The organism is Aquimarina sp. RZ0, from assembly GCF_008370685.1.
Lineage (GTDB): Bacteria > Bacteroidota > Bacteroidia > Flavobacteriales > Flavobacteriaceae > Aquimarina.
The window spans coordinates 1-57,671 of the sequence record NZ_VTZU01000033.1 but is presented as its reverse complement, the minus strand read 5'-3'; the positions used below and the strand labels follow the sequence as shown (position 1 = coordinate 57,671).

Sequence of the window (57,671 nt, the reverse complement as noted above, 5' to 3'; positions counted from 1 at the left end):
ATATCGTTGCTGATATTGCCGTAGCTGATGATTCTGTCTACCATAGACATATTGTAAAAAGCGGAGAATCTTTGAGTAAAATAGCAAAACACTATTTTAAAGATCCTATGAAGTATAAGCAAATTTTTGAAGCAAATACCCATATCCTCAAAAATCCTGATGTCATTCACCCTGATCAGGAATTGATTATTCCTAATATATAAGATATTTTATAATGATAATTAGTGTCTGGTCGGAAATAGACAATTTTCATAATTTGAAAGATTTTTGATGAGATTTTGATTTTGCTGTATTTCAGACCAGACATTAAATAAAAACTACTACTACCTCTAAACCAGTAGTAGTTTAATAAATAGTTTTTTAGTTACAACTTTTTTGATTTAATTCTCCTGTAGGCGTGTACACTCGTAGCCAATCAATTCGCATTTTGGTATTTTCACCTGTCTTTATATCCGAACTATTCCAAAAATTATCAACACTTCCATAGCGCCAGTCTTGAGCAGCATGGCTAATAAGCATATGCATTTCTCTCGTGAGACCTTCTCCACATTTAGTATACCTTTGAGGATCAATACCATCATCAACGGCAAGTCCTTCAACAACTCTTACCAATTCGCCATCAATAAAATATTCTAATCGGTTTGGACTCACCCATTTCACTCCAAAATAATGAAAATCTTCACTCCATACCACATCATTATCTCTACTACAATTACCTTCGCTTTTTTTTCGAGACATCCAGGTTTGTCTTTTAGGCTGATAATCCAATCTTACTCCATTTTGATTATCAAACGTATGATGGCTTAAATGAATACGATCTGTAAAATAATCTTGTTCAGCACGCTGCCCATCAGCTCTGATTGTAGGTCCATATGCCTCTACATTATCTATTTCTTCTGTTGTTCCGGGATCGCTACTCAACATCCAAACTGCATTTGCCAATTGAGAATTACTTATTTTCACTTTAGCTTCCTGAAACAAAGGATAACTACTTTTTGCCCAGGTGGAAATCATACCGCAAAGCAGCCTCCTGTCGGCATTAACGCCTGTTTCTCTGGCTTCCAAAACTAATACGCCATTATCTTCTATCGAAACCTGTTCTCCCGTCCATACTGTAGGTATTGGCCCTGTAAAATCATTTACAAAGCCTAGTTTCCATTTATCTTTGAATGCCTGTGAAGGCACTCCGGTATCATAATTAAATTCATCTGATAATGCCTCTACAAGACTCCAGGATTTCATACCAAACTTAGAACGATCCACAGGAGCTAAATTATTATTCACGGGAGTATCAAACAAATTACTGTCACCCTGAGGACAATCAGATATAATTCCTCCCAAACCAAATTGAGCAGCAGCATTGTCGTTATCATTGCCATCACCACCATCCGAAGTATTCTCCTCTTCTTCCTGTCCGTTGTTGTCCATAACATTAGCCTCTGTATTATCACTACTACAACTTAAAAATACTAAATACAAAATCACTAACATTCCTAACTTAATTTTCTTCATAATTAATTTTTAGATTAAACTCATATTGAGTCGTGATTTTCAACCGAAAAGTTTGGATTTTGTACTATAATGAAGTAGGTTTTTTTCAGCATAGCCATAGCTACAGTTAAAAAAACAACAAAATTAGAGTGCAAAATGTAAATTTTGCAGGTCAAAGCAGTACTCAAGATGAGTTCAGTATTTAAAATAGATCTCCCCCCTATTTAAACAACTCTAATTTATTTCTAAATATATGTATTTTTTATGTAAAAAACATACTCTTTCTAACTGAACTACAATGAATAATAAATACGCTCCATCAAATACTTCTATTCTTTCTGACGATCAATTCATACTAGCACAACGTTCACAAACTTGTCTTGTCATGAATTTTCCCCATTTCAAAGCAATCATATTAGAAAAATAAACTATAAACTAACCATAAGAATTTTTCATGATTTTAACATTATTAATATGACAAACTAAACCATAAAAAACCAACTCATTTATTACAAAATCATTAATAAATAGCACTCTATTCTATTAATTATATTATTAATAACAACTAGTCCTTTTTGTGTTCAATATTTCACATTGATTTTATAAATATTTCTACATTTGGCATCGCTAACTCAATATAATATTAATATGAAAATACGATTATCATTACTCATTGGCTTATTCGTAATAAGCTACAGTTTTTCTCAAAACAACCTTTGGAAAAAAACCAACAACAATCTAAAAAAATCGACTATTATTTCCGCAAAGAAGGATTTACCAACGAAAACTCTTTTTAGATTAGATTTTCAACGTTTTAAAAAAATAATTCAGAAATCTCCCTTGCGAGGTAAATCATTGAGCTCTTCTGTAATTATTAATTTCCCAAATGTAAACGGACAATTAGAGTCCTTTAGAATTTTTGAAGCTCCTGTATTGTCTTCTGATCTTTCTGCCAGGTATCCAGGAATTAAATCATATGCGGGTCAGGGAATTGATAACCCTTCAGACAGAATACGCTTTAGTATATCGCCGAATGGTCTGCAAACGATGCTTCTAAGCGATAGAGGTGCCGTTTTTATAGAACCTATCGCAAAAGATGGTATGACATATACAGTGTATTCCAGGGGTGATAAATCAACTACAGTAGAAAAATTCAGATGTCTGGTTGATGAAAACACTAAAAATCTAACAGGGCAAACATCTAATAACCAAAAAAACGCAGATGACGGAACATTAAGAACCTATAGATTAGCCGTCTCTACCAACGGAGAATACACACAATTTCATGGAGGCACTAAAGCCGGTGCACTCGCAGCAATCAATACTACTATGACACGTGTGAATGCTATTTTTGAAAGTGATTTTGCTGTAACTATGGTTCTAATAGGAAATACAGATGATGTAATCTATACGAATGCAAGTACCGACCCTTATTCTAACGGAGGATTCAACAGTCAATTACAATCAACACTTACCAATGTGATTGGAGAAGCTAATTATGATATTGGTCACTTATTTGCGAAAGCTGGTAATAATGGTAATGCAGGATGTATTGGATGTGTATGTATAAATGGAAACAAAGGGAGTGCATTTACATCGAGAGCAGATCCTATCGGGGACGCTTTTGATGTTGATTATGTCGCACATGAAATGGGACATCAATTTGGAGGAAATCATACCTGGACTCACGGCGGTAATGAAGGAAGAAATGTACAAATGGAACCAGGAAGTGGTTCTACAATTATGGGATATGCAGGTATTACAGGAGCAACAGATGTACAACAAAATAGTGACCCTTATTTTCACGCGATAAGTATTCAGCAGATTACTAATTATGTGAAATCTACAAGTTGTCAGACCAATACAAATACTGGCAATGCTATCCCAACTGCAAATGCTGGATCGGACTATACCGTACCAAAAAGTACTCCATTTATATTAACAGGTCAAGGATCTGATACTAATAGTGGAGATGTACTTACATATTGCTGGGAACAATTCGACGAAAATAATGCAACTTCTACCTACCCGAATGTAACAGCTACTTCTGGTGTTGCTTTTAGATCTTTTAATCCTTCTACCTCTAATCAAAGATATTTTCCAAGGTTATCAACTATTAAAACTGGAGCTACTTCCTGGCAATGGGAGGCTATACCTGATGTGACAAGAACTTTAAACTTCAGACTCACGGTTAGAGACAACAAAGCCGGCGGTGCTGGTAACCAAAGTGATAATATGAAAGTAAATGTAACTGCTAATGCAGGACCATTCCTGGTAATCACACCAAATACAAATGTAAGCTGGTTAGCCGGTTCTGCTCAAACGGTAACCTGGGATGTTGCCGGTACTACTGCCAATGGTGTAGATACCGCAAATGTAGATATTTTATTATCTACTGATGGAGGTGATACATATACTATAGCGTTGGCCACAGGGGTTCCTAATGATGGATCTCATACCATTACTGTACCTAATGCTCAAGGTATTCAGAACAGAATTATGGTAAAAGGGTCAGGGAATGTATTTTTTGATATTTCCAATGCAGATTTTGAAATTAGTGGTCAGGTTACTCCAGATACACAAGCTCCTACTGCTCCTACCAATCTAATTGTTTCTAATACAACGCAAAACACGATTGACCTCTCCTGGAATGCTGCTACTGATAATACGGGTGTAACAGGATATGATGTTTATCAAGAAAATACTGTTATTGCTACCGTTGTATCTACTGCTTATCAGGTAACCGGATTATCACCCGAGACAACATATTCTTTTAGCATAAAAGCAAAAGATGCTGCAAACAATCAATCTGATTTTAGTAACATAGTAACCGCTACTACACTTCCCGGAGGTACTGGTGGTAATGGATGTACAGGAGGAATAACTTCTTTTCCATACGCAGAAAGTTTTGAAAATTCTTTGGGAGACTGGAGTCAGTCCTCTTCTGATGACATCGATTGGATAAATGATTCTGCTGGGACACCATCAAATAGCACAGGTCCATCAGATGCTGCTCAAGGAACGTATTATATGTATATAGAAGCCTCTGGCAACGGATCTGGTTATCCTACTAAAAAAGCAGTATTAAACTCACCTTGCTTTGATCTAAGCGGAACTACACAAGCTACTTTTGCTTTCCAATATCATATGTTTGGTTCTAGCATGGGTACTTTGGCATTAGAAGCGAGTAGTGATAATGGGGCTACCTGGACTTCCATTTGGTCAAAATCAGGGAATCAAGGAAATTCCTGGAAATCAGAAAGTCTTGATCTTGCTACGTATACCGGAAATGGTCTTAGATTAAGATTTAGTGGTATCACTAGTACCTCCTGGCGTGGTGATATGGCTATAGATGATATTCAATTGATAACTAATACGGTAACGCCTCCGTCTTGTTCTGATATTACAGTATCAATTACATTTGATGATTATCCAGAAGAAACTAGTTGGGAAATAGTGAATAGCAGTAATCAAATTGTAGCTTCTGGAGGCACATATGCTTCTCAAGCAGACGGATCTACCTTAACTGTTTCGGAGTGTCTGGATGCTGGAACATATACATTTACTATTAATGACACTTATGGTGATGGTATTTGTTGTTCATTCGGAAACGGTTCTTATTCGGTAACGGCAGGAAACACCTCATTAGCATCTGGAGCATCATTTGGCAGTTCTGAAGCTACCACATTCACGCTAGGTGGAGCTGCAAGAGGAGGATCAGAAGTTGTTAATTTTATTACTACAAAACCTATAGCAATCAGTGTATTTCCAAACCCGGTGGGAACTGCTCGTATTCTAAATATTTCTATTCCTGATAATAAAAGTTCGTACATACTATTTGATCTAAGAGGAAGAGTAATTTCTCAAGGTCAAATAGCAAATAAATCGATCTCTCTGGATGGAATTCAGTCCGGTTCTTATATCCTTTCTATAGGTGATTCTATTAAAAAATCAATTCACTCAATTATTATAAAATAAGTAATTAGTCAAATACGTTATATAAAGCCTTCAAAATTTAGTTTTGAAGGCTTTTTTTTCAATTATAAATGTTCTTCATTCTATTCTTAAAATCTGATTACAAAAATGTATTATACGATTTATAACTAAAAATTTCGCATATTCATCGTTTCTTTTTCCTTTCTACTTCGTTTAAAAAATAAACCGTAGCTATAGCTATGCTTGATTTTTTTGCCTTGCATAAAGAAAAAATAATTCAATGAATTTATACGAATTTTTTAATCACAAATCGTATTATTCTTATCCGTTATTCGATTCTGATTTGGATTTATTCAATGAACTCGAATAAAGTGCTATAACTTTTTTGTTTAAGCAAAAAGAAAAATGGAGCATAGTCAGAATTACGGCTTCTATTTATTTTGAAATATAAACGAAAAAGAGTGAAATTTGAATGGGTAATTCTAAATCAGAAATGGTATTATAAATACAGTACAGTCACCTATTTTACTTTGTTTTTAAATTTTATCATAAGAGCTTGTTTAAAAACCTTACTTCCTGAAAAAAAATATTTTAAGAACCGTGAGCTTACTTCAAATAATTAAAATATCTCGATATTCTCATCATTTGAAGTGTACTCAGAACCTCAAACTATTGATTTTCAATTTGTATTCTTTTTAAACATACTCTAAATACAATCTACTAGTAATTTATAACAAATTTAATACATGATGAAAGCTTGGTCACTAAAAACAAATAATATAAAAAAGCAGATCATAAGCCGGATTCTGTAACCATAAAAGTGGATCCTTATCATTTATCTAGTTTTGACATTACTATCAAAATCAAACCGTCTACCCTCTAACGTTGGGCGCTCAACCCTCAAAAGTTAGTATACATGACGTTGCACCGTATAGAGTTTACCTGGTTTCACTACAGCCTTACCTGTACATACTTTCTGTTGCACTTGTCCTCATTTTGCAATGGACGGGCATTACCCGCTATACTGAGCTATGGTGTCCGGACTTTCCTCTCTCCTGATATAGATCAAGACAGCGATAAGGTGATCTGCTTGCCGCAAAAATATGACAATTAGAAAATCTAGGTTAAAAAAACAGAACTATTTTTACCTGTTAATAACTCGCAATAAAATTTAAACCCTATAATTCTATATTTCCATTCTATTTTTAACTTTGTACCGATGGAGCATTTTATAGTATCTGCGCGTAAATACAGACCTCAAACCTTTAAGGACGTTGTGGGGCAACAGGCCATTACCAATACATTATTGAATGCCATAGAAAACGACCATCTTGCTCAGGCGCTATTATTTACAGGTCCCAGAGGAGTTGGTAAAACATCGTGTGCAAGAATTCTTGCAAAAACTATTAATCAGGAAGGTAACGACAATCCTGACGAAGATTTTGCTTTTAATATATTCGAATTAGATGCTGCATCAAATAACTCAGTAGATGATATCCGTAATTTAATTGATCAGGTTCGTATTCCTCCTCAGGTAGGTAAATACAAAGTATATATTATAGATGAGGTACATATGCTCTCTCAGGCAGCTTTTAATGCTTTTTTAAAAACGTTAGAAGAACCACCAAAACACGCAATTTTTATTCTAGCGACAACCGAGAAACATAAAATTATTCCTACGATATTATCTCGTTGTCAAATATTCGATTTTAAAAGAATTACTGTTACCGATGCTAAAAAGCATCTCATGGAAGTAGCAAAAAGTGAAGATATTATAGCAGATGAAGATGCATTACAAATCATAGCTCAAAAAGCAGATGGTGCTATGCGGGATGCATTGTCAATATTTGATAGAGTTGTTAGTTTTAGCGGTAAAAATCTAACAAGGCAGGCGGTTACCGAAAATCTTAATGTTTTAGATTATGAAACCTATTTTAAAAGTACGGATCTTATAATTGAGAATAATATCGCTCAATTATTACTGGAATTTAATGATATTCTGGCTCAGGGATTTGATGGACATCATTTTATTTCTGGATTAGCATCACATTTTAGAGATTTATTAGTTTGTAAAAATTCTGCGACTATTAATTTGCTGGAAGTTGGAGAGCAAACAAAATCCAAATATTTAGAGCAATCACAAAAATCAGCATATCAATTTTTAGTGAAAGGAATAGAATTAGCGAATGATTGTGACCTAAAATACAAAGCCAGCAGAAATCAGCGATTGCTAGTAGAATTATGTCTAATGCAACTTGCCTCCATACTTACTGAAGATGGAGAAAAAAAAAAGGGCAGCATTATATAATCCCACCTGATTATTTCGAAAAAAAAGGAATAAAACCAATTGATATAGCTTCTGAGCTAAAAAAAGAGAAAAAAACAGTAGTTGCTAAAAATAATGAAACTAGTGTACCTCAAGAAAAGCATGAGATACATAGTGTCAATACTGAGACCAAAGAACTCACCGCACAAAATAATAGTTCAGAACATCTTACAAAAAGTAATCCACCCGCAGATACGGATAGTAAAAAAAAATCTATTTTACCTAATAGAGAACGTAGAACCTCTGGTTTATCTCTAAATAGTATAAAAAGGAAAAAAGAACACGAAGAAAGTAAAGTAGAAAAAGTAATTGATCCCTCTAATTTACCAACATCATCATTTACTGAAGAAGAAATGCAAAATGCATGGGCTGATTATGGAAAAATGCAAGATAAAAAAGGGGAACGTATTATAGGCTCTATGTTTGCTATGAATACTCCAACGCTAAAAGGATTCGAAATATGCCTTGAACTTCCTAATGAATCTATGAAGATAGACTTGCAAAGTGCCCAATCAGGATTACTACAATTTTTATATAAAAAACTTGATAATTATTCTATCACCTTACACATTACCGTTAATGAAGAAGCTTCTAAAAAATATGCTTTTACTCCACAAGACAAATACAATAAATTAAGAGAAAAAAATCCGCTTATTGATAAACTTAGATCTTCTTTTGATTTAGATATTTGATTAAAAAAGCCTCAATACATCTACACTCGCTTTATTTGAATATAAAATCACCCCTCCCAGATAAAGTCATATTGCAAACTCTCCTCTTTTATTTTTTTCCTTTTCCTGATGATGACCTCTTGAAATAGTATCTATCTCTGATTTTATTATACAAAACTACAATGACAACAAATAATCCTAAAATCAATATTCCTCCTCTACCCGTCAAATAATCAAACAATGCTCCAATCATAAATTTAGTTTATAACCTAAGTCTTTTAATACATAAAAACTTACATCGATAACAGTTATTTTTTTATATAAAATTCCATACAAAGCAATCAATACCATGGTGATTTAGAATTACTCATTCAAATTTTACTCTTTTTCGTTGATATTGATACTTCAAGATAAGAACTAATTCTTATATATAATGCTATCCCAAACATACTATTTTGATTAAAAAAAAATAAAAATAAAAAACTAACAACTCTATTTAATCAAAAAAAGTACATTATAATGAATAGCTGTTTATTTATTCTATTAAAAAACTAAATATTATATTTTTAAGCAAAGATTTTATCAACTAAATTTTCCCATTTCAACACTATAAATACAGGTACTCAATACCTATATTTACTGAATCATCAATTTACAGGTAATTCTATTAATAAATCAATAAATAAACCCGTTACAACCACACTTATTAATAATAATATCAAAAAATTAATTTTCTAAGCAATGGTTTAAACTCCTCTAAAAAAAGGTTTTTCCTTAAATACGAAAGCGCAATTCACGACATTTTTAAGTAGTGTAATTTCCCTCTTTTTAACATTTATTTTTGATACAATTTCCCTAATTTTAACACCAACAAATTTCTTAAAAACTAACCAAATGAAATTAAAACATTTATTATTATCGTCATTATTTATGGCTCCTTTTATGAGTCAGGCACAAAAAACTGAGACCAAAGCTTCCTTCCAGGGTAAGGTTTCTTCTGTAGAGTATGTCTCTTCGTTAAAATCAAGACCGGATGATCTTGTTCCTTCAGATAATTCTTTTAGAGAAGCAAAAGATAAAAGATCTTTGGGAAATCAAATTATATCTGGAAAAGACCCACAAACAGAAGATGACTTTTTTATTAGAAACAGACATAAAAAAGAGCAAAGTATGCCTCTAAAAGCGGCTGATCTCGTTTTTGACGCTTACACATCTGGTTCTCAGCCTACAGACCCTTCTATGGCTGTTGGTCCTAATCACGTAATGGTGGTTTTTAATACTGGATTTGCAATTTATGATAAATCTGGTAATCAACTCTTAGGTCAAACTTCTCCTAATCCAGCAATTTTTCCTTCTGGTGGATGTTGTGACCTTACAGCTTCTTATGACAATGCAGCCGACAGATGGGTACTTTCATTTCTTGGTTCAGGAGCTCAGGTAGCGATTTCTGATGGTCCAGATCCATTAACTTCTGGATGGTTTGTATATAACATTTCAGGAATTCGTGATTATCAAAAATTATCCGTTTGGAGTGATGGATATTACATTACAGAGAATACAGGAGGAACAAATAAGTTATGGGTACTAGAAAGAGATGCTATGTTGGCAGGAGATCCTAATGCCCAGATTATCGGTTTTAATCTACCTGGAATTGTAACTAGTGGCTTTTTCAGTCCGCAGGCTCTAAATGTTACGGATGATAATTTGCCTGCTCCAGGAGGTGCTACTATTGTTTATCTACAAGATGATGCCTGGAATGGAGTATCTGTAGATCATATTAAAGTTTGGACAGCTAATGTAGATTGGAATACCCCAGGAAATTCAGTGGTATCTAGTCCGGTAGAAATTAATACAACTCCTTTTATCAGTGTTTTTGATGGTGGAAGTTTCTCTAACCTAACGCAACCTAATGGTGGTATTGCAATTGATGCACTACAAGCTACTATAATGAATCAAGCGCAGTTTAGAAAATTTGCAACTCATAATTCAGCTATTTTCAATTTTGTAGTAGATACTGACGCAGGATCTGGAGAATTAGCAGGAATTCGTTGGGTAGAATTTCGTCAAACTGATGATAATCAACCTTGGTCTTTGTATCAGGAAGGAACTTATACTGCACCCGATGGAAGACACGCTTGGCATGCTAGTATGGCTATGGATGCTCAAGGAAATATTGGTATGGGATATACATCTATGTCAGGGCCAACTACTCCATCTACAGTGAGAGTGAGTTCATATTACACGGGAAGACTTAGTACAGACCCATTAGGAACAATGACTGGTATAGAAGAGCTTATTGCTAATGGAACGGGTAACATCCCAGGTTTGAGATATGGAGATTATAGCAAAATTGATGTAGATCCATCTGATGATTCTACATTTTGGTTTATTAATGAATATGTCAATAATGGTAGAAAAGGTGTTGTAGGAAGATTCCAGATTCAGGCTGGACCTATAGACACACAGGCTCCTACAGATCCTTCAAATGTTGCTGCAAGTGATATTACTTCTAATAGCGCAACTCTTAATTGGACTGCCTCTACAGATAATATCGGCGTTGCTCGTTATAATATTTCTATAGATGGAGCTGTCGTAGGTACATCAACATCAACAACATTTGATGTAACAGGACTTGCTGCCTTAACTTCATACACTGCTAGCATAAATGCAGAAGATGCTGCTGGGAATGTTTCTGGAAGTGTTACTACAACATTCACTACATTAGATAGCACAGGTACTCCTGGTGTTATTGCAGCCTATTTCTTTGAAACTGGATTAGACGGCTGGATAGATGGTGGTAGTGATTGTAGACGAATAGAAAATCCTAACCGTTCTTTTGAAGGTCGTTTTTCTGTTAGACTTAGAGATAATTCTTCTTCTTCTAATGCGATATCTCCAACCCTTAACCTAACCAATAATACAGAGGTTTCAATCGAGTTTCATACATTTGCTAATAGTATGGAGCCTGGAGAAGATTTCTTTGTAGAATTTTTTAATGGTTCTTCTTACGAAGTTATAGGACAGTATATAAGTGGCACAGATTTCAGTAATGGAGTTTTCTTTACAGATACTATTGTATTGAATGCTGCTACATATGACTTTAATGCTAGCAATAACATCCGTTTTCGTTGTGACGCAAGTAGTAATGCAGATAGAATCTATTTTGATGCGGTTACTATATCTGGTGATAACGTAGCGCGTTCTGTGACTCCTGAGCCTGCTATTGAGACACCTGCAGAAACCTTGAAAATATTTACGCAGGCTTCAAATGATAAAATAAAAATATATCCTAATCCTACATACTCTCAGTTAAATATTGATATTGCTGATAGTAATTTTGATGAAATTACTATGTTTTCATCAAAAGGAGAAATTGTAAAAAGAATTGATTCTAAAATGCATTCTCTTTCAATTGATGTATCAGAATTTGCTTCAGGTATTTATTTTGTACGTTTTGTATCAGAAGGATTGGCTGTTACTAAAAGGTTTATCAAAAAGTAAATAAAAAATACTTGTTATAATTATTGTAAAAGGTTGCTCCGTTTTGGGCAACCTTTTTTGATTTGATCAACTACTAATAGTGGTAAAATCATTACCTTATTCTACTTTGAAAATACTTAGAGATACGTGGTATAGCTATTATAACCTCCCTATTCTTCTGGATATTCATATGCAGAAAACATCTAAATTTCTAATTAGACGAACCATTATCAATTCTTGATTCTAACACTGATTCTATAGAATCTGGTATGTTTTCTAATAAATCATACCCGGTGAGACTTTCTATAGAATTTACAGAAGTTCTGAATTGAGTCCAATCACTACCAATCCCCTGGTCATTAGGCACATTAATAGCAATAACTCGTGTAGATGTTGTGACTCTATTAATATCATTGGTTCCATTGGATAATATAAGTGCTACTTTCCAAAAAGAATCTGGTACTGTAATATTACCTCCATCGATGGTTGATGCAAAACCGTTTCTACCGGTACCTCCACTGCCAGTTACTCCAGCTATGATATGAATCTCATTTCCTTCTAGTAATAATGAACGCAGGTAATTCTCAAAATTCGCCCAGCTTCTTTGATTATTATCAGGAGCCTGAGGAGCAATATTACTCATATAGAATGTATTTTCATTTGAAGAAGAAGAAAATGTACGATCAGCAGACGGGCATAAATGTCCTCTATCAAAACCAGAACCTGTATAATCGCTCGATATAGCTCTAAAAAAGTTACTTGGTAACTCTGTATCTCTCTTAAAACAATTACATCTTGATGCATTCCCTGTCCAGGCAGTACTTAAGTGCCAACTTACCCAATTTGCCGTACCTCTATTATTGTTATACGACAATATAAAATCTGGTTTAGATAGAAAGAAATTTGTTGCACCAGATGCGGCATTTGATGGATTGCCAAATGTAAGATTACTGTCTCTGGATGGCGTACTACTCCCACTTCCTGTAGTGACCTCTACATTGTCTATATTAATTCTGTTAGATCCTCCTGATATTTTTTGTATTCCGAAACGTACACTCCTTGTTTCATGTACCGTAAAAGATACTGTATTTAATGTTGTAGAACTTGTAGTAACAGCGGATCCTATATATGACCAAGTTGCTCCATTATCAAAAGATGCCATTAAACGCCAGTTAGAATTACCATCATTTCCATACTTCGCATGCCTGATACTAATACTTTGGACTCCATTATCCATATTAAAAGACATCGTCATGTGCCCTGTTTTTCTCATACGAACGGATTTATCACCAAATTTTCTGTCGTTAGACAAAGTACCGATCAAAGCATCACTGAGATACCAATCTCCAGAATTTGATAAGGTAACACTCCCGCCCGCATAACTATTTTTAGATCCGGACTCATAGGTCTCAGTAAAGCCATCTTCTCTTCTGTTAGAAAAATTATGCTCATGAGGGCCATCATTATCATAAAAATAAGTTGGAGCTTCTATTTGACCTGCTACTGTTAGTGAAAATGGCACTATTTCTTCATAAGTAATGACCTCATCAGTATTACAACTAATCATAAAAAGTAAAACAAAAACGAATGCTGTTAAGCTATTTAATTTAAAAAGTTTCATAAATAAACGAATTAAAGGTTATAGAAAAAATGATTTTCAGAGTATGTATAAAGCTAGCTTTCACTTGTTAATTCAACACTAACAAATCATCAGTAAACCATTATAAATCAGTGTTTTTAAAACAAAAAGGTTAACATAAAAACAACCTTTTTTTAGGATAGTACGCTCCTTATAGAATTTGAACAGGATGGAAATATTTTAATACACTCTCTTTTTTGTATTTTCGTGAAAACAATACACACAAATGGATATAAACTTCAATAAGAACGAAGATCATAATAAGCTTCTGGTATCCGCCTTACGCCAGAAACTTGCTAAAGTAAAATTAGGAGGAGGAGAAAAACGGATTGAAAAACTTCATGCTAAGGGAAAGATGACTGCTCGGGAACGTATAGCATATTTACTAGACGATAATGCCGAATCTATAGAAATTGGAGCTTTTGCTGGAGAAAATATGTATGAAGAACATGGAGGATGTCCAAGTGGAGGTGTTATTGTCAAAATTGGATATATTAGTGGTAAGCAGTGTATTGTTGTTGCAAATGATGCAACAGTAAAAGCCGGTGCCTGGTTCCCTATTACCGGAAAGAAAAACTTAAGAGCTCAGGAAATTTCTATAGAAAACAGATTGCCTATTATATACCTGGTAGATAGCGCTGGCGTATATTTACCTATGCAGGATGAAATTTTTCCGGATAAAGAGCATTTTGGTAGAATATTCAGAAATAATGCTGTAATGAGTAGTATGGGTATTACCCAGATCTCTGCTGTTATGGGTAGCTGTGTTGCCGGCGGTGCTTATTTGCCAATTATGAGTGATGAAGCATTGATTGTTGACAAAACAGGAAGTATTTTTCTTGCAGGGAGTTATTTAGTAAAAGCAGCTATTGGAGAAAGTATTGATAATGAAACGCTGGGTGGCGCTACTACACATTGCGAAATTTCCGGAGTCACAGATTATAAATCCAAAGATGATAAAGATGCATTGGATACGATCAAAAATATAGTCGCTAAGATTGGAGCGTATAACAAAACAGGATATAATAGAATTAAAGCGACTAAACCTAAAGCAAAACAAGAGGACATTTATGGAATTTTACCAAAAGCCAGAAATGAGCAATATGATACTATGGAAATCATTCATCGATTAGTTGATGATTCTGATTTTGAAGAATACAAAGCGGGATATGGTAAAACCATTATTACTGGCTATGCTCGTATTGATGGCTGGGCCGTTGGTATTGTTGCCAATCAACGCAAATTAGTAAAGTCTAAAAAAGGAGAAATGCAATTCGGAGGTGTTATTTACTCTGATTCTGCTGATAAAGCCACCAGGTTTATAGCTAATTGTAATCAGAAAAAAATTCCATTGGTTTTTTTACAAGATGTTACCGGGTTTATGGTAGGTAGTAAAAGTGAACACGGAGGTATTATAAAAGATGGAGCTAAGATGGTAAATGCAGTAAGTAATAGTGTAGTTCCTAAATTTACTATTATCATGGGTAATTCTTATGGTGCAGGAAATTATGCTATGTGCGGTAAAGCATACGATCCCAGATTAATATGTGCCTGGCCAAGTGCAGAACTAGCTGTGATGGGCGGCGCACAAGCTGCAAAAGTACTATTACAGATCGAAACCGCTTCATTAAAAAAGAAGGACGAAGCATTATCAGAAGAAGATGAAAAGGCGTTGTTTGATAAAATTAAAGCACGGTATGACCATCAGATTTCTCCATATTATGCTGCTGCAAGGATCTGGACTGATGCTATCATTGATCCATTAGACACCAGAAAATGGATCTCAATGGGAATCGAAGCAGCGGATCACGCCCCTATTGAGAAACCATTTAATCTTGGAGTGATTCAAGTGTAATGATTTTTCTTAGGATGTACCCACCATATTTATTATCTGATAATCAATGAAACAAAGAATGTGTCAAGCTGAGTTGTTCTAATAGTCAAAATTTTAAAGTGTATTATAACCTCTGTCACCTTTGCTATAGAGTTTATTAAGCACTTTATAATGCCAACACCCTGTAAGTAATTTTTAAATTTCTTATTGTTTGTTATATATGATTTTACTAGTACCTCAAAAAAACCCGATAATTAATATCATCGGTATGCCATCACTTTTTACGTTTTTAATACGGGTATATTATTTTTCTAAAAGTTTTCTGTCTCTAAACCAATATATAACTCCTTAAAATATCATGAGAATTACAACTGTATTTTTATTCTTCCTTCAGTTTTGTTATTCTATGTTTTACGTACAGGAACAGCCTGAAATTGATAGCACTCATCTCCACTCTTCTGTTAATAATTTTATTCTTAACGAGAAGAAAACAGATACTATAGAAAGTTTTTTAAGAAATATCTATGCCAAGGATACCAGAGTAGCAGAAATGTATTATGAATTATACTTACAACGAGGAATTCGTGATAAAAATGATAATATTCAATATACTTCATATTATTATTTAGGGGATATTGCTACTGTAAAAGGAGATTTTATTGTAGCCATACGGTATGGAAAAATGATGTATAAAATTGCCCAAAAACAAGAAAATGATATCAAAAAAGTAGTGGCCCATAATTTTATGGGGAATTCATATTTCCAAATTAGGTATTATAACAATGCATTAGAAGAGTACCTAAAAGCATATGATATTGTAGAAGATAGCAATGATAAAAATCAAAAAATTCAATTACTAGCCAATATAAGTAACCTAAAAACCAGAGTTGGTCTCTATCAAGAATCTCTGGAAACTTATCAGAAAATTATTTCCTTATTAAACAAAAAAGAAAATAAGTTTATTGGTAACTATAATGCTACTTATCTATCATCAATTCTTGGAGCTGGAGTATGCAAGTATAAGCTGCAAAAATATGATAGTGCTATTACCTTTTATAAAGAAGGGCTCGAATTAGCCGTTAAGCTAGGCGAAAATGTATATATCACTGTTTTTAATATGACGATAGCTGAAGCATACATTCAAAAAAAAGAGTATGATCAAGCACTATCGTTTCTTACTAATGCCGCACTGCTGATCCATAAAAAAGAAAAAGTATTTGATCCTAATTTTTATACACTCAATTATCATCTGGCAACCATCTATTACAAAAAAGAAGCATATGAAAAAGCTTTGAACTATTTAGAAGAAAATTTTAAGGATATTGATTCTTATGAAAAAGAAAAGCAAATAGAGAAAATCACAGAAATGTATGATTTAGCACAACAATGTGCAGAAAAAAAGGGTGATGTACATAAACAATTATATTTTGGTAATGCCTATAAGAGAATTATCGATTCCAGACATCACGATGATATACTTACAAGTCAGCGGTTATATAAGTATAACATTTTAAATCTTAAGGAAAAAAATGAAGAGCTCCTATCAAAAAATACTCTTTATACTATCGGGTTTGCTTTTGTAATAACTTTTACATTTTTTTTATTACTATATCATTATAGAAAACAACGTAAAAATAAAGAACTGTTTAAAAACCTCCAAAACCGAATAGAAGCGTCATCTCCTATTCCAATTCCTACTACTACAAAAGAAGTGATAACGGATAAAAAAGCAAAAGAAATTTTTATACTATTAAAGGATTTAGAAAAAACGAATTTCTTTGTAGAGAAAAGTTGCAGCTTATATACAACAGCAAAAAATATACATACAAATACTTCATATTTATCAAAAATTATGAATGAGTACAGAAAGCAATCTTTTAGCGATTATATCAATGAGCTAAGAATTAAGCATTGCTGTTCTAGATTAAAAACGGATCAAAAATTTCGTTCTTATACCATAAAAGCGATCTCTGGAGAATTAGGATATAAGAGCGTAAATACTTTTGCTTCTGCATTCAAAAAACATACTGGTCTTACACATTCATACTATATAAAACAAATACAAAAGACTGATAAGCAAATGACTTAAACATTCTTAAAATATAGTCTATCGTATCTCAAAATACGATCAATTTTATAAAATTGACGAAATTTATAACTTAAAATATTCTTTTATTTTGCGAAACTCGTACTTTTAAAGTAACGTAAATAATTGCGTAAAGTAGTACTACTAAAAAAGTATATTGAGATACTTTAAATCACAAAATTTCAGTTGTCTTCAATATAAATTTTCTATAAAAAATACAACGTCAGATAAAATCAGATTTTGAGCTTTTATTGATATTAAGTAAGCTATTCATCATACCATAAAACCTATTTCTCAAATGTATCCAAAAACAATTTCTTTTCTTACCCTACTCTTTTTTATATTCTTGCCTCCTGCTATTCATTCATTCACTGCTACTAACTGCTCTGAGGAAGTAACGATTGTAAACGAGGCAAACTCTATATATATTACGATCGAGGTGTATGAAAATACGGCAAAAATTATTGTCCCTCCAGATATAGATATAAAAATACCCAGAAGAAATTGCATCCCTGTTAGAATTACAATAGACTATAAAGTAACACATACCAACCTTGGTGATTTTCGTTTAGCAATACGATCGCCAGCTACTACATTAGTTCCCGTAAAAATCCCTCCACCGACAGGCTTTATTCTTACTAGTCAAGAAAGTAGTAGAACATCCTCTATTGTAATCAACAGATGTATTGATGGCGAACGATTAATTGCAGGAAATCATAATTTACATTTTGCTCTGGAAAAATGTTCTGATGACAGCGCATGTAATTCTACTGATGATTTACCTCCAGAAAATACAATTGATAGAAATTCTGCAAGTTTTTTGATTTATGACTTAGTAGATCTGGGTATAAATTCGATCTACTGGATTCCCAATCAGGATTCTGATAGTTTTATGCTAAAATATATAATCTCTAATATGGCCAGAGACCCAATTAATACAACATTTAAAATAAAATTTTATATATCAAAAGATAATCAGCTTGACGATAAGGATACATTATTTACTACCAAAACAATACACAGCATTTCCAATTTTAACGAAGTAGAACTAAATCTACAGATACCTAAAGAAGCGCATGAAAGATTGACCAATACATATATTATTTGCAAGCTTGATGCAGATAATGAGATAGAAGAATTAAACGAAGAGAACAACATCTCTGATTATTTTATCACTTCTTATAAGGATCTAAAAATTAATTCGATTGAAATTTCACGACCATCAGGCACATTTGGTATTTATATAACGTGTGCCGTTGCTAATAAAGGGCAACTCCCAATTGCTGAAACCACGATCGTAAACCTATATGATCAAAACCGTAGGAGCGAAAGTGTATTAGATAGTCAAAAATTATTGCCTGTCGAAACTAATGGAGTGCTAAAAGTAACATTTTATCTGGATGTTAATTACTACCTTACTCATATAAGAGATTATATATTAAGTATAGCAGCAGATGCCGATAATAGTATTACAGAAACAAATGAGAACAATAATGAAGTGAAATTTAAAATTCCTACGATCCAAAATGGTGAAACTATTCGTGTTTACCCAATCAGATCAAGATTAAAAACAAATAAAATTATTACGAACAAAGAAAGGTATCCATCTATAGTAGCTACATCATTAAAAAAAGTGTATCCTAATCCATTTCGCGAAAAAATAAACTTTTCTATTACTGCTACTAATAAAAAATCGAATATTTCTCTAACAGTGTATGACACAAAAGGAAGCATCGTAGATAAAACTACTTCAAAAACACAATCAAAAGGAGAACAAATTTTTACATATGAAAGCATCAATCTACCTAATGGACTGTATTTTTATAATCTGAAGATTGATGAAAAATCGTATCAAGGTCATCTTCTAAAAAAATAGTTGAACGCTTCAGATTTTTTTTAATGCAAAAGCACTCTGAAAATAACTTTCCAGAGTGCTTTCTAGGTTACGGGGTGTTAACCCTGAAAAACAGGGCCTTTTTTATTAAAATCACAAATCATTACTATGCATCCAGTAATAATTTGATGCTATATAATTAGTTTGGCAATACGTACATCAAAACTTTTATCACCAATCATTCTTTATTTTAAAGTTTAGTCACATATTATAAACATTTAAAACTGCTTTTCCCCTACATGCGAGGGTTATTTTCTTGTGTTAAAAAATGTTAACTATAAAAACTGTAGTTCAAAACATAATTCATTTCCAATAGAATTCATCACATAAAACACTAAATATCATCCCTTTGAACAAGTAGAAATCAAAAGAGGTGTATAAAAAGTAAATGGCTTATAATTCAGTGTATATTTTCAGATCATGCAATAGTATCAAATTTATAAAACTGATCTTTTTATATTTTAATACTTAACGATTTACCTATAGTTTTATCAAAAGATTCTTTGCCGGCAAGAATTATAAATCATTTTAAAACTTTAATTTTTATTCGTATGAAAAACAATATAAACAAGATAATTTTGATCTTTCTATTATTCGGAATCGCAAGTTGTCAAAAAGAGGATGCTATTATTCCAGAACAAGAGGTCATCCAACATACAGAAGATATCAAAGTGATTACAAATTTTGACGATTTAGATGTAAGCAAATCTTCTTTTCAAAGTATTATTTGTTCTTTTCAACCAATACCTACAGGATTTAGAGTTGTGGGATATTTGTACGATTATCCGGGCTGTCCTAATTACCCTCCATTTTTTTTAGGAATTTATAATGCAGCTCTTATCGAACCCATAGGGCTTCCCAGAATATCGAGAGCAGGTGCTGGTTGTGAAGATAATTATTGTATCTGGATTGTCGGTTCTGATTTTGAAGAGGATGCCTATGTTGATATTCGCACCACTTCTGGTTCTGCAATTATAGGAACATATAGAGGTTCCAATCGAGTTCAATACGTGAATGATCAAGGGCAAGATGTCATCACATTGAGATTGGAATCAGCTCTGGAAAGAAACGAATTTGCCAGTAGAGGACTACGTATTTGGGTGGTAAATCCAGAAGCAAGAAAATGGGGTGATGGCAGAACTGTAAGAAGACCCAGAGATAGTGGAGATGGCGGACCTATTGAACCACCATGTAATCCTATTTGTCCATAAGACTAATTATCTAATAAATTAATTTTTGGCTAATTTATATAAAAGAATCACGAGCATAGAATGCTTTGTGGTTCTTTTTTTAATAATGAATACTAAAACCTTAAACAACCATAAAACACTAAAAATCAAAGACTAAGTTTGCATTCTAAATGTCAAAAAAAAATACCTTAGATCCATTTCAAAAAATAATAAGTATATTCCTGCTGCTATTTATAAAAAAGGGATTGCTTAGCATACTCCTTGATCTATAATATACCATATGAATTACTACAAATGAGACATTTACTAAAGAATATTCTACTAGGATTTTTTTATATCATAATTTCTTGTAATGATGCTGTGAAAGATACCAGTGAAAAAACTGAAATATCAAAAACACCAATAGAAAAGTCCACAACTGTTATCCCTAAAAATTTACCATTTATTTGGGAAGCTGCCAATGTATATTTCTTATTGGCTGATAGATTTATGAATGGAGATACCTCTAATGATCTAGTATTGGAAAGGACAAAAAAAACCGGAGTTTTAAGAGGATTCGAAGGAGGAGATATAAAGGGTATTATTCAGCAGATAGAAAGCGGTTATTTTAATGATTTAGGAATTAATGTACTATGGATAAATCCATTGATTGAACAAATACATGATAGTGTAGATGAAGGAACTGGTAATACCTATGCGTTTCATGGATACTGGGCAAAGGACTGGACAAGTATTGACCCTAATTTTGGCACCTATGATGACTTAAAAAAACTAGTAACTACAGCTCACAAAAATGGCATCAGAATTCTTATGGATGTTGTGATCAATCACACCGGACCTGTTACCAAAAAAGATCCTGTTTGGCCGGATAATTGGGTAAGAACTTCACCTCAATGTACGTATAAAGATTATGAAAGTACTGTAAAATGTACATTAGTAAAGAATTTACCCGATATTAAAACAGAAATGGATGCCGCTGTAGCGCTTCCACAGGCATTGATCGATACATGGCAAAAAGAAGGAAGATTAGATACCGAAATGCATGAGTTAGAGATTTTCTTTGCAACATCAGGCCTTGAACGTTCTCCAAAAAACTATATTATTAAATGGCTAACTGATTATGTAAGAGAATTAGGGATTGATGGGTATCGAGTAGATACAGTAAAACACGTCGAAGAAAGTGTCTGGGCGGTACTAACAGAACAAGCTAAAGTAGCTTTTGCCACGTGGAAAAAAAATAACCCAGATCAAGTATTAGACACTAATGAGTTTTATGTTTTAGGAGAGTTATATGGATATAATATTGATGGAAAACGTTTTTATGATTTTGGAGATCGAAAAGTAGATTATTATGCGCACGGCTTTGATAATTTGATTAATTTTCAATTTAAATATGATGCAGAACAATTGAGCTATGAACAATTATTTCATAAATACAATACTATACTGCAAACGGATCTAAAAGGTAAAAGCATTCTAAATTATATCAGCTCTCACGATGATGGAGCACCATTTGATAAGGATCGAAGTAAATCTTATGAGTCTGCTACCAAATTATTATTAACTCCGGGAATTTCTCAGATATATTATGGAGATGAAACAGCTAGGTCTCTCTCCATAGAAGGAGCCCAGGGTGATGCTACCCTTCGTTCCAATATGAATTGGAAAGATTTAGAAAAAGAGAATACCCGATCCATATTAAAACATTGGCAAAAATTAGGCACTTTTAGAAAAAATCATCCCGCCATAGGCGCAGGAATCCATAAAATGATCCATAAAACTCCGTATACTTTTTCAAGAACATATCATAAAAATGATATTCACGACCGCATAATTATAGGGCTTCATCAGGGTAAAGGCACTAAAAAAATTAATGTAGATAATGTCTTCACGAATGGAACCCTGCTAGTTGATGCCTATTCGGGTACAGAAGTTATTGTAAAAGAAAGTGAAGTATCAATTACCTCTCAGCATGATATTGTACTTCTGGAGACTAAAAAATAGTAGCTGTGTATGTCGCGATACGGTTAAAAACTTTCTCATAACAATGTGAACTTAACATTACCGTAATACTGATGTAAAATCTTTAAAAACTGATAACAATATACTCATCACCAGTTAATTATTTTTTAACTCAGGAATAGTTTCTTTGTAAGAATAATGCATTTTTATGAAAAAACGTACTGTTGAACTTGTTGTGATATCTGATGTTCACTTAGGAACTTTTGGATGCCATGCAAAGGAATTATTAAACTATCTCAATAGTATTAAACCAAAAACTCTCATTCTCAATGGAGATATTATTGATATCTGGCAATTCAGAAAACGTTATTTCCCCAAATCACATCTTAAAGTCATCAAAAAGATCATAAACTTTGCTTCTAAAGGTACAGAAGTAGTCTATGTAACTGGTAATCATGACGAAATGCTAAGAAAATTTAGTGATACCAAAATGGGTAATTTTCAACTAGTTGATAAAATTGTTTTAGAACTAGACGGCAAAAAAGCCTGGATCTTTCATGGAGATATTTTTGATGCTTCGATTCAAAATGCAAAATGGCTTGCTAAACTTGGAGGTTGGGGATATGATATCCTAATTCTAACGAACCAACTGATGAATTGGTGTCTTGTAAAAATGGGAAAAGAGAAATTTTCACTTTCCAAAAAAATTAAGAATAGTGTAAAAGAAGCCGTAAAGTACATCAATGACTTTGAACAGGTAGCGGCAGAAATAGCTATAGAAAACGCCTATCATTATGTAGTTTGCGGACATATACATCAGCCACAAATCATAAAAAAAACAAGTAAAAGCGGATCTTGTATATACCTTAATTCTGGAGATTGGATAGAAAACCTCACCGCATTAGAATATCATAATAACGAATGGAAATTAGTTACCTATCAAAAAGAAGAGATGGAAACCAGTAGTGAGCAGGATGAATCCGAAGACTTGGATATTAACTTGGAAAACCTGCAAGCATCATTCTTACTAAAAAATAATATCTCATCATATAAATAGTATATCAAAAATTAGAAACTTACCATGAAAAACCTCAAAATCCTCACATTATTAGGATGCATATGCATTCTTACCTCTTGTCAACACCTGGATGAATTTTCTGGCAGTGGTCATGCATCCCTTCCTCCTACCATCGTTTTAGAAGAAAATGTACCATATGAATTGCCTTATGAAGTTATCAGTACCATAGAAGATTCTGTAGAAATAAGGAATGGTGGTTACGGCTCTGCTGCCACGGCACATCCTCTAAAAAAAGGAGAATTCTATGCAATCACAGATCGAGGACCCAATACAGATTTTCTGGATGGAAAAAAATTTCCTGTAGCTAGTTATACACCCAGAATTGGTCACTTTGCAGTTACAGAAACAGGAGAAATTATACGAGTGAATGATATCTTACTCAAGGATCCAAACGGACGCCTAATCACTGGATTACCTAACCCTGAAGGCAAAGGAGCTACAGGAGAAATTCCTTATGATATTGAGGAACAACGATTGCCTTTTGATGATTTTGGATTAGATTCTGAAGGCTTGGTAGCACTAAGAGACGGATCTTTTTGGGTGTCTGATGAATATGGCCCTCATCTTGTACATTATTCTGCAGATGGAGTCCAGCTGGAACGTATCTCTCCATATGGGGTTAATGACGGAAATGGAGGCAGAAAACTACCCGCTGTATTTGCCAAAAGAAGACCTAATCGTGGTATGGAAGGATTGGCAATCACACCTAGTGAAAGGATGCTTGTAGGCATCATGCAGTCTACCCTGTATAATCCAGATAGAATCAGAACTGATCTCACCAGAATAGTAACTTTTGACCTGAGGACAGGAAAAACCAAACAATATTTATATCGCCAAGAGAATAACAACCTTTCTAATTCTGAAATTGTAGCAATCACTAATACTAAATTTATTGTTGTAGAACGTGACGGTAAATTCTCTGGAGAAGGCCCTGCTCAAAAACATATTTATGAAATTGATATAAAGGATGCAACAGATATTAGTGGTCACGATGTAGAAGCAGCGTTTGGGATGCTTATTGGAGGTAAAACTATTGAACAGTCTACCTGGGCAGAAATCGAAGCAGCAGGAATACAAGCTGTTTCAAAGAAGCTTATCGTAGATTTAGTTGCAGAAACAGGATATCCTCACGATAAATTAGAAGGAATCTGGTTAATCAATAGAAAAACAATTGCTTGCCTTAATGATGACGATTTTGCAGTTACAGATGAAGATGATAATGGGATAATAGAACAAAAAACACTACCAGGCTCATCTCCCAAAATTGATGCCAGTTCATTGTATATGATTAAATTAGACCAGGTTCTGGGGCATTAGCAGGTCAATATTTTATATAGAAGATACAATATAAATTCCAGAATTTATATTGTATCTTCTTTTCTTGTATTTTCAATTTGTTTTCTTGTCTAAAAAATAATGGTAGCCTATGCCTATGACAACTTAAATCAATTTTTAACCTATTTTGATTAAATTAACATCAGTTTTGCACGATTTTTGATATCTTTAGATAAAATTGATTATTTAGAAATTATGAAAACCTTTTTTGCACTACTTTTAGGATGCCTTAGTTTTATTTCTTTTGGACAGGAAAAACCTTCTTACATATTAGAATGGCAGGAATTGAGTGATTCTCTATCCGAAGAGAATGTATCAATATACACTATTACACAAAGAGAGATTGTTCCTTCTCTTTCGTTTATAAAACAGTATGCAGTAACCGAAAACTACCAATTAATGGAAGTTGACCTCACAAAGGACATCCGTAAACAACATCTAAGACCAGATACTCCAATGCTACGACTTCCTGAAAATAAATTTATTCAATCTGATTATACCATAGCCATTCCTACGGCTACGAATAGAGAACATACTGGCCTTACTATCTCTGGAAGTGCTGGAGGATATGGATTTAATGGGTATAATTTTTCAACTAACAATACCGGAATCAAAAATAGTGCCTACAAAGACGCTAGTCTTTATACAGGAGTATACTGCCCTGTTACAGGATTACCTCTAAATTAGATTTTTATTCTAGGCTAAAACACTGTTTATTTTTCCAGCAATCGAATACCATTTGTTTCAATGGTTATTATTCTGGCCTTGTAAAGTGTTCCTATTGCTTTTTTAAAGCTTTTTTTGCTTAACTGAAAAACTTCTTTTATATCCTCTGGATTTGATTTATCATTTAAATCAATAAAACCTCCGCTTAATTTTAATTCCTTAAGAATTTGTTCGGCATTCGGTTCAATCCCTCTATAGCCATGTCTTTGGAGCGTGAGATCAATTTTACCGTCAGGTCGGATTTTCTTTACAAACCCTTTGAGTTCATCTCCAGTATTTATTTTCTGAAAAATCTCATCTTCATAGACTAATCCGAGATATTTTTGATTAATAATCATATTCCAACCTTGTGGTGAAGGGTGTGAAGCTATCAGGTCTACTTCATCATATGCTGACAGAAGTACTAAAGAATTATCCAAAAAGGCATTTGTCTTACTAGATGCTACTAATCTATTAGTCTTCTCATCCAGGTATACATAAATCAGATACCAGCTTCCTGCTCTCATTTTGGCGGCTTGCTCTTTAAAAGGCACAAAAAGCTCTTTTTCTAACCCCCAATCAATAAATGCTCCTATTTCAGAAGTATGGGTGCATTTTAGATATGCGAATGAATTAACAGTGACAAAAGGTTCTAGCGTAGTAGCTACTATCCGTTCTTCATGGTCTAAATAGAGAAAAACTTTTAATTGCTCTCTTATCAAAAATTGTTCTGGAACATATTTATTGGGTAATAAAACTTCATTTCCATCATCATCACTCAGGTATACTCCCTGATCTCTTTCTCTTACTACCTCCAAAGTATTATATTCACCTAACTTAAGCATGTTTTATTTTTTTGGCAAAGATAATTCTTTAATATTCCTATTTAACAAGTTTCCACAAAAAAAGGTGTTCACATCACCGAACACCTCCTATTGTTGTATACATATTTTCTTCTAATTATAAACTGCTTCTTTCCCGAAGTGCTTAGCTAATAAATAATATACCACTGCTCTGTATTTATTACGATTAGATTTTCCATATTGCTCCATAACAGACGCAATAGCTTCATCTAATTTTGGTCCATCAGAAAGCCCTAGCTTTTTAATTAGAAAGTTGTTTTTTACAGTATCTAATTCTGACTGATCACTACCAGATACTGTTGAAGCATCAGCGTTATAAATTGATGGACCACAACCTATAGTCACTTTTGTTAAGAAATCCATATCAGGTGTCTGACCAATTTTATCTTTAATATCAGCTGCATACTTGGTAATTAATTCATCTCTTTTGCTCATAAGGTGAAATTTTTTTAGTTTTTAGTTAATTATTTATGCTATCTCAAATATAACATATTTATAAATGAATTATTCATTTATAAAACATATTATCGCCTATAGTTTAGATAAAATGTTTAAAATAATCGATTAAAACAGAATCATTTGTTTTTCTAGGAGTAAAAACTTCTAATAATACAGGAACATTATTATTTTGATATAATTTTTTAACACCTTGTATAACTTCTTCAGTCCCTTTTGCCGAAAAATATTTAATAGTATACATATCACATAACTGTACTGCGCTTAAATGATGTTTGGTTTCAAAATATCTGCTAAAATTATTACTTTCCTCCTTACCTGGTAAAATCCTAAAAATACCACCTCCCTCATTGTTGATAAGGATGATTTTAAAATTAGCAGGTATATAGTCATTCCACAAACCATTGCTATCATAAAAAAAACTAAGATCTCCTGTGATAAGAGTTGTTGGTACACCTGAAGCTCTGGCTGCACCGATTGCTGTAGAGGTGCTCCCGTCAATACCACTAGTCCCCCGATTACAAAATACTCTAAAAGTTGGATTGAGTGAAAACAACTGAGCATAACGCACTGTAGAACTATTACTAAGCTGTATACATTGGTGATCTGGTATATGACTAAAAATAGTTTCAAACGCTTTTAGGTCTGTAAACGTTATTTTGCTTAAATATTCCTTATGTTTTATCCTTCTTTCATCTCGTACAGATAACCAAGTTGATTTATAGGTATTACTTATCAATTTAGTATAAGGTAAAAAATCAGAAAAAAAAGAATTTGGCTTCATCTTAATATGCTCTGTAAGACAAAAATAAGTATCAAATGCTTTCTTTTCATCTATATGCCAATGCACTCTGGGTTGATATTTTCTTAAAAAAGATTTAATCCTTTTGGAAACTACCAAACCACCAAAAGTTAGCAGAATCTCTGGTTGTAAGGCTTTAAACTCTTCTTCCTCTAAAGAGGTTATTAATTGATCAATGCAATTAATGTGAGATGTATGATAAATATTTGAAGTTGTCTCTGTCAATACCAGTACTGAAGGATCTTTGGCAAAATGTTCTATCCATACTGAATCTAAGCTATTTGGCTGATGTACCCCGATTAATACTATTTTCTGCTTTGCTTCATTCCAATCATAAAGCATTTTTGATTTTACAGCATCCGATATGTGATGTTCCAAATATTCAACAGGAATATTTTTCGGAAATATCGTTGGTGCTTCTATTTTATCATATAAAGGTTCGTAAAATGGAACATTAATATGCACGGGACCATTCTGTTCTATGGCTACATTTAATGCCAGATTAATTTCACGTTCATTATGTTTCTGAGCTTCGTATTGTTTTTGTTTTACTTTGATGTCTTTTATCAGAACTTCAGGAACAATCTCTGAATATAAATTCGCTGAATATAAAATATGGTTTTGGAATACATTTTTCTGACGAATTGTTTGTCCGTCACCTATATCAATACGTTCAATAGGTCTATCTGCACTAAGTATTACCAAAGGTATATCACTATAGAACGCTTCTGCAATCGCGGGATAATAATTTAACAAAGCACTTCCGGAAGTACATACTAATGCTACAGGTTTCTGAATTTGTTGTGCAATTCCCAAAGCAAAAAAAGCTGCGCATCGCTCATCAACAATACTATAACAATGCATAACTGGATTCTCAGTAAAACCAATAATCAATGGCGCATTCCTTGATCCGGGAGATATAACAATATGACTGATTCCTTTTGCTTCACATAAAGCTACAATCGTTTGTGACAAAGGAATTTTAGAATATAAACGTTTCTTCATTCTGAGGGCTAAATTACAATATCAACACAATTTAAGCCAAGCTTTTTAGCAGTATTTTATTGTAAAACCTTTTTCATCGTTACTGTTTTTCTTACGGTTTCTTCCCATTCTTTTTCTGGAATAGAATCTTTAGTAATACCACCGCCTACATAAATAATTGCTTTATCACTTTCTATCTCCATACAACGTAGGTTTACAACTATAGTAGATGATATAACTCCATTCTGAGATATATTTAGTTCTCCCAGAAAACCTGTATAGTATTTTCTGGTATAGTTTTCTTTTTCTAAAATAAAGGATTTAGCTTCCTTCTTAGGCAGACCACATACTGCCGGTGTAGGATGCAATACGTTAATAACATCCTTGATACCAAAATTTCCTGGTTGCAAATCTCCGGTTATATCAGTACGAAGATGTAAAAGAGTTCCTGCTTTATGTGAATAGGTTTCTGAATGCTTAATATTATCAACAATTGACGATAACTCCTTTGTAACAAAGTCCTTAACCATCGACTGTTCTTCTATCTCTTTAACTCCCCAATCAACTTCTATAGCATCTATATAAGGTAACGTCCCGGCTAAAGCCATCGTAAAAAGTTTATTATCTGTAACTTTTAATAGCGTCTCTGGAGTAGCTCCCAACCAGGTACCAATTTGGGGATGATACCAGCAGTATACAAAAGCTTTAGGATATGAATCAATTAGTTTTTTAAATATAGATAACACTCTATTACTAGCAACAGTAATCTCTTCTTTGCGCGATACTACTACTTTTTTTAATAAACCCGAATTAATAGCGTCTATACCAGAATTAACCAATTTTATATGCTTCTCTTTTGCTACAGAGTTATCAGTGAGTGCATCTATCTTATCACCACTAGCTTTTGGCCTCTCAGGCTCCTCAGGAATAATGATACTATATTGAATACTCTTTGCCAAAGGAATCAATATCGATTTTGCAGTACTATCAAATGGAGCAAAAACAAAACCTGATTCATCATACGACCTGGTTTCATATATTGAATCATCAGACTGAAGCATGGCATGTATTATCCTTTCACCAGCTTTTTGATACACAACAAAAGGTAATTTTTGATCTAACTGAGATTGAATTTTTATATATAAGCCTTCAATATCCATTTGATTAGGATTTAGGAAGTGCAATGGTCGTCAGCTTTACGACAGAAATTAATCTATCTTCTTCATCTCTGATTTTGATATCCCATAACTGAGTTGTTCTTCCTTTATGAACAATTTCTGCGGTTGCAAATACATATCCTTCGCGAACACTCTTAACATGATTAGCAGATATCTCTATCCCGCGAATGTAAAACTCTTTAGAATTCAAAAAAATATAACAAGCAGCACTGCCCACACTTTCTGCCAGCGCAACCATGGCACCACCGTGTAGCACACCATCAGGTTGATGTACTCTGGGTGTTACGGGCATCTTTGCTACCAGAGAATCAGTACCTACAGCACAGAAAGAAATATCTAGTGTTTCCATCAGGGTATTTTTACACATGTTTGCACATTGTTCTAATATTTCTTGTTCTGTTAGATTCATAACTTTTTAAAATTAAAATATGTGAAGCAAAAATTTTGTGATTATAACAATACTAATTTCTCATTTTTATCAAAAACCTTACTATAGGATCAAAAATAAACAATGACACTAAATAATTCTAACTATATTTGAATATTATTTTAACGAACGTTCAATAAAATGCCAAGAATTAAAACATCCAAAGAAGAAGTATTAAAAAAAGTGATTCCAATACTAAGAGAACGAGGTGTTTGTAAAAGCAGTATGAGTGAATTGGCATATGCATGTGATATCCAAAAATCCCATTTTTACTATTATTTTAATAATAAAGAGCAATTAATTAAAGAGGTATTGGGCACGGTAAATAGTTATTTTAATTATAACTTTTTTAGAGTAATAGAAAACAATACAATTGATATTCGAGAAAAGATAGAGAAAATAGATAGCTTACTAACCACAATGTTTAAAAATTCATATAGCGGATGTATTATGGCTAATACAGCATTAGAAACCGCACATCTTACTCCTATTTATGAAGATGAGTTCAAACAATTTTTTGAAAATTTTATATCCGGACTTCAAATTCTTCTGGAATTCAATTACTCTGAAAAAGAATCCTTATCCTTCGCAGAGCAAATCGTACAGGATCTGGAAGGTGGAATTCTTTTAATGCGAATCTATAAAGACCACAAGTATCTAAATACTGCAATCTTAAGGATGAAAAAAGTAATATTAAAACTTTAACTCATGCAAGCTTATACGGTAAAATCCTTTGATAATTATCCTATTTCGGTACATGAATTCATTCCTGATTCTCCAATTGACAAAACTATTGTCTTTGCTCCTGCTGTTGCGGTACCTCAAAAATTTTATTTTAATATGGCAACGTATCTTTCTGAGTCTGGGTGTCATGTGTTTACTTTTGATTATAGAGGCATTGGCAGCTCTACTTCTCAACGTATCCAATCACTAAAAGACCATGGTTTTTTGTCCTGGGCTCAGGATTTTAAGGCTGTTTCTATATATGCCAAAAAGCAATATACTGCGAATATCCAATACCTGATCGGTCATAGCTATGGCGGCAATAGCATAGGCTTTAGTGATGCCTACCAATATTATGAAAAATATCTTACCATTGGTTCCCAATATGGGTTTTATAAACACTTCTCTACCAAAATGAGGATTTTGATTTATATTAATTTTAATTTTTTTGTACCGATTACTACTCGTATTCTAGGATATTATCCATCTGCCTGGTTTGGTTTAGGCGCTCCTTTATCAACAAAGGCCGCAAAGGATTGGTCTACCCTATTATTACATCCGGATTCTATGCTACATTTTACAAAAAAACAGACTGAACCCTATTATGAACATATAAAAAAACCTATGTTACTGATAAGTATTGATGATGATCTTTTTGCACCAAAAAAATCTGTTGACATTTTAGGAGATCATATCTATAAAAATGCAACTGTAATACGCAAACATATAAGACCATCAGATTATAACTTAAAAACAATTGGACATTTTGACTTTTTTAGAAGAAAAAATCAGGATATCTTGTGGCCAATTATTAACGAATGGTTCCAAATTTAAACTGAAAAAAATGATACAAAAAGAGGTAGTTTATCAATCCACAAATACCTATGACACCTTAAATGATTTAACATCTCACACAAAAAGTGTTTGGCTGGTTTTTCACGGAATAGGATATTTAAGCAGGTATTTCATTCGTTTATTTCAGGATTTATTGCCCGAAGAAAACTATATAATTGCCCCACAAGCTCCTTCAAAATACTACAAGAATAATGATTATAAACGTGTTGGATCCAGTTGGCTTACCAAAGAAAATACGAAGGTAGATACCGAAAATGTACTCTCCTATATTGATGCCGTTGTAAAAGCAGAAAATCTCACAAAAAACACAAGATTAATCGTATTAGGATACTCTCAGGGTGTCAGTATTGCCAGTCGATGGATAGCTTCCAGAAAAATAAACTGTGATTCCCTGATCATGATCTCCGGAGGTTTTCCCAAAGAATTGACAAAAGTAGATTTTACTTTTCTATCAAATACGACTACAATTACTCATATTGTAGGCGAGAATGATCCTTATTTTGAAATAGAAAAAGTGGCTGCAGAAAAAGAAAGAGTACAACAAATTTTACCACAAATAAAATTTATAACGCATCCAGGAGGGCATGAATTAAATCCTAAAACTCTTGAAGGTATTATATAAAACTTTTATCTGCTTAGGTTGCTGCTCTTAATTTTTTAATTTCTTCTCTGCTATGAACTGTATCATAGATAATCGTTAGCTTTTTAATTTTATTTTCTGAAGTCATTTCTAATATATCCACTACCTTAAATTTTACAATATTTCCTTTCTTTAATCTCCAGATATAATCAAAAAGCAATGATATTCTATCAGACTCTTTCTCATAAAACAATCCATCAAACGTTAATTCTGAAGAACTTGTATCGTCTGCCAATGTCTCATAAAATTCAGAAGCTGGCAAAGTTCCGTATACCGGAGATATTACAATTCCCTCTTTTGTAAAAAGAGTAACAATCTCCTTTACCTTTCCTTGTTCTAAAAAAGATAAGTAGCTTCTGGCAACTTCTTCTTTGGTCATTTAATCGATTATAAATAATGTTCCTTAATCACCTCTATATGATGTTTTTGATGTCCTGCAAGTATATAACCAACAGCTCTAGCACTCAAAGGACTTCCACTTGCCGTACCTATTCTTTGTAACATGTCATCAGTAAAACTTCTGAATAGGGAAATTGAACTAGTACGAACTGCTTCAAAATCCTCTATGAATCTTGCTTTAGGATATTGCCTGGTATTCGAGTTAAGCACATATAGATTCTGGTCAAAACCTGGTAGTAAACTATTATCATTCATGGCAAAACAGAGCGCTCTATAACTAAATATGCGTTCGCTATCAATCAAATGTTGTAATACCTCTGCAATTGTCCATTTACCTTCTCGATATGCATATGTTAATTTCTCTTCGGGAATCGTATTTACAAAATCAACAAATTCTTTTTTTCCAGATTTTAATCCTTCCAGAACGTCAGCATTCGCTGCTTTAGCAATATAAATACCATAATACTCATTATATTCTTCTAAAATAAGTTGATCTTTCATAAACTATAGATTTAATAGCATTCCCAACTTGAATTCATCCAACAAAACTGTCCCTCCTTACCCAATCCTTGAAAAAGGAAGGTTTACTGTGGCTGGTTATACTGAACTTTTGTTTTTTTATGAGTAAATTCAAATCAGAATTGTATAATGCGTTCGAAATTTACCAATTCAATACTCATTTTATTATGCTATTAACAGTACTTTATCAAAGAACTTTTCTTGAGTACTGCGTTGAGGTACAAAATTTACATTTTGCACGCTAATTTTGTCGATTTTTTTAGTAGCTAAAGCAATACTAAAAAAACGACTTCATTATAGTACAAAAGCCAAACTTTTCGGTTGAAAACCTCTACTCAAGATGAGTTCAAATTTAAAAACACTTAGTACGTTCTATATTTCTTATATATTTCTGTTAGTGGATACTATTTTTCTCACTTCTTTTAGTATCAAATCGGGAGTATCATACTCAGGATTAGATCTATACAAATCTACTTCATTTTGAATATATTCAATTGATTTTATCAAATTCGTGTTTTTAATATCTTTTGCAAATAATAGGTTATCTGGTTGTATATTCTTGTTTTTGATAGAATTATCTACTTTTTTATAACATCTACATGTGTTGTTAGTATTTATTATCCCACAGTTTTTATGTAAGAAATTGTGTAAGCTTTTCTTAGAGCGTGATAGTCTTTTTCTGAAATTTTCTGGTGTAATATTACATATTATTGCTCCTTCTCTACTATTAAATTCTAATATTTCACCTATGATATAAGTCAAGCGGCTTTCTCTATTCAAGCATTGTAACATGGCATTAGAACAACCAATCTTTGCTTCCTGAATCAACAAATTTTGTTCTGCCTTATTCGTAGTATATGCAATAGTCTCAGAAAAACCTTGTTGTAATTGATGTTCGTATTGATCAAAATAAACCTGTTGTTTCAATTTTTTATTTTGAAAATTGATTAAAGTATTAGATGCTAATCTATACACCCAGGTGGTGAACTTACTTTTGTGATTAAAACTACTCAAATTTGTAATGACCTTGATCAATATCTCCTGCGTAGTATCTTTGGCATCATCAGGATGCCAAAGCATCCTAACGGCCAAATTATAAATCAATCCCTGAATTTGTATCACAATTTCTTCAAGCGCTTTTTTATCACCTTCAACTGCGCTTTTTACTTTATCATTTAAACTAATCATTTTCATAAAATTACAATACCAATTAACTCTCAATGAATATTATTAGAAACTACGATATTTCTCTGGTATAATCCAACTTTTAGTTATCAAACACTGAAACAAATTAATAATTGATTTTAAAAATATCAAACTAAAATTCAGAATATGAATAGCTATCTATTTGCGCTCCAGTATTGATTTAAGTGCTTTCAATTCTTCAATTAACCCTGGAATCCCTTCGTTTTCCCAAACACTATCAGGCATTTCTTTTGGTTGAAATAATGTAAATACATATTCACATCCTCCATTGTTTTTAATAAGCCGTGTGGGAATAGGTTCTCCTCCGCCAAGAATAATATCGATTATTCCCATTTCTTTGTCAGATTTAAATGCCAATGGAATTTCTCCAAACGGAGTTATGGCGATAAAACTATTATCAACTTTTTTTACGTCTTTTATAAAGTTTATTGCCCATTCCTTTTGTGTTAAAGGATTAGAAATATACTCAAATACCATGTCGTATTGAACACTAATACTAATTGTCTGCGTTGTTGATTTCCTCATAATTTTGTCTTGTAAAGTTTATAAATTTATTTGTTACCCTTTTAGACAAAATCCACCCGCCAGGTGTGACAGCTTTTCTGTTTTTTATTATAAAAATGCATAATCTACTATAAAATTCAATCTGATTATCTTTTAATCAAATACCAAATAGATTTTTCTCAGTTATCATATTCGTCTCCACGAACTTTGTTCCAATTTCGTTTAAAATATCTCATTCTTTTTATGAACTTTTTTCGTCTACAATAGCACTACAGACTACAAAAAATGCCTCATCTGGTTAAATTTCAACTCATTTTCGGTTAAAAATAAAAAGTCAAAATGAATTCTATTCCCCATTCAATAATCTTTCAACCTTATCACAAAACACTTTTTATAAATACTGTTCTAATCTATCCTGTAACACATCAAATTTTATAAAACCACTAGATAGTAAGAATCGTTCTCCTTCTTTTTCTAAAACAAGAGATGGCATTCCTCCCAATTGACTTTTTCTAAAAGCTTCAAACTCTTTTTGAGTAGCTTTCTTATAGCTGTTTTTCTGCATATCGTGTAAAAATTCTTTTGTATCAACACCTATTTTTGCAGCACACGTAGCCAAATCATTTATGTCAATTGGACTCAGGCCTTCTTCATAAAAAGCATTTAATAATAATTTTGAAAATTTTAATGCTTGTGCGGGATATTTTTCTTTTACAATACATAGTGCTACAGAAGACGGAAATGAATCCAGAAACATAGTGCCGTCTCCAAATACATCTTTTAAAAAAGCTTCTCCAAACTTTACCTCTGTTATTAACTCTACATTTTTATATGCACCGGCTCTAATGTACGGTGCTACTTCATTTACATACCCTACTCTATTCCCTGTAAACAATCCTCCACTAATAGTTTCTATTTTAATTTTATCAGCATATTCCTCCTCTATTCTGGATATAACGGGATTAAATCCATAACACCAACCACATAAGGCATCATAATAATAAATAACTTTGAGCTTTGATGTTGCCTTTCTGGAAGTTGTTCTCATAGTTTTTTGATCCGTTGCTTTTATTGAAGAACAATTTCCTGACGATATATCGCAATTGAGATCTGTATTTTTAGACATGCTTATAATTTCTTTTAGAGTATGTTTAAAAAGAATACAAATTGAAAATCAATAGTTTGAGGTTCTGAGTACACTTCTAATTATGAGTATATCGAGATATTTACATTAATTTGAAGTAAGCTCACGGTTCTTAAAATATTTGTTTTCAAGAAGTAAGGTTTTTAAACAAGCTCTTACTCGATAATCGATATTTAAATGCTTACCTCGAAATCGAACTGTTTTTTTTTCCAATAAATACCTCGATTTGTCTCCAGGTGGTTTACTAAATTGATGCAAATTTTATAATTACTAACACAAATTCATCCATTTTTTTACCATAGATCATAATTTCCTACTTTAATCTTCTTTTATCCGCTGCCATGTATCGAGACATCTCCTGTATAGATTGTATATCCCTTAACATAATATTGATCAAAGGAAAATACCTATAGCTAAACCATTATAAGTTTATATATAAACACATTAGATGACCTGTTGTGCATTAGAAATAATTATGTTTAAAAAAGATTTTGTCTAAATGATATGAAAACAAATTGTATCGAGAACAGCTTTTTTTGGAAGAAGAATCTTTGAAATACTTACTATTACTGATACTACAAGATTATTACATATTACAAATATTTGCATACATCCTCGCTGTATCCTGGAAAACCAAACTTTTGACATGAAATCACTACTCAGGCTAAGTTCAATTTGTACCTTTGATACTTATCAAAATACATAAACTATGCTTGGTTTAAAATTAGCTACAGATCCACGTTGGGCTGCTCTTGTAGAATCCAATATCGAAGAAATCCTGACAGATCACGCCTGGTGTGAACAAAAAGCTGCTACGAATGCTATTACTATTATCACACTAAACTCTGAGCATGAGGATTTAGTCACCGATCTATTGATCTTGGCACAAGAAGAATTAGAACATTTTCAGATGGTTCATGAACTTATAAAGAAACGAGGATTTACATTAGGGCGCGAACGTAAAGACAGTTATGTTAATGAGTTATTCAAATATAAGGTAAAACAAGGTGGTAGCCGTCAACAAGGTCTAGTTAGTAGATTATTATTTTCTGCGATGATAGAAGCGCGTAGTTGTGAACGTTTTAAACTTCTATCAGAGAAAATAAAAGATCCTGAACTGTCTAAATTTTATCACGACCTAATGATTAGTGAAGCGGGGCATTATACCACTTTTATAGGTTTTGCACGTAAATATGGAAAAGATATAGATGTCGACAAACAATGGCAGGATCTTCTAAAATTCGAAGGAGAACTTATTCAAAAATATGGTAAAAAAGAAACTATCCATGGATAGTAGTTATTTTTTGGTATACGTGAGAATAAAAAAATACGGATATGTAAATACAACCTTACTGCAAGGTTATATTTACATATCCGAATAATATATTACTCTGTTCTTATGGCTGGCATTTGTTGTCTTGTTGTTTGAGCGAAAATAAAACTCTACAAAATACAGTCAAGTATACTTATGCTACCTAATCGAGTTTTTTATTTGAGTTAATCAAATACTATGAACTCATTTTAGTTTTTTCTAATTCCTAAAAAATGCTAAAATTCATCCATATTCCGTTACTTTTTTCGTCTGTTGTGTTATTGTAGACTACAAAATATGCCTCATCTGATCAAATTTTCAACTCATTTTCGGTTAAAAATAAAAAACCAAGATGAGTTCAATACATCCTTTGAATTATACGATTTGTGATTAAAAAATTCGTATAAATTCATTGAATTATTTTTTCTTTATGCAAGGCAAAAAAATCAAGCATAGCTATAGCTACGGTTTATTTTTTAAACGAAGTAGAAAGGAAAAAGAAACGATGAATATGCGAAATTTTTAGTTATAAATCGTATTATAACCAACGATTTAATAATTTGATTTAACAAATCTAGCCTTATGCAAAATATCACCAGTATTCTTTCTTAAAACTAATAAATACATCCCTTCTTCAAGATCTTGAATAGGATAGGCTGTACTACCTGAAACATAATTGACAGCCGCGCTAGAAATTTCTTTACCCATTAAATCATAGATAACCAGAGCTCCTTCAAAAACCTCATTATCAAGCGAAATATTTACATGCAACGTATTTTTTGCTGGCACAGGGTATACTTTAAATGAGGTATTTATAATTACTGAACCTAAAACTTGCCCTGGTTCATATTTCATAGGAGTTTTTTCAAAAGCTACAAACTCGCCCATTCTTATAGTCGTAGGGTTATCTAAAAAGCTTTGATTACTGCAAACTAACTCACTCGTATAATTATTTTGATTGTTTTCACCAAAAATAGTAACAGCACAACTTGTCGTAGAATATGTCTCAGTATTTTGTTGAATAAATACATTAGGAGATGGAGTCCCTAAACTAAAATTATTATTCGCAAATATAATATTTGTTTCACTGTAAACATCAAAAGCAACATTATTAGAGAAAAAAGTATTCATCCCAGGACTTGTAGATGTCCCTATACTTCCTGTAAACATCTTACTATAAATACCATATGCAGAATAATTATATAAAAAATTATTTCGTATTTCAGGTAATACTGGATTCGTTTTATCATTATTATCTAAATATATAGCATTATAAGTATTCAAAATACAATTGCTATTTATTCGATCTGTGTTTGTAATAGCTCCTGCATCATATCGGATTCCTGCATTTGAACCTTCTTCTCCAGAATATCCATCCATGTCTATTTCGTTACACGAAATATTTACGTGCACAGGTTCTTTTACATAAATACCATAATTATTGGATGAATTTAGAATATTATTGATGATTTGACCATCAAAGCACAAATGCCCAAGAATCCCTGTTTTGCAACCTGTAACAGTATTTGACTCTATCTCAAATTTCCTGGAATAAACAATTTGAATACCATTTCCAGAGGTCTCAGGCTCTAAAAGGTTTGAAATAGTATTGTTTTTTACTGAAGTAGTTTTATAACTTTGAATATTTATTCCTGTCAATAATCCTATTTGATCATTTAAAATAACATTACCATTAACATTGGCTATTGATGTAGAAGAATTGGGACTATCCCCTCTTACCCAAACTGCATGTTTAGAATTCAAAATGGTGTTATTTTTTATTTCGGCATGTTTTGTCCCCTTTAATTCAATACCATAACGTAACTCTGCAGAATTACTTGCATCAGAAATGGCATTACCAGAAACAGTACTATTAAAGTCCCCGTGTGATTGAATGAAATAACACACACTATTTAATCTACAACTGCTTGCTGTTGAGAATTGATCGTTCAAAATATAATTATTATCAGTAACAGAACCTTCAAAATCACTTCTTGGTGTATATTGACCCGTAAAATTATATATACCAAATGAACAGTTGACAAACAAATTACCATGAAGATTAGCGCCTGAGTTATTATCAAAGGCAGTTGCTCTCCACGCATTTTTAAACGTACACTTATTAATTACATTCTGTTCAATGGCTGAGTCATTAAAATTTAACCCATTCCATACATGATTAGGATCACATGTTCTAAACACAGAATTATTTGCTCTAATACTAGCACCATTAATAAAAGAGATACTCGTACACTCATCAAATAATACATCTGTATTAGTTACATCTAATACAGTATTATCTACTATGACATCTCCTGTGATATAAACAGTATCACTCCAATAGGTATCGGTATTAATCAAACCAGACACCTGATTAACAACTCCATAAGGATTATATTCATAACTATAATCATCTGTTAACATTGTTATTTGGTTCACTACATCTCCATCAATTCTGATATTATAAGAAACCCCTGGACATACATAAAAGGAATGACAATTATCATCAAATAATGTTATGGTTTCTAGTACTTGATTCCCTTGTAAAATTTGAACTTGATATTGTTCTTTATTTGTGCATAAACCATTGATGCAGACCTCAACTTGTTTACCAGAAGACTCTAGTGGTGCTTCTCCATCAACCCAATCTGGAAAACCTAGACTTAATTTTTGCAAATTCCCTGGATCAGAAACAATTTCATGGACTTCTACATTATCTATACTAGTTAATTGAGGATTTACTATCTCATCTATACTTGCTGTAAAACTTCCAGGAATTTGATATTCGGATACATATATATTATTATTTGCTGCTGACTCAAAAAATACTACTCTAGGAGAAGAAGAATTGAAATTGGCTACAAATTCTGATGTTGAATTATTACCAAAAGAAGATAAAGGATATCTACTAATCCATCTGTTAGTAGTATCACCTTCTCCAAAATATAAGTAACTACTTGTTTGGTCAAATTCCACATTGTAATTAGCAATTACTATATCACCAGATCCATTAACATTTGGTTGAAGCGATGTAGATACTGCACCTGATAAGAAATCTCCATTTCCATTTACCTCAGAAACAAAAACACCGTCTTTACCACTATTTGCTACATATCGAGCATGATTATTATTGTTCGGATCCGGAAAACTAGTTTCAATACCTAGAGTTAACCCATTATTTACCTGTCCTGCATTGTAAATATGCGAAGAACCAAATAAAATAGTAAAGTTGTTCACATCTAATATTAAATGAACTAATCTGGCATCATTTGTGGCGATATAAATAGATCTGCAGGTACTACCTACTAAACCAGGAATAAAATTATTTCCAATCGCTTGATAAACAAATTCTGTCCCTAGAGCTACACCTTCAGTAAAGCCTTCACCATTCCCTTCACCTATTGGAATAACATTATTAACCATTGCAGTTGTATAAACATTTGTTGAGTTAGGATCAAATAACATCACCTGATAGTCAGCAGCACTATAAGGTCGTGTATTAGAAACTTGACTTACAAACCAGAAAGTACCTGGTGTAGGACCATTTCCCATAGATATCTCAGTCAAAGAAGTGTGCGTTAAGAAATCTCCATTACTATTCCTCAAAAGTGCCTCTTGCCTAATACCGCCAGCACCTGCTCCACAACTTTCTTCATACCGAATTCCAATGGGATGTTCGCCAATAGAACCTGTAGGAGCACCTCCCGGGTAAGTCAGGTTAGATAACCCATGTATTATGATCTCACTTATTTTTGTATTAGTCTCTGCACAATTATTACAGTATTCAGCATTTCCTACAGCTTGTACTGAGGCTGGTCCATCAAAAGGTTTTTCTGTAAGCACTGCATGTCCAGAAGAAAAATCGAGATAAGGAGTAGCAGTCAAACTTGAAGTATTTAGCTTTCTTATGGGCAAGACCCATCCTTTTAATTGGGCATTAGCATGAGATCCTATGCCTAATATAAGACTCAACAAAAGTAATAGTTTGATTATTTTCATGATAATTTTAGGTTTTAATTGTTATTTAAAATTTTAAAGCACTGCTATTATTTAATTTCTTCTATATTCCTGGATTTAATTCCTTTTTTATCTTTTATGGCTAGCTCGAGCTGTATACTGCCTATTTGTTATCCGTTCCATACAAATAAATTCCCTTTGTCAGGCTCATTAGGTACTCCATTTATGCTCTTGTTGATATTTGTCTCATCAGCATATTTCAGAAACATAGAAATAGATAAAAGAGCAAATGAAATAAATGATAATCTTGTTTTTATCACTCTGATTCTCTACTATTTATTTATCAAAATTATTACTTGTTAAAAGAAAAAAACTCACCCTAACGGGGTGATTTTTTTCTTTATTTCTTATTTCTAACCGTTACTATTTGATATAATTATTCACAAAAAAATATCGACAGAGAGTAACCGTTTTATGAACAAAAAAGAAAGTTCATAGATAGCAGTCCGCATTGCTATCATTTCATTTGAGAGTGGTATATCGTTTATGAGATTTTACTCAATGATCGACATTTAAATACTCCGAGGCTTGTCACGTGGTAGTTTACATACCCAAATAAAACAAGGAAAAATAAAAGTGTTGGGAAAATTATTTGAAAAGATGATATCTATTTCATTTCTCATACTTTGGTTAAAAAATCAGGAAAGAACACGGGTTTCATGTATAAAGCGCTAGGTAAAGCTTCACTATATTGAGAAAATAAGGTCATACCGTTTCACAAAGAAAAACCTACCAACTTTTAAGAAATTGATAGGTTTTTTATTAGTATAAATATTTTTTTTTTACTCTATTCTCTTGGCTGGCATTTGTTTTCCTCCTTGATTCAATGTTAAACTATCAACTTTTCCTCTTTCGTTTTGATTAAATGTTATTTCTGCTGGTACTACCTTTAAGAAAAAAAGACGTTCTGTTTCTGCAAAAACTTCAAATTTAGGTTGCCCTGTTGCTTGTGCAAAAAGCGAGTTCTCTTCTAACGTTATGTATATGATAAAATTAGGTTGTAATTCATACTTACCTACATATTGTTTTAGAATATCAGGAGAAACGGTAATTGTTTTTCGTTCTGTAAGAGGTGCCTTATCGATACCTTTCCCTATAAAACTTCCTTGATCTGATGTAAAAATAGTTTGTCTTTCACCTTTGTTTGTCAAAGAAAAATTATAAGAAATCGTACCATCATCAAAAATGAATGAACCGTCTTTCATTGGATAAATTTCAAATTCTCTTGAGTTAGTTCCTTCTTTTAAACTAAATAACTTTCCTTCTTTATATATAATGTGTCTTATGATTTTTTCTTCAAACTCATAAGCTCCTATCCATTTTTTTAATGAATCTTCTGATAAAGTAATTGCGTCTTTTTTATCTGGTATTGGTTTTCCAATAGCAACAGCAGCTACTTTTTTGACTATATCACGTACATTCTTACAATTACAATTTGTTAGTCCGATTACATATACATTTTCTTTTTCAAGAAAAACACCATAGGTAGTGTACCCAAAAATACCTCCCCCGTGAGCATATCCTTCTGACGCTCTTATACTCGCTTTGCGCCAACCATATCCATATTCAATATTCTCACCATTATCAAGTACTGATCCTCGAATTGCTTTTTCTAAGCTACTTCTTTTGATTAATACATTTCCACTGATCGCATTTTGCCACTTTAATAAATCATCTACTGTAGACATTAAAGATCCTGCTGCATATGGCAAGGTTAAACTAAGATAATCTGCATTAGCAAAATTGCTTTCTTCTTTTTGATATCCAGATGCTCTATTTTTAATCAATTCTTTCATCTTACCATAATAAGAAGAATTCATCCCAAGTTTTTTAAAAATATGTTTCTCTATGAAATTCTCATACGTATTTTCTGTGATTACTTCAATAATATGTCCTAATAGTATATATCCGGAATTGTTATATCTAAACGCTGTACCTGGATCAAAATCCATAGGCTCATTTTTAAAGACATCTATCAATTCTATAGGAGACATATCAGTTCTTGCTAATTTTCTAAAACTCTCCATACCTGTATAACTTTTAATCCCAGAAGTATGATTTAACAAATGATGGATTGTAATTTTTTTACCTTGAGTAGGATAATCTGGAATATATTTTGTGATTTCATCACCGATAGCAAGTTTCTCTTGCTCTTCGAGCATTAAGATCGCTACTGCTGTGAATTGTTTTGTAATTGACCCTAACTCAAATACATTCTCCGGTTTCATAGTCACGTCTAATTCCAGACTTGCTTTCCCAAAAGCTTTGCGGTATACAGGTTTGCCATTTTTTGCTACTAAGATGGATATTCCAGGTTCATTCTGAGTATACATTGAGGAAACAATGGCATCTATTTCTTTTTCTATAGTTTGTGCTTGAGCTGTGAATAATGTCAATATACATACATATACTAATGAAATAAGATAATTTTTTTGTAAAAATTTCATATGCCTTTTTTGATTGAATAGATTGATATAACAACTAATATGACAACCTTATAATGAAATGGTTACAAAAAATAAGTAAAAAAAATAAAAAGTTCTTGCAATAACATATATACTATGAACTAGAAGAACTTTTTAATAAGAATATGTTTATAAAACTATTCTTCTTCATCAGCTATAAATCCTGGTGCTGGTGGTATTGAATTATCAATGACTTTTATTTCTTCTATTTCTTCCTTCTCTTTATGGGAATCTCGTATTGATTTAAATTTTTCCAGCTGTTCTTCTTCACCTGTAAAATATGGAAAGACATCCATAATCGGTGATTCTGTAATTGCAGGAATGGTATAATCACCTGTACTATCTTTCATCATACCATTAGTATTATCAAAAGCTTCTTTTACATCATTAGCTTGTACTAACAAATATAGATTGGTCTTTCTTTCTTTACCACTCTCTTCATCGTATGCTATCAAAGAAACTTTGGACTTAAACCAGCGATCAGAGTTTTCGAATGGATGTATCTCTGCAAAATTGGCTACTTTTATATTCGTGATTTTAAACTCTTCACTGATATATGCTGCCATCTCTTCATTAATCCTCGTTTCAGCTTCTGTATAGGATAAAGCGTCGACTAAATAAGGTTCTGTAACAACCTTTTGTACACCAGTATCATTTATTTTTCTGTATTTTACTTTACATTCATACCAAGTAGTGCTCATATCTTTTTTTTAGGGTCGCAAATATAAATGTAAAAACAATTTACAGAAACTAATAAACAGAATAGATATTCACAATTTTTAAATTGTATCCTATTTTGAATACCTTTTCGTCATACCTATTCTAAAAAATTAAACTAAAGAATTCCTGAGAATACTAATGGGATGTTGTGCTATACGGTTAGTTCCATCTTTGATTTGATGTCTACAACTCGTACCTGTCGCTGCAATCAATACCTGTTCCGGAGTTTTTCTGACTGCCGGAAATAATGTCTGCTCCCCTACTTGCATACTGATCTCATAATGTTCCTTCTCATATCCAAAAGATCCCGCCATACCACAACATCCAGATGGGATAATGGTAACCGTAAAATTTTCTGGTAAATTAAGGTAGGTAAACGTAGTATAGATCGTAGATAAGGCTTTCTGATGACAATGACCATGAAGTTTAATTGTTTTTTCTTCTTTTGTAAATTGATCACAGGTAATATGCCCCAATTCTATTTCTGATTTTAAAAATTCATCAATCAGGAATATATGCTCAGACAATACTGTTGCTGCTTTTTTATCATCAGCTAATCGTATATATTCATCTCTAAATGTTAAGATTGCAGATGGTTCCAGACCTATCAAAGGTGTTTCTGAGGAAATAATATCTTTAAATATAGTTATATTTTTGTTCGCTAATTCTTTTGCTTTTTTCAATAAACCTTTAGAAATAAAAGCTCTACCACTTTCTGTGTGGTCTACAATTTTTATCGCATAACCAAGCTTTGTTAACAATTCTATCAGATCTATTCCGATATGTGAATCTAGGTGATTTGTAAATTCATCAATAAAAAAGTAAATCGTTTTTACTGGATTATTAGGCTGTATTCCAGTCAGATACTGAGCACACCAACTACGAAGTGATTGTTTACTTAACAACGGAAGGTCTCTTTGCTTTGCAATTCCCAATGAAGCTTTTAGCATTCCAGAAGTCATTGGATTCTTAAAAAAGAAATTAGTAATACCAGGAGCTATACGTCCTAGATTATTTAATTGATTGTTATACGCAAATAGTTTTGTTCGTACCGATACTCCATTATCTTTTTGATATTGATATTCAAATTCTGCTTTTAGCGCAGCAATATCTACATTAGAAGGACACTCACTAGAGCATCCTTTACAGCTAAGACATAGATCAAAAACTTCTTTTAACTCTTGCTTATTAAATGTATTCTTTTCAGGGTTATTAGTCAATACCTCGCGAAGTGCATTTGCTCTTCCTCTGGTTGTATCTTTTTCATTTTTTGTCGCTCTATAACTAGGGCACATGGTTCCTCCTGCTCCTACAGATTTCCTACAATCTCCACTTCCGTTACATTTTTCTGCGGCACGCAATATCCCCAAAGAATCTGTAAAGTCCAATATTGTATCTATTACAGGTTCTTTTCTATCAGTTACATATCGCAATTGTTCATTCATTGGATATGCATCTACAATCTTACCAGGATTAAAAATACCATGAGGGTCAAAAGCTTTTTTAATTCGCTTTAATAAATTGTAGTTTTCTTCACCAATCATATATGGAATATATCCTGCACGCACAATACCGTCTCCGTGTTCGCCACTCATGGATCCTTGATATTTTTTAACCAAAGAAGCTACATCATCTGTAATTTTTTTAAAAAGTACTACATCATCTCTCTTCTTAAGATCTAAAATTGGTCTAAGATGAAGTTCTCCTGCTCCGGCATGTGCATAATACACGGCATCCTGATCATAATTTTTCATAAGACCAGAAAACTCTTTAATATAGTCTGCCAAATCAGGTAATGCCACGGCAGTGTCTTCTATACAGGCGACAGCTTTTCTATCGCCTACTATATTGCCTAATAACCCTAAACCTGCCTTGCGTAATTCTAAAGCCTGATCAATTTCTTTGCCTAACAATACAGAATTGGCATAGGACGTTCCTTCTTCAAGGGTTTTTAATAAAGCTTCTTTTTGAATCACCAGGTTTTCCTTATCAAAAGCTCTTAATTCTAACATTAAAATCGCTTTTGGATCTTCTACAATAAAAAAACGATTTTTAATTTGTTCTATATTATTTTTAGTACAATCAAGAATAGTTTTATCCATCATTTCACAGGTAAATAACGAATGTTGCATCACTGGTTCTACAGCACTCAGACAATCTTGTATGGTATAAAAATGAGCTGCTATCATCAGGGATTCATTTGGCGGTAACTCGTCTAATTCTAAGGTGATTTCTGTAGTAAAAGCTAGCGTGCCCTCACTACCAGTTAATAACTTACACATATTGAATCCCTCCGTATCATCAGAAAAAATATCAGATAAAATTAATTCATCAATAGCATATCCAGTATTACGCCTATGTATTTCGGGTTTCGGAAAATTATTTTTTATACGCTGCTGTACTTCAACAGAAGAAAATTCTTCATACAATGTTTTATAGATGTTTCCTTCTAATGTGTTCAAATGTGTTTTGATCTCAAAATCCTCTTTAGAAATCTCTGTAAAAGCAACCTCACTGCCATCGGATAAAATTGTTTGTAAACTAATTACTTTATCCCTTGTTACACCAAATTGTATAGAAGTTGTACCACTACTATTGTTACCTACCATACCACCGATCATACAGCGATTAGAAGTAGAAGTATTGGGTCCAAAAAATAATCCCAACGGTTTTAAAAATCGATTGAGATCATCCCTAATAACTCCAGGCTGTACTGTGACGGTTTTTTCTAATTCATTAACAGCAATTATTTTTGTAAAATGCTTAGATACATCAACCACAATACCATCACCCACACATTGACCTGCCAGCGAAGTACCAGCAGTTCTGGGAATCAAACCACAGCAATGGGCATTCGCAAATTTTATAATCTTTTTAATATCAGAAGTTGTTTTTGGGAAAGCAACCCCCATTGGTACCCTTCTATATACAGATGCATCTGTTGCATATAAAGAAGTGGTAAGCGCATCAAACTGAAAATCGCCTTCTAATCGATTGTTTAATGCTGTTAAGTCATTTGGATTAATCATATTGTAGTTCCCTTTGCCAATGAATCTAATGTGATTTGTCTTTTAAAATTGGTATCAAAACAAATAAAGCTATCTGTACCTCCTACGCCATCAATCTGATGTATCTGTTCGTACAAAATATTACGTAAATGATGATTATCATTAGCAAAAATCAAAATAAAAAGCGCATAGTTTCCTGATACATAATTACATTCTAATATTTCAGGAATTTTTTTGAGTTCATCAACGACAAGCTTGGCATATCTTGCTTCTTTTAATCTTATGCCTACATAAGATTTAGTTTTATATCCTATTTGTTTTTCATCAATTACAAATTCTGCTTTATTAATAACTCCATTTTCCTTTAATTTCCTAATTCTCTGATGCACCAGCGAATTCGAAATTTTAAGTTCTTCGGCTATCTGAGAAAAGGGTTTTCTGGCATCTTCGCGTATTTGCAATAATATCTGTTGATCTACATAATCAAAATGACTCATAAGTAATTAAAATTTAGAAGATTCATATCTCAAAGTAAAAATTCATGATTTATATAAAACCAAATTGACACAAAATAAAATCAAAACTAATTAATATTCTCTTTTAAAATGACAAATAAAGTCAAAAATAAATAAATTTGCATTAAAAAAAGAATAAACCATGGATACTACTTTATTTTTTGAAGAACTCTGGAAACAATACACTTTAAAAACTCCATCTGCTAAGAGAATTAAATCTCTTCTGGAAAAAGAAGGCACTTCTGTATACAATGATCACATCGCTATTAGAACTTTTGATGATTACAGAATTAATATAGAAGTATTAGCTAAACCATTCATAAAAATGGGCTTTAAAGAAATGGGTGAATATCATTTTGAAGCTAAAAAATTATATGCTAAACATTATGAGCATAAAACAAACCCAGATGCTCCTAAAATATTTATCAGTCAATTATTAACTCACAAATTTTCGATTGAATTGCAAGAAACGATCAAAGAAATTCTGGATTCTGTAGATATTTCTGTTTTACAGCAGGAAGATTTAATCTTAAAAGGAAGGCTTTGGGACACTCCATCATACAAAACTTACCAGACATTACAGTCTGAATCAGAATACGCAGCCTGGATGTATGCACACGGGTTTTGCTCCAATCACTTTACGATTGATGTAAACAAGCTGGAAGGGTTTGAGGACTTGTCTGGTGTCAATGAATTCCTGAAAAGTAATGATTTTACATTAAACTCTTCTGGAGGAGAAATTAAAGGAAGTCCATCTCAACTGTTAGAACAATCTAGCATTTTGGCAGATATCATCCCCATGAATTTTCTGGAAGGAACAAAAGAAATCACTTCTTGCTATTATGAGTTTGCCTATAGATATAAAAAAGAAAATGATCAATTATTTACAGGTTTCATTGCAAACTCAGCAGACAAAATTTTCGAAAGTACAGATATGAAATTACAAGGCAGGTAAAACCGTAAATTAACAAAATATTAAGTATTGTCATTGCATAAAAAAATAAGATCATACGTTATATTGTGGTCTCATAAAAACAAAAGCACTATGACAAAACATTTTTTTTTCCTTATCACATTTCTAATGGTTTCAATTACTACCGTTCAATCTCAGGATATTTCTGAACATACTATTGGTTTGCGACTTACAGAGAGTGATGGTTTCTGGGCAGAAGCTTCTTATCAAGCAGCTTTAGGCTCGAATAATCGTATTGAATTAAATGCTGGATTACGAGGAGTAAATGGTTTTAGCGCAATTAAATTAATAGGAATGTATCAATGGGTTTTTAATATCAATGAAGGGCTCAATTGGTATGTTGGTCCAGGAATTGGTGGCGGCTTGGCAGATTTTGACAGTGATTTTGATGGAGATGACGATCTTGAGGTTTTTGGTTTTGTCACTGGTGACATTGGTCTTGAGTATAACTTTGATTTTCCTTTATTAATATCTTTTGATTTTAGACCAGAATTCTTTTTTGATAAAATTCTAGATGATGATATCATATTCAATTTTGGGATAAGTGCAAGATATCAGTTTAATTAAAAGTCTTGAAAATTGTAACAATACCATTTCTCTAATGAAATTACCCGCTAAAATCATTTCTAGTTGTTCACAAATAGAAATAAAAAACATCGATAGCACTGCTATCCAGTGAATTTTCTTTCTTGTACGAATTAAAAATAATTTCATTCAGTTTTCGGTGACTTCATCAAAGAACTGTTATAAAAATATAGTTTAAAAAAATTCCTAAATACTATCGTGTTTAGGAGTTTTTTTGATATAAATTACCATCTCTCTTATCCTATTCTTCTATTTCTGGTTTTAAAGTCAGCCAAACCACCTGCAATCTCTTATTTAGATAAAAAATTGAAATGAGTTTATTTTATTATCCAGTTACAAACTTACTTGGCACTGTAAATGATTGTTTATAAACACATTCTTAAAATTAAATTATACATAGAAGCAGAAGTTGTTTATGTTTTTTAAACAAAAGTTAATCAAATTTCTAATTTCTTTTTTAATTAGCCAAAAAAAAATCATCAGAAACAAAAATAACAGTGATTAAGTAATCGTTTTCATTGAGGGAAAAAACACACAAATGATGGATTATACATAAAGCTTGAGCTTTCTAAAACAATAGAAACTCTAGTTTTCTGATAGAGTAATTCATTAACACTTAATCCATACACGGTATCAATTATTCTTATGATATGGTTCATAAAACTTATCATATACTTCTGTTTTACAATAATTTAGTTGCTATGTATTAACTTTTTTTTAATTTTAAAATACACAAACTCAAATTTTTATAAAATGAAAAAAATGTACGCGTTTGTCTTTATTATGTTTATAATAGGGCAAACAATGTTTTCACAAAACCAAAACAACATTAAGAATATTGTAGATGAATATTTCAAAAGTAAAATTAGTTTTGCAAAGGGAAACTTCACAGAATCTGATTTTAAGAATTTTATTGTAACGGATGTAGTCCCGTCGCTAAACCCAAATATTCAGCACGTCTATGTGCAACAACAGTACGATGATATTCCTATTCAATTTGCAACCTACAAGCTAACAGTAGAAAATAATCAGGATGTCATCTGGGAGATTAATCAATTTGTACCTGATGCCAGCTCCAGAGCTTCTATTATTAGAGGAAATCCTATTTCTGTAGAAGATGCCATTAGAAAAGTGATTCAATCACATAATCTTAAATCACCACTGCTAAGCAAGTCTTCACAAAAATCCAAAGGAGTATTTGAATTTTCAAATACAGGAATGTCATCAGAACCAATTCAGGTAGATCAGGTATATATGCTTCATAATGATGAATTAGTGCTTACCTGGAGAGTCAATGTTTATCAGGAAGACGGACAGCATTGGTGGAATGAAAATGTAGATGCCAGCTCTGGAAAAATTATACATACAGAAGATTGGGTTATCTCTTGTAATTTTGGCGATGCATCCCATGAGACTCACGGTCACGGATCAGTTTTAGAAACTAAGACGGTTCCTACAGTAGAAATGGCACCTACGGCAGCATTAGCTCCTGATTCATATAATGTATTTCCTATTCCGGTAGAAAGTCCGAATCACGGTAACCGAGCCATTGTCAATGATCCTGCAAATACATCAGCCTCACCTTTTGGATGGCATGATACTAATGGGCGTACTGGAGCAGAATTTACTATTACCAGAGGTAACAACGTTTGGGCACAAGATGATAGTAATGGTAATAATGGAACTGGCTTTGCTCCCGATGGCGGAGGGGGACTTGACTTTAATTTTCCTTTGAATTTTAATCAACAACCTAGTTCCTACAGAAGTGCTGCAATTACAAATTTATTTTACTGGAATAATATTATGCACGATATCTGGTATCAGTATGGATTTGATGAAGCAAGTGGAAATTTCCAGGAAAATAACTATGGAAATGGTGGAAGAGGAAGTGATTCTGTAAGTGCTGATGCTCAAGATGGGAGTGGTACAAATAATGCTAATTTCGGAACTCCACCAGATGGATCTAATCCAAGAATGCAAATGTTTTTATGGACGAATCCTACAAGAGATGGGGATTTTGATAATGTAGTAATTGCGCATGAATATGGTCATGGTATTTCTACCAGATTAGTTGGAGGTCCTAGTAGAAATGCTTTGGGAGGTTCAGAACAAATGGGAGAAGGATGGTCTGATTGGTTTGGATTAATGATTACTTTAAAGCCTGGTGACAATGGAAGAACAGGAAGAGGTGTTGGTACATATGTTACCGGACAACCTACAACAGGCAGAGGGATCAGACCCACGCAGTATTCTACTGATAGAAGAATTAATGATACGGACTATGCAGATGTCAATTCTCTGAGAAGACCGCATGGTGTGGGATATGGTTTTGCTACGATTTTATGGGACATGACTTGGGCATTAATTGATCAAGAAGGTTTTGACTCTGATTTTTATAATGGAACCGGAGGAAATAATATTGCGATGGCTTTGGTAATAGAAGGTCTTAAAAATACTGCTAACAATCCTGGATATGTAGCTGGTAGAGATGGTATTCTTAGAGCTGATCAAGATTTATATGGAGGTCGATATGAATGTTTAATTTGGGGAGCCTTTGCTGCTAGAGGTGTTGGACAAGGTGCTAATGAAAATAACAATGGCGGGACTAACGGACAAAATGACCAGACAGTTTCGTTTGTAAATCCTTGTGATGGAGGTGGCGGTAATCAAGCTCCAACAGTTTCTTTTGCTCAACCCACTAACAACCAAGTATTCGATGTTTCAACAACGCTTTCTGTAACTGTAAATGCAACAGATAGTGATGGAAGTATTGCAAATGTTAGATTATTTCTTAATGGAAATTTAGTTCGTCAAGAAAACTTCGTGCCCTATGAATGGGGAGGTGCTAATCAAAGTGATACGTCACTACAAAATTTAAGAGCAGGTACCTACTCGCTTAGAGCTGTTGCCACAGACAATGATGGAGCAACATCAGAAAATACTATTACTGTAATAGTCAGATCTGCATCAGCAAGTCATATAGCCGTTGGTAAACCTGCAACACAATCCTCTCTAGGTTTTGGAGGAGTCCCTTCCAGAGCAGTAGATGGTAATACCAATGGTAATTATCGTGATAGTTCTGTAACTCATACGAATAGAGAAGTTGGATGGTGGAGAGTAGATCTGCAAGCTGTCTATAATATTTCTTCTATCAATGTTTATAATAGAACAGACTGCTGTACAAATCGAATAAGTGGTGCAAGTGTTTATGTAGGACTTGTCAATAGTACCAATCCTACCGATTATGTTAGAATCGGAGATCTAAATGATATTGCACGTAATGCATTCCCTAATATTGGAAGAAGAGCTCGTTACATTATGGTACGTCGTAACAATTCAAACTTCTTAAGCTTAGCAGAAGTCGAAGTTCAGGGGACATTGGCTCAGGGAAATTCTTCTGTAGCAACTGTATATGCAGATTGTAATTTTAACGGTCAAAGTGCCACGTTTGGAGTTGGAACCTATAATTTTCAAGACTTTATAGCAAGATTCCCTAATGATCAGCTTTCTTCAATTCGTGTACCTTCTGGTCTTAAAGCAACAATTTATCAACACAGCTTACGAGGAAGAACATTAGAATTAACCGGAGATAACAGCTGTTTAACCAATGAGTCTTTTAATGACCTTGCTTCTTCTATCAAAATAGAAGCTTCTTCTAATTTAGATGATAGTTTTACCGGTACTGATAAAGAAGTGGATCCTGAAGCTCTTTTTACATTATATCCAAATCCTACCTCAGATGTATTCGAAATATTTGTAAGTACCACAAGTACTGAAAATATGACCGCAACCATCTATGATATTTTAGGAAGTAAAAAAGCGCAGGTGCAATTAATACCTGGAGTAAACAGTATTTCTACCAAAAACTTTTTATTAGGATCAGGAATTTATCTGATTAAGATTAAAAGTCAGGGAGAAGAACCTGTCTTGAAAAAACTGGTAATACAATAAAAATAAGTCAATTCTAATAAACCTTATTTTTGAATCGTAAATAGGTTGAATTTTCTAAGTTACAAAACAAAGAATATTCAGCCTTTTTACTTTTTAATCTGAGATCGATTTTTAGTAATGTAAAGGATTAATACGATTTATAACTAAAAATTTCGCATATTCATCGTTTCTTTTTCCTTTCTACTTCGTTTAAAAAATAAACCGTAGCTATAGCTATGCTTGATTTTTTTGCCTTGCATAAAGAAAAAATAATTCAATGAATTTATACGAATTTTTTAATCACAAATCGTATAAAACCTCTAAATGGTAAATAAGTGTTTAAATATAAAACGTTTGTTTTTAACACAAAATTCTTATCAGAATTTCACAAACTGGGATGCCTAGGATTAATCAAACTATGATTTTTATAGTATTGTTTCTGCTATTGAATCAACTGTTTACTGTAAGAAAAGAACATTATTATACGGCTAAAAGTGCATGCTCATATAATTCTACATACATAGGAACAATATTATTAATATCAAATTTCATAGCCTCTTTATATGCACCTTCTTTAAATTTTTCTAAAGTATCATCATTCTGAAGAATACTAATAGATTTTTGAGACATATCTTTGACATCACCAACATTACTCAAATATCCGGATACTCCATCAATATTTACTTCTGGAATCCCACCTGCATTACTAGATATAACTGGAACTTTATTTACCATTGCTTCTAAGGCAGCTAACCCAAAACTTTCTCGTTCTGAGGGTAATAAAAACAAATCAGAAAAGCATAGTATTTTATCAATCTCATTACTATTCCCCAAAAAAACAACTTTATCTTTAATACCTAATTCTTTACATTGCTGTTCTGCCGGAGCGCGCTCTGGTCCATCGCCAACCATCAACAATTTAGCAGGTATTTTTTTCTGAATGTTATAAAATATTTCTATGACATCCACGATTCTTTTAACAGGTCTAAAATTGCTTATATGCGTTACAATTTTTTCTTCTGGAGCTGCCATTAATTCTCTCTGGCAATCTGTAAAACTTGTTTTTCTTTGCTTGGCGTCTATAAAATTAGGCACCACTTCTATATTCTTTTTAATATCAAAAAGTCGTAATGTATCTTCTTTTAAACTTTGAGAAACAGAAGTTACTATATCACTGTTATTAATACTAAATGTAACTGCTGGCTTATAAAAAGGATGATTTCCTACCAGTGTAATATCAGTACCGTGTAATGTAGTAACCATCGGAATATGAATTCCTTCTTCGGCAAGCATTTCTTTTGTCATATAACCCGCATACGCATGCGGAATTGCATAATGCACGTGCAACAGTTCTATATTATATTTTTTTACAGTATTCACTAATTTACTTGATAATGCCAATTCATATGGTTGGTATTGAAAGAGAGGATATTCTGGGACAGTGACCTCATGAAAATGAATATTAGGATTAAGTAGCCCTAACCGAACAGGTTGCTTATACGTAACAAAATGCACCTGATGGTTTAACTTGGCTAATGCAATTCCTAACTCTGTGGCTACGACTCCGCTTCCACCAAAAGTTGGATAACAAACAATGGCAATATTCATAAAAAATAATTTTCTTTAGCTACAAAGTACTAGAAAAATAGAATTGTTTATTGTTAAATAAGTTGTAAAAAAACATATTTAAAACCTGTAAAAAACCCTACTCACCTAAAAATAAACACCTTAAATTTCAATAATTATAGTATCCGAGCTAGTTTTAGCCTAACTTCTCTTTATAAATTATATCAATTTTAAATTAGAAAACCGGATAATCCTCCGGTTTTCTAATCAAATACTCTATTAAACTTGTTTTTAACTAATTTAATGAAAACGAATTAACGCTTTATAACTGTTTTTTGGATTAATTTATCTTCAAATTGTAGTTTAACAAAATATAATCCGGATGGAAAATTTTGAATATCTATAAATTGATTATTTGCAATTATTTCAGCACTTTTAACGAGACGCCCTAAACTATCAAAAATCTGAACTGTTGTCTTAACACTAGTGCGTTTACCAAAATTAATCTGTATGTTATCTGCTGCAGGATTGGGATATATATTTATATTTTTTTTATGAAATTCTGGAGCAGTACCGGTAGTAGTAATAGATGTTATATTCCTTGTAATAGCATTAAATTTTACAGAGTTAAAATTGAAATTCCCACCAGAAATATCCAAACGCAGTACTTTATTAGCACCAGCTGTAACTGACACTCCAGGAATTGAAACAGTCTGCCATCTTTGCCAACCACCTGTATTGGGTACAGTAACACTTCCCAGACTCACACCATCCAATGATACCTGAATAGATTTTGCCGTACTTTTAGGGCTTGCAACTCTCATATTGATAGCATATGTCCCTGCTGTAATATTAGAAATAGTGTATTCTAACCATTCACCATTAGCCACCCATCCTACATTAGCGCCTCCTCCGATATCCGTGGTATTTTGTACATCCACACCTTCTGCTCTTCTTCCTTGACCACCATTATTACTTGTATCTACATCATTGTATGCAATACCCTGACCGCCATTATCATAATTCTCTACTTCAATAGTACCTGGGATATTCTGGACAGTAAAGGCTGTCTGCGGATTTGCTATAGCTTCAAATTTCACCCAATTGATATTATAATTTCCTCCAGTAATATTTAATCTAAGTATCTGGTTTTGTATTCCATTAGAAACTAAGACATTGGAAATTGTTACATCTCTAAAATTTTGCCATCCACCTGTATTTCCAATGGCAATAGTTCCCAGATTTTGATTCCCTAAAAGCGCTTCTACAGATTTTGTACTTCCGACATTACTTGCCACTCTAAAAGTGATGTCATATGTTCCTGGTGTCACATTGCCAATAGTATATTCTAACCACTCTCCATTCACTGACCAGCCAACAAATTGACTTCCACCGGTATCATTAGTATTTCCTACATCTACACCTTGATTTATTCTTCCTTTTCCTCCTATATTATTAGTCGTCGTATCACTATATGCAACTCCCTCCCCGCCATTATCATAATTTTCTGCCTCAATTGTTCCTGGAATACTATGGGTAACAAATGAAGTCTGGGTATTTCCTACTATCGTATTTGCAGTAAAAGAACCTGTGAACACACCTCGACCATATGTTGATGCTATAATTCTATTATTAATATCATTACCTCCTGGTACCCAATAATCAAATGAAGTAACACTTACATCACTCATCCCATTTTGTGACTGATTCCAGGTTGGGGTGTTCGCATTAAAATTTGTAGTTACCCAAATACCTAATTGCGTTGCGATAATCACTTCTTTTCTATCTAATGGGTTCTGTAAAATATCCCTAACAGGAATATCTGGTAAATTTCCTTCTTTATTAACCCAATTTACACCACCATCTGTAGAAGCCCAAATACTGGTTACTCCATAATTATGTATGGTTACCAGAATATCATTTACAGAGGCTCCCAATCTTATAGAGGATATAGAGCCGATAAAAGGTGTATTGATAGCAGTCCAGTTTGCAGATCCAACACCTACATTAGATAAACGTAACACATCACCATTGGCAGTTCCTATGTACCAAGCATTACTACCAAACGGAGATGATGTAATGGCTGTTGGTTTTGCTGTAAGCAAAGGACTGGTAATATTTGCATTTTGATTCTGACTAACGTAAAATTACACTACTGATTTACAGTTATTTGCAAATCATCATTAGTTAATCCAAATTTATCAATTTGTTTTCTAATTCTTTTCACTAGTCCTAGTTTTCTTTTTTGATCGA

At 32.8% G+C, this 57,671-nt stretch carries 38 protein-coding genes, 1 other RNA gene and 1 pseudogene (1 of these 40 running past the window's edge); 19 read left to right on the top strand and 21 right to left on the bottom strand.

What is annotated here, in order from left to right:
• Nucleotides 1-203, top strand: the 3' portion of a protein-coding gene (locus F0000_RS13765; protein ID WP_149625302.1) for a LysM peptidoglycan-binding domain-containing protein. Its footprint begins 175 nt before the window's first position; 203 of the gene's 378 nt are visible here — the last part of the coding sequence; its start codon lies beyond the left edge, outside the window; its stop codon occupies nt 201-203.
• 157 nt (nt 204-360) lie between these two features.
• Here the strand turns inward: F0000_RS13765 and F0000_RS13760 are convergent, their stop codons facing one another.
• On the bottom strand, nt 361-1,512 hold the full coding sequence (locus tag F0000_RS13760) for a family 16 glycosylhydrolase (RefSeq protein WP_149625301.1): 1,152 nt from the start codon (nt 1,510-1,512) through the stop codon (nt 361-363).
• A gap of 627 nt (nt 1,513-2,139) precedes the next feature.
• Between F0000_RS13760 and F0000_RS13755 the strand changes: the two genes are divergently transcribed.
• On the top strand, nt 2,140-5,469 hold the full coding sequence (locus F0000_RS13755) for a reprolysin-like metallopeptidase (protein ID WP_149625300.1): 3,330 nt from the start codon (nt 2,140-2,142) through the stop codon (nt 5,467-5,469).
• Nucleotides 5,470-6,207: 738 nt separating this feature from the next.
• On the opposite strand, the gene rnpB is transcribed toward F0000_RS13755, so the two are convergent.
• An RNA gene (rnpB, locus tag F0000_RS13750) (RNase P RNA component class A) lies at nt 6,208-6,520 on the bottom strand.
• 126 nt (nt 6,521-6,646) lie between these two features.
• Between rnpB and F0000_RS13745 the strand changes: the two are divergent.
• Nucleotides 6,647-8,445, top strand: a pseudogene (locus F0000_RS13745) (DNA polymerase III subunit gamma/tau).
• A gap of 88 nt (nt 8,446-8,533) precedes the next feature.
• Here F0000_RS13745 and F0000_RS27760 read toward each other — a convergent pair.
• On the bottom strand, nt 8,534-8,677 hold the full coding sequence (locus tag F0000_RS27760; RefSeq protein ID WP_188112123.1) for a hypothetical protein: 144 nt from the start codon (nt 8,675-8,677) through the stop codon (nt 8,534-8,536).
• Between the two features lie 641 nt (nt 8,678-9,318).
• On the opposite strand from F0000_RS27760, the gene F0000_RS13740 reads away from it, so the two are divergent.
• Nucleotides 9,319-11,925 carry a T9SS type A sorting domain-containing protein gene (locus F0000_RS13740; protein ID WP_149625299.1) on the top strand — a complete coding sequence of 869 codons (2,607 nt, stop codon included), beginning with the start codon at nt 9,319-9,321 and terminating at the stop codon, nt 11,923-11,925.
• Between the two features lie 190 nt (nt 11,926-12,115).
• Here F0000_RS13740 and F0000_RS13735 read toward each other — a convergent pair whose 3' ends face one another.
• Entirely contained in the window at nt 12,116-13,525 is a 1,410-nt protein-coding gene (locus F0000_RS13735; protein WP_149625298.1) for a DNA/RNA non-specific endonuclease, read from the bottom strand.
• Between the two features lie 244 nt (nt 13,526-13,769).
• Between F0000_RS13735 and F0000_RS13730 the strand changes: the two genes are divergently transcribed.
• The 8 genes from F0000_RS13730 (at nt 13,770) to F0000_RS13695 (ending at nt 25,609) form a co-directional block, all read left to right on the top strand.
• On the top strand, nt 13,770-15,398 hold the full coding sequence (locus F0000_RS13730; RefSeq protein ID WP_149625297.1) for an acyl-CoA carboxylase subunit beta: 1,629 nt from the start codon (nt 13,770-13,772) through the stop codon (nt 15,396-15,398).
• A gap of 337 nt (nt 15,399-15,735) precedes the next feature.
• Nucleotides 15,736-17,466, top strand: a complete 1,731-nt coding sequence (locus F0000_RS13725) for an AraC family transcriptional regulator (RefSeq protein WP_149625296.1) — start codon at nt 15,736-15,738, stop codon at nt 17,464-17,466.
• Between the two features lie 295 nt (nt 17,467-17,761).
• The gene (locus F0000_RS13720) at nt 17,762-19,339 is read left to right on the top strand and encodes a CARDB domain-containing protein (protein ID WP_149625295.1); all 1,578 of its coding nucleotides are present in this window, start codon (nt 17,762-17,764) and stop codon (nt 19,337-19,339) included.
• A gap of 569 nt (nt 19,340-19,908) precedes the next feature.
• On the top strand, nt 19,909-20,568 hold the full coding sequence (locus F0000_RS13715) for a hypothetical protein (protein ID WP_149625294.1): 660 nt from the start codon (nt 19,909-19,911) through the stop codon (nt 20,566-20,568).
• A 273-nt stretch (nt 20,569-20,841) separates the two neighbouring features.
• Nucleotides 20,842-22,551: an alpha-amylase family glycosyl hydrolase gene (locus F0000_RS13710; RefSeq protein WP_149625293.1), complete on the top strand. Its 1,710-nt coding sequence runs from the start codon at nt 20,842-20,844 to the stop codon at nt 22,549-22,551.
• Between the two features lie 166 nt (nt 22,552-22,717).
• Entirely contained in the window at nt 22,718-23,566 is an 849-nt protein-coding gene (locus F0000_RS13705; RefSeq protein ID WP_149625292.1) for a UDP-2,3-diacylglucosamine diphosphatase, read from the top strand.
• Between the two features lie 24 nt (nt 23,567-23,590).
• Entirely contained in the window at nt 23,591-24,904 is a 1,314-nt protein-coding gene (locus F0000_RS13700; RefSeq protein ID WP_149625291.1) for an esterase-like activity of phytase family protein, read from the top strand.
• 213 nt (nt 24,905-25,117) lie between these two features.
• Nucleotides 25,118-25,609, top strand: a complete 492-nt coding sequence (locus F0000_RS13695) for a hypothetical protein (protein ID WP_149625290.1) — start codon at nt 25,118-25,120, stop codon at nt 25,607-25,609.
• Between the two features lie 26 nt (nt 25,610-25,635).
• On the opposite strand, the gene F0000_RS13690 is transcribed toward F0000_RS13695, so the two are convergent.
• The 5 genes from F0000_RS13690 to F0000_RS13670 all read right to left on the bottom strand — a co-directional run bounded on the left by F0000_RS13690 (nt 25,636) and on the right by F0000_RS13670 (nt 30,319).
• Entirely contained in the window at nt 25,636-26,472 is an 837-nt protein-coding gene (locus tag F0000_RS13690) for a S1 RNA-binding domain-containing protein (RefSeq protein WP_149625289.1), read from the bottom strand.
• Between the two features lie 111 nt (nt 26,473-26,583).
• Nucleotides 26,584-26,925: a DUF2853 family protein gene (locus tag F0000_RS13685; protein WP_149625288.1), complete on the bottom strand. Its 342-nt coding sequence runs from the start codon at nt 26,923-26,925 to the stop codon at nt 26,584-26,586.
• 103 nt (nt 26,926-27,028) lie between these two features.
• Nucleotides 27,029-28,753 (bottom strand): 2-succinyl-5-enolpyruvyl-6-hydroxy-3-cyclohexene-1-carboxylic-acid synthase, encoded by a 1,725-nt coding sequence (gene menD / locus F0000_RS13680; RefSeq protein ID WP_149625287.1) that lies wholly within the window; start codon nt 28,751-28,753, stop codon nt 27,029-27,031.
• A gap of 56 nt (nt 28,754-28,809) precedes the next feature.
• Complete coding sequence (locus F0000_RS13675; protein WP_149625286.1) at nt 28,810-29,892, bottom strand: isochorismate synthase; 1,083 nt, start codon at nt 29,890-29,892, stop codon at nt 28,810-28,812.
• Nucleotides 29,893-29,896: 4 nt separating this feature from the next.
• Nucleotides 29,897-30,319: a PaaI family thioesterase gene (locus F0000_RS13670; RefSeq protein ID WP_149625285.1), complete on the bottom strand. Its 423-nt coding sequence runs from the start codon at nt 30,317-30,319 to the stop codon at nt 29,897-29,899.
• Between the two features lie 159 nt (nt 30,320-30,478).
• Between F0000_RS13670 and F0000_RS13665 the strand changes: the two genes are divergently transcribed.
• From F0000_RS13665 to F0000_RS13655, 3 genes are read left to right on the top strand one after another with little or no spacing between them, the layout of a single operon-like run.
• Complete coding sequence (locus F0000_RS13665; protein WP_149625284.1) at nt 30,479-31,042, top strand: TetR/AcrR family transcriptional regulator; 564 nt, start codon at nt 30,479-30,481, stop codon at nt 31,040-31,042.
• Nucleotides 31,043-31,045: 3 nt separating this feature from the next.
• Entirely contained in the window at nt 31,046-31,894 is an 849-nt protein-coding gene (locus F0000_RS13660; protein ID WP_149625283.1) for an alpha/beta hydrolase, read from the top strand.
• A gap of 10 nt (nt 31,895-31,904) precedes the next feature.
• On the top strand, nt 31,905-32,537 hold the full coding sequence (locus F0000_RS13655; RefSeq protein WP_255452746.1) for an alpha/beta hydrolase: 633 nt from the start codon (nt 31,905-31,907) through the stop codon (nt 32,535-32,537).
• A gap of 13 nt (nt 32,538-32,550) precedes the next feature.
• Here F0000_RS13655 and F0000_RS13650 read toward each other — a convergent pair whose 3' ends face one another.
• The 5 genes from F0000_RS13650 to F0000_RS13630 all read right to left on the bottom strand — a co-directional run bounded on the left by F0000_RS13650 (nt 32,551) and on the right by F0000_RS13630 (nt 36,309).
• Nucleotides 32,551-32,934 carry a nuclear transport factor 2 family protein gene (locus tag F0000_RS13650; protein WP_149625282.1) on the bottom strand — a complete coding sequence of 128 codons (384 nt, stop codon included), beginning with the start codon at nt 32,932-32,934 and terminating at the stop codon, nt 32,551-32,553.
• Nucleotides 32,935-32,942: 8 nt separating this feature from the next.
• Nucleotides 32,943-33,455, bottom strand: coding sequence for a DinB family protein (locus tag F0000_RS13645; protein ID WP_149625281.1), 513 nt, complete (start codon nt 33,453-33,455; stop codon nt 32,943-32,945).
• 399 nt (nt 33,456-33,854) lie between these two features.
• On the bottom strand, nt 33,855-34,661 hold the full coding sequence (locus tag F0000_RS13640; protein ID WP_223148902.1) for an RNA polymerase sigma factor: 807 nt from the start codon (nt 34,659-34,661) through the stop codon (nt 33,855-33,857).
• 156 nt (nt 34,662-34,817) lie between these two features.
• Nucleotides 34,818-35,204: a hypothetical protein gene (locus F0000_RS13635; protein ID WP_149625279.1), complete on the bottom strand. Its 387-nt coding sequence runs from the start codon at nt 35,202-35,204 to the stop codon at nt 34,818-34,820.
• Nucleotides 35,205-35,574: 370 nt separating this feature from the next.
• Nucleotides 35,575-36,309, bottom strand: coding sequence for a DsbA family protein (locus F0000_RS13630; RefSeq protein ID WP_149625278.1), 735 nt, complete (start codon nt 36,307-36,309; stop codon nt 35,575-35,577).
• Between the two features lie 727 nt (nt 36,310-37,036).
• Between F0000_RS13630 and F0000_RS13625 the strand changes: the two genes are divergently transcribed.
• Nucleotides 37,037-37,621: a tRNA-(ms[2]io[6]A)-hydroxylase gene (locus tag F0000_RS13625; protein ID WP_149625277.1), complete on the top strand. Its 585-nt coding sequence runs from the start codon at nt 37,037-37,039 to the stop codon at nt 37,619-37,621.
• 570 nt (nt 37,622-38,191) lie between these two features.
• Here the strand turns inward: F0000_RS13625 and F0000_RS13620 are convergent.
• From F0000_RS13620 to F0000_RS13600, 5 genes are all read right to left on the bottom strand, one after another.
• The gene (locus F0000_RS13620; protein ID WP_149625276.1) at nt 38,192-41,638 is read right to left on the bottom strand and encodes a right-handed parallel beta-helix repeat-containing protein; all 3,447 of its coding nucleotides are present in this window, start codon (nt 41,636-41,638) and stop codon (nt 38,192-38,194) included.
• Nucleotides 41,639-42,438: 800 nt separating this feature from the next.
• Nucleotides 42,439-44,103: a serine hydrolase gene (locus F0000_RS13615; protein WP_149625275.1), complete on the bottom strand. Its 1,665-nt coding sequence runs from the start codon at nt 44,101-44,103 to the stop codon at nt 42,439-42,441.
• A 155-nt stretch (nt 44,104-44,258) separates the two neighbouring features.
• A complete protein-coding gene (locus F0000_RS13610) occupies nt 44,259-44,822 on the bottom strand; it encodes a DUF4494 domain-containing protein (protein WP_149625274.1) in 564 nt (187 codons plus the stop codon).
• 129 nt (nt 44,823-44,951) lie between these two features.
• Complete coding sequence (locus F0000_RS13605; protein WP_149625273.1) at nt 44,952-47,870, bottom strand: FAD-binding and (Fe-S)-binding domain-containing protein; 2,919 nt, start codon at nt 47,868-47,870, stop codon at nt 44,952-44,954.
• Entirely contained in the window at nt 47,867-48,346 is a 480-nt protein-coding gene (locus F0000_RS13600) for an Lrp/AsnC family transcriptional regulator (protein ID WP_149625272.1), read from the bottom strand. The genes F0000_RS13605 and F0000_RS13600 overlap by 4 nt, the downstream gene beginning before the upstream one ends.
• Before the next feature lie 160 nt (nt 48,347-48,506).
• Between F0000_RS13600 and F0000_RS13595 the strand changes: the two genes are divergently transcribed.
• From F0000_RS13595 to F0000_RS13585, 3 genes are all read left to right on the top strand, one after another.
• Nucleotides 48,507-49,319, top strand: a complete 813-nt coding sequence (locus tag F0000_RS13595) for a DUF1338 domain-containing protein (protein ID WP_149625271.1) — start codon at nt 48,507-48,509, stop codon at nt 49,317-49,319.
• Nucleotides 49,320-49,409: 90 nt separating this feature from the next.
• Entirely contained in the window at nt 49,410-49,904 is a 495-nt protein-coding gene (locus F0000_RS13590) for a hypothetical protein (protein WP_149625270.1), read from the top strand.
• Nucleotides 49,905-50,675: 771 nt separating this feature from the next.
• Nucleotides 50,676-53,873, top strand: a complete 3,198-nt coding sequence (locus tag F0000_RS13585; protein ID WP_149625269.1) for a M36 family metallopeptidase — start codon at nt 50,676-50,678, stop codon at nt 53,871-53,873.
• Nucleotides 53,874-54,332: 459 nt separating this feature from the next.
• On the opposite strand, the gene bshA is transcribed toward F0000_RS13585, so the two are convergent.
• A complete protein-coding gene (gene bshA, locus F0000_RS13580) occupies nt 54,333-55,460 on the bottom strand; it encodes an N-acetyl-alpha-D-glucosaminyl L-malate synthase BshA (RefSeq protein ID WP_149625268.1) in 1,128 nt (375 codons plus the stop codon).
• A 272-nt stretch (nt 55,461-55,732) separates the two neighbouring features.
• Nucleotides 55,733-57,523, bottom strand: a complete 1,791-nt coding sequence (locus F0000_RS13575) for a carbohydrate-binding domain-containing protein (RefSeq protein ID WP_149625267.1) — start codon at nt 57,521-57,523, stop codon at nt 55,733-55,735.
• Between the last annotated feature and the right edge of the window lie 148 nt (nt 57,524-57,671).

Excerpts from the sequence above, each read along its gene's own strand:
- F0000_RS13640 (WP_223148902.1), bottom strand. The coding sequence starts at position 34,661 with ATGATTAGTTTAAATGATAAAGTAAAAAGCGCAGTTGAAGGTGATAAA.
- F0000_RS13585 (WP_149625269.1), top strand. The coding sequence starts at position 50,676 with ATGAAAAAAATGTACGCGTTTGTCTTTATTATGTTTATAATAGGGCAA.
- F0000_RS13740 (WP_149625299.1), top strand. The coding sequence starts at position 9,319 with ATGAAATTAAAACATTTATTATTATCGTCATTATTTATGGCTCCTTTT.
- F0000_RS13725 (WP_149625296.1), top strand. The coding sequence starts at position 15,736 with ATGAGAATTACAACTGTATTTTTATTCTTCCTTCAGTTTTGTTATTCT.
- F0000_RS13665 (WP_149625284.1), top strand. The coding sequence starts at position 30,479 with ATGCCAAGAATTAAAACATCCAAAGAAGAAGTATTAAAAAAAGTGATT.
- F0000_RS13730 (WP_149625297.1), top strand. The coding sequence starts at position 13,770 with ATGGATATAAACTTCAATAAGAACGAAGATCATAATAAGCTTCTGGTA.
- F0000_RS13615 (WP_149625275.1), bottom strand. The coding sequence starts at position 44,103 with ATGAAATTTTTACAAAAAAATTATCTTATTTCATTAGTATATGTATGT.
- F0000_RS13595 (WP_149625271.1), top strand. The coding sequence starts at position 48,507 with ATGGATACTACTTTATTTTTTGAAGAACTCTGGAAACAATACACTTTA.
- F0000_RS13635 (WP_149625279.1), bottom strand. The coding sequence starts at position 35,204 with ATGAGGAAATCAACAACGCAGACAATTAGTATTAGTGTTCAATACGAC.
- F0000_RS13685 (WP_149625288.1), bottom strand. The coding sequence starts at position 26,925 with ATGAGCAAAAGAGATGAATTAATTACCAAGTATGCAGCTGATATTAAA.
- F0000_RS13655 (WP_255452746.1), top strand. The coding sequence starts at position 31,905 with ATGATACAAAAAGAGGTAGTTTATCAATCCACAAATACCTATGACACC.
- F0000_RS13675 (WP_149625286.1), bottom strand. The coding sequence starts at position 29,892 with ATGGATATTGAAGGCTTATATATAAAAATTCAATCTCAGTTAGATCAA.
- F0000_RS13695 (WP_149625290.1), top strand. The coding sequence starts at position 25,118 with ATGAAAACCTTTTTTGCACTACTTTTAGGATGCCTTAGTTTTATTTCT.
- bshA (WP_149625268.1), bottom strand. The coding sequence starts at position 55,460 with ATGAATATTGCCATTGTTTGTTATCCAACTTTTGGTGGAAGCGGAGTC.
- F0000_RS13720 (WP_149625295.1), top strand. The coding sequence starts at position 17,762 with ATGTATCCAAAAACAATTTCTTTTCTTACCCTACTCTTTTTTATATTC.
- F0000_RS13600 (WP_149625272.1), bottom strand. The coding sequence starts at position 48,346 with ATGAGTCATTTTGATTATGTAGATCAACAGATATTATTGCAAATACGC.
- F0000_RS13700 (WP_149625291.1), top strand. The coding sequence starts at position 23,591 with ATGAAAAACCTCAAAATCCTCACATTATTAGGATGCATATGCATTCTT.
- F0000_RS13710 (WP_149625293.1), top strand. The coding sequence starts at position 20,842 with ATGAGACATTTACTAAAGAATATTCTACTAGGATTTTTTTATATCATA.
- menD (WP_149625287.1), bottom strand. The coding sequence starts at position 28,753 with ATGAAGAAACGTTTATATTCTAAAATTCCTTTGTCACAAACGATTGTA.
- F0000_RS13620 (WP_149625276.1), bottom strand. The coding sequence starts at position 41,638 with ATGAAAATAATCAAACTATTACTTTTGTTGAGTCTTATATTAGGCATA.
- F0000_RS13645 (WP_149625281.1), bottom strand. The coding sequence starts at position 33,455 with ATGAAAGATCAACTTATTTTAGAAGAATATAATGAGTATTATGGTATT.
- F0000_RS13610 (WP_149625274.1), bottom strand. The coding sequence starts at position 44,822 with ATGAGCACTACTTGGTATGAATGTAAAGTAAAATACAGAAAAATAAAT.
- F0000_RS13590 (WP_149625270.1), top strand. The coding sequence starts at position 49,410 with ATGACAAAACATTTTTTTTTCCTTATCACATTTCTAATGGTTTCAATT.
- F0000_RS13605 (WP_149625273.1), bottom strand. The coding sequence starts at position 47,870 with ATGATTAATCCAAATGACTTAACAGCATTAAACAATCGATTAGAAGGC.
- F0000_RS13760 (WP_149625301.1), bottom strand. The coding sequence starts at position 1,512 with ATGAAGAAAATTAAGTTAGGAATGTTAGTGATTTTGTATTTAGTATTT.
- F0000_RS13735 (WP_149625298.1), bottom strand. The coding sequence starts at position 13,525 with ATGAAACTTTTTAAATTAAATAGCTTAACAGCATTCGTTTTTGTTTTA.
- F0000_RS27760 (WP_188112123.1), bottom strand. The coding sequence starts at position 8,677 with ATGATTGGAGCATTGTTTGATTATTTGACGGGTAGAGGAGGAATATTG.
- F0000_RS13670 (WP_149625285.1), bottom strand. The coding sequence starts at position 30,319 with ATGAATCTAACAGAACAAGAAATATTAGAACAATGTGCAAACATGTGT.
- F0000_RS13660 (WP_149625283.1), top strand. The coding sequence starts at position 31,046 with ATGCAAGCTTATACGGTAAAATCCTTTGATAATTATCCTATTTCGGTA.
- F0000_RS13625 (WP_149625277.1), top strand. The coding sequence starts at position 37,037 with ATGCTTGGTTTAAAATTAGCTACAGATCCACGTTGGGCTGCTCTTGTA.
- F0000_RS13630 (WP_149625278.1), bottom strand. The coding sequence starts at position 36,309 with ATGTCTAAAAATACAGATCTCAATTGCGATATATCGTCAGGAAATTGT.
- F0000_RS13650 (WP_149625282.1), bottom strand. The coding sequence starts at position 32,934 with ATGACCAAAGAAGAAGTTGCCAGAAGCTACTTATCTTTTTTAGAACAA.
- F0000_RS13755 (WP_149625300.1), top strand. The coding sequence starts at position 2,140 with ATGAAAATACGATTATCATTACTCATTGGCTTATTCGTAATAAGCTAC.
- F0000_RS13705 (WP_149625292.1), top strand. The coding sequence starts at position 22,718 with ATGAAAAAACGTACTGTTGAACTTGTTGTGATATCTGATGTTCACTTA.
- F0000_RS13690 (WP_149625289.1), bottom strand. The coding sequence starts at position 26,472 with ATGCTTAAGTTAGGTGAATATAATACTTTGGAGGTAGTAAGAGAAAGA.
- F0000_RS13715 (WP_149625294.1), top strand. The coding sequence starts at position 19,909 with ATGAAAAACAATATAAACAAGATAATTTTGATCTTTCTATTATTCGGA.